The 57,671-nt window shown below is 41.5% G+C and carries 46 protein-coding genes, 1 tRNA gene and 1 other RNA gene (1 of these 48 only partly in view); 15 read left to right on the top strand and 33 right to left on the bottom strand.

From position 1 onward, the window contains the following. Together ssrA and ACST14_RS00775 are read left to right on the top strand one after the other, a co-directional pair. Positions 1–208: a transfer-messenger RNA gene (gene ssrA, locus ACST14_RS00780) on the top strand; it begins 161 nt to the left of the window's first position. Between the two features lie 128 nt (positions 209–336). Next, complete coding sequence (locus ACST14_RS00775; protein WP_459459588.1) at positions 337–1,359, top strand: DUF6268 family outer membrane beta-barrel protein; 1,023 nt, start codon at positions 337–339, stop codon at positions 1,357–1,359. Positions 1,360–1,390: 31 nt separating this feature from the next. Here ACST14_RS00775 and ACST14_RS00770 read toward each other — a convergent pair whose 3' ends face one another. The 11 genes from ACST14_RS00770 to ACST14_RS00720 all read right to left on the bottom strand — a co-directional run bounded on the left by ACST14_RS00770 (position 1,391) and on the right by ACST14_RS00720 (position 11,486). Next, complete coding sequence (locus ACST14_RS00770) at positions 1,391–1,867, bottom strand: DUF2147 domain-containing protein (RefSeq protein ID WP_459459586.1); 477 nt, start codon at positions 1,865–1,867, stop codon at positions 1,391–1,393. Between the two features lie 15 nt (positions 1,868–1,882). Further along, the gene (locus tag ACST14_RS00765) at positions 1,883–3,268 is read right to left on the bottom strand and encodes an aminopeptidase P N-terminal domain-containing protein (RefSeq protein WP_459459584.1); all 1,386 of its coding nucleotides are present in this window, start codon (positions 3,266–3,268) and stop codon (positions 1,883–1,885) included. Between the two features lie 130 nt (positions 3,269–3,398). Next, complete coding sequence (locus ACST14_RS00760) at positions 3,399–4,490, bottom strand: glycoside hydrolase family 88/105 protein (RefSeq protein WP_459459582.1); 1,092 nt, start codon at positions 4,488–4,490, stop codon at positions 3,399–3,401. Continuing rightward, positions 4,490–4,783 carry an L-rhamnose mutarotase gene (gene rhaM / locus ACST14_RS00755; RefSeq protein ID WP_459459580.1) on the bottom strand — a complete coding sequence of 98 codons (294 nt, stop codon included), beginning with the start codon at positions 4,781–4,783 and terminating at the stop codon, positions 4,490–4,492. The genes ACST14_RS00760 and rhaM overlap by 1 nt, the downstream gene beginning before the upstream one ends. Before the next feature lie 60 nt (positions 4,784–4,843). Beyond that, the gene (locus tag ACST14_RS00750; RefSeq protein WP_459459578.1) at positions 4,844–5,857 is read right to left on the bottom strand and encodes a threonine aldolase family protein; all 1,014 of its coding nucleotides are present in this window, start codon (positions 5,855–5,857) and stop codon (positions 4,844–4,846) included. A gap of 1 nt (position 5,858) precedes the next feature. Beyond that, positions 5,859–8,048 (bottom strand): carbohydrate binding family 9 domain-containing protein, encoded by a 2,190-nt coding sequence (locus tag ACST14_RS00745; protein ID WP_459459576.1) that lies wholly within the window; start codon positions 8,046–8,048, stop codon positions 5,859–5,861. Beyond that, a complete protein-coding gene (locus ACST14_RS00740; protein WP_459459574.1) occupies positions 8,049–9,152 on the bottom strand; it encodes an Lnb N-terminal periplasmic domain-containing protein in 1,104 nt (367 codons plus the stop codon). Next, on the bottom strand, positions 9,153–9,824 hold the full coding sequence (rsmI, locus tag ACST14_RS00735; protein WP_459459572.1) for a 16S rRNA (cytidine(1402)-2'-O)-methyltransferase: 672 nt from the start codon (positions 9,822–9,824) through the stop codon (positions 9,153–9,155). Between the two features lie 62 nt (positions 9,825–9,886). Next, positions 9,887–9,974: transfer RNA gene (locus tag ACST14_RS00730), tRNA-Ser, on the bottom strand. Positions 9,975–10,039: 65 nt separating this feature from the next. After that, a complete protein-coding gene (locus tag ACST14_RS00725) occupies positions 10,040–10,789 on the bottom strand; it encodes a tRNA (adenosine(37)-N6)-dimethylallyltransferase (RefSeq protein ID WP_459459570.1) in 750 nt (249 codons plus the stop codon). Then, positions 10,776–11,486, bottom strand: a complete 711-nt coding sequence (locus tag ACST14_RS00720) for a hypothetical protein (protein ID WP_459459568.1) — start codon at positions 11,484–11,486, stop codon at positions 10,776–10,778. Before ACST14_RS00720 ends, ACST14_RS00725 begins: the two co-directional genes overlap by 14 nt. 63 nt (positions 11,487–11,549) lie before the next feature. Here ACST14_RS00720 and kduI point away from each other — a divergent pair, with 63 nt between their 5' ends. After that, positions 11,550–12,380, top strand: a complete 831-nt coding sequence (gene kduI / locus ACST14_RS00715) for a 5-dehydro-4-deoxy-D-glucuronate isomerase (RefSeq protein ID WP_459459566.1) — start codon at positions 11,550–11,552, stop codon at positions 12,378–12,380. A gap of 1 nt (position 12,381) precedes the next feature. After that, positions 12,382–14,247, top strand: a complete 1,866-nt coding sequence (locus ACST14_RS00710) for a glycoside hydrolase family 88 protein (protein ID WP_459459564.1) — start codon at positions 12,382–12,384, stop codon at positions 14,245–14,247. Here the strand turns inward: ACST14_RS00710 and ACST14_RS00705 are convergent. Beyond that, a complete protein-coding gene (locus ACST14_RS00705) occupies positions 14,239–14,898 on the bottom strand; it encodes a DNA/RNA non-specific endonuclease (RefSeq protein ID WP_459459562.1) in 660 nt (219 codons plus the stop codon). The two genes, ACST14_RS00710 and ACST14_RS00705, sit on opposite strands and share 9 nt — an antisense overlap. After that, positions 14,898–16,787, bottom strand: coding sequence for a beta-N-acetylhexosaminidase (locus ACST14_RS00700; protein WP_459459560.1), 1,890 nt, complete (start codon positions 16,785–16,787; stop codon positions 14,898–14,900). The genes ACST14_RS00705 and ACST14_RS00700 overlap by 1 nt, the downstream gene beginning before the upstream one ends. A 103-nt stretch (positions 16,788–16,890) precedes the next feature. On the opposite strand from ACST14_RS00700, the gene ACST14_RS00695 reads away from it, so the two are divergent. Together ACST14_RS00695 and ACST14_RS00690 are read left to right on the top strand one after the other, a co-directional pair. After that, positions 16,891–18,144: an ammonium transporter gene (locus ACST14_RS00695; protein WP_459459558.1), complete on the top strand. Its 1,254-nt coding sequence runs from the start codon at positions 16,891–16,893 to the stop codon at positions 18,142–18,144. Positions 18,145–18,162: 18 nt separating this feature from the next. Further along, positions 18,163–18,504, top strand: a complete 342-nt coding sequence (locus tag ACST14_RS00690; protein WP_459459556.1) for a P-II family nitrogen regulator — start codon at positions 18,163–18,165, stop codon at positions 18,502–18,504. Positions 18,505–18,672: 168 nt separating this feature from the next. Here the strand turns inward: ACST14_RS00690 and ACST14_RS00685 are convergent, their stop codons facing one another. Next, on the bottom strand, positions 18,673–19,338 hold the full coding sequence (locus ACST14_RS00685; protein ID WP_459459554.1) for a spheroidene monooxygenase: 666 nt from the start codon (positions 19,336–19,338) through the stop codon (positions 18,673–18,675). Positions 19,339–19,395: 57 nt separating this feature from the next. On the opposite strand from ACST14_RS00685, the gene ACST14_RS00680 reads away from it, so the two are divergent. Both ACST14_RS00680 and ACST14_RS00675 read left to right on the top strand, forming a co-directional pair. After that, a complete protein-coding gene (locus ACST14_RS00680) occupies positions 19,396–20,505 on the top strand; it encodes a vWA domain-containing protein (RefSeq protein WP_459459552.1) in 1,110 nt (369 codons plus the stop codon). Position 20,506: 1 nt separating this feature from the next. Next, positions 20,507–21,937 carry an AAA family ATPase gene (locus ACST14_RS00675; protein ID WP_459459550.1) on the top strand — a complete coding sequence of 477 codons (1,431 nt, stop codon included), beginning with the start codon at positions 20,507–20,509 and terminating at the stop codon, positions 21,935–21,937. A gap of 170 nt (positions 21,938–22,107) precedes the next feature. Here ACST14_RS00675 and mnmE read toward each other — a convergent pair whose 3' ends face one another. Genes mnmE through lpxK form a run of 7 tightly spaced genes read right to left on the bottom strand, consistent with a single transcriptional unit; the run spans position 22,108 to position 31,835 of the window. Next, positions 22,108–23,469 carry a tRNA uridine-5-carboxymethylaminomethyl(34) synthesis GTPase MnmE gene (gene mnmE, locus ACST14_RS00670; protein ID WP_459459548.1) on the bottom strand — a complete coding sequence of 454 codons (1,362 nt, stop codon included), beginning with the start codon at positions 23,467–23,469 and terminating at the stop codon, positions 22,108–22,110. A 3-nt stretch (positions 23,470–23,472) separates the two neighbouring features. Further along, the gene (locus tag ACST14_RS00665; RefSeq protein WP_459459546.1) at positions 23,473–23,757 is read right to left on the bottom strand and encodes an SCP2 sterol-binding domain-containing protein; all 285 of its coding nucleotides are present in this window, start codon (positions 23,755–23,757) and stop codon (positions 23,473–23,475) included. A gap of 43 nt (positions 23,758–23,800) precedes the next feature. Further along, positions 23,801–26,623, bottom strand: coding sequence for a PD-(D/E)XK nuclease family protein (locus ACST14_RS00660; RefSeq protein ID WP_459459544.1), 2,823 nt, complete (start codon positions 26,621–26,623; stop codon positions 23,801–23,803). After that, complete coding sequence (locus ACST14_RS00655; RefSeq protein ID WP_459459542.1) at positions 26,623–28,329, bottom strand: GMC oxidoreductase; 1,707 nt, start codon at positions 28,327–28,329, stop codon at positions 26,623–26,625. The genes ACST14_RS00660 and ACST14_RS00655 overlap by 1 nt, the downstream gene beginning before the upstream one ends. An 8-nt stretch (positions 28,330–28,337) precedes the next feature. After that, positions 28,338–28,826 (bottom strand): gluconate 2-dehydrogenase subunit 3 family protein, encoded by a 489-nt coding sequence (locus ACST14_RS00650; protein WP_459459541.1) that lies wholly within the window; start codon positions 28,824–28,826, stop codon positions 28,338–28,340. Positions 28,827–28,850: 24 nt separating this feature from the next. Beyond that, positions 28,851–30,821, bottom strand: coding sequence for a putative porin (locus ACST14_RS00645; RefSeq protein ID WP_459459539.1), 1,971 nt, complete (start codon positions 30,819–30,821; stop codon positions 28,851–28,853). 9 nt (positions 30,822–30,830) lie between these two features. After that, positions 30,831–31,835 carry a tetraacyldisaccharide 4'-kinase gene (gene lpxK / locus ACST14_RS00640; protein WP_459459537.1) on the bottom strand — a complete coding sequence of 335 codons (1,005 nt, stop codon included), beginning with the start codon at positions 31,833–31,835 and terminating at the stop codon, positions 30,831–30,833. A gap of 68 nt (positions 31,836–31,903) precedes the next feature. Between lpxK and ACST14_RS00635 the strand changes: the two genes are divergently transcribed. Beyond that, entirely contained in the window at positions 31,904–32,953 is a 1,050-nt protein-coding gene (locus tag ACST14_RS00635; protein WP_459459535.1) for an o-succinylbenzoate synthase, read from the top strand. Between the two features lie 16 nt (positions 32,954–32,969). Beyond that, positions 32,970–33,368, top strand: a complete 399-nt coding sequence (locus tag ACST14_RS00630) for a hypothetical protein (protein ID WP_459459533.1) — start codon at positions 32,970–32,972, stop codon at positions 33,366–33,368. A gap of 30 nt (positions 33,369–33,398) precedes the next feature. Here ACST14_RS00630 and hemF read toward each other — a convergent pair whose 3' ends face one another. From hemF to ACST14_RS00615, 3 genes are read right to left on the bottom strand one after another with little or no spacing between them, the layout of a single operon-like run. Next, positions 33,399–34,280 (bottom strand): oxygen-dependent coproporphyrinogen oxidase, encoded by an 882-nt coding sequence (gene hemF / locus ACST14_RS00625; protein WP_459459531.1) that lies wholly within the window; start codon positions 34,278–34,280, stop codon positions 33,399–33,401. 1 nt (position 34,281) lies between these two features. Next, positions 34,282–36,894 (bottom strand): transglycosylase domain-containing protein, encoded by a 2,613-nt coding sequence (locus ACST14_RS00620; protein WP_459459529.1) that lies wholly within the window; start codon positions 36,892–36,894, stop codon positions 34,282–34,284. Between the two features lies 1 nt (position 36,895). Continuing rightward, positions 36,896–37,483, bottom strand: a complete 588-nt coding sequence (locus ACST14_RS00615; protein WP_459459527.1) for a beta/alpha barrel domain-containing protein — start codon at positions 37,481–37,483, stop codon at positions 36,896–36,898. Positions 37,484–37,602: 119 nt separating this feature from the next. On the opposite strand from ACST14_RS00615, the gene mnmA reads away from it, so the two are divergent. After that, positions 37,603–38,745, top strand: a complete 1,143-nt coding sequence (gene mnmA, locus ACST14_RS00610) for a tRNA 2-thiouridine(34) synthase MnmA (RefSeq protein WP_459459525.1) — start codon at positions 37,603–37,605, stop codon at positions 38,743–38,745. On the opposite strand, the gene ACST14_RS00605 is transcribed toward mnmA, so the two are convergent. Genes ACST14_RS00605 through ACST14_RS00595 form a run of 3 tightly spaced genes read right to left on the bottom strand, consistent with a single transcriptional unit; the run spans position 38,738 to position 44,261 of the window. Continuing rightward, a complete protein-coding gene (locus ACST14_RS00605; protein WP_459459523.1) occupies positions 38,738–39,253 on the bottom strand; it encodes a metallophosphoesterase family protein in 516 nt (171 codons plus the stop codon). The genes mnmA and ACST14_RS00605 overlap by 8 nt on opposite strands. Next, positions 39,254–40,219 carry a zinc dependent phospholipase C family protein gene (locus tag ACST14_RS00600; protein ID WP_459459521.1) on the bottom strand — a complete coding sequence of 322 codons (966 nt, stop codon included), beginning with the start codon at positions 40,217–40,219 and terminating at the stop codon, positions 39,254–39,256. It lies immediately after the preceding gene. Between the two features lies 1 nt (position 40,220). Further along, positions 40,221–44,261: a hybrid sensor histidine kinase/response regulator transcription factor gene (locus ACST14_RS00595; RefSeq protein WP_459459519.1), complete on the bottom strand. Its 4,041-nt coding sequence runs from the start codon at positions 44,259–44,261 to the stop codon at positions 40,221–40,223. A 151-nt stretch (positions 44,262–44,412) separates the two neighbouring features. Between ACST14_RS00595 and ACST14_RS00590 the strand changes: the two genes are divergently transcribed. Then, positions 44,413–45,435 (top strand): winged helix-turn-helix domain-containing protein, encoded by a 1,023-nt coding sequence (locus tag ACST14_RS00590; RefSeq protein ID WP_459459517.1) that lies wholly within the window; start codon positions 44,413–44,415, stop codon positions 45,433–45,435. Between the two features lie 31 nt (positions 45,436–45,466). Here the strand turns inward: ACST14_RS00590 and queG are convergent, their stop codons facing one another. Continuing rightward, the gene (gene queG, locus ACST14_RS00585) at positions 45,467–46,384 is read right to left on the bottom strand and encodes a tRNA epoxyqueuosine(34) reductase QueG (RefSeq protein WP_459459515.1); all 918 of its coding nucleotides are present in this window, start codon (positions 46,382–46,384) and stop codon (positions 45,467–45,469) included. 102 nt (positions 46,385–46,486) lie between these two features. On the opposite strand from queG, the gene ACST14_RS00580 reads away from it, so the two are divergent. Together ACST14_RS00580 and dnaJ are read left to right on the top strand one after the other, a co-directional pair. Next, the gene (locus tag ACST14_RS00580) at positions 46,487–46,996 is read left to right on the top strand and encodes a nucleotide exchange factor GrpE (RefSeq protein ID WP_459459513.1); all 510 of its coding nucleotides are present in this window, start codon (positions 46,487–46,489) and stop codon (positions 46,994–46,996) included. A gap of 6 nt (positions 46,997–47,002) precedes the next feature. After that, a complete protein-coding gene (gene dnaJ / locus ACST14_RS00575; RefSeq protein WP_459459511.1) occupies positions 47,003–48,169 on the top strand; it encodes a molecular chaperone DnaJ in 1,167 nt (388 codons plus the stop codon). A 191-nt stretch (positions 48,170–48,360) separates the two neighbouring features. On the opposite strand, the gene ACST14_RS00570 is transcribed toward dnaJ, so the two are convergent. Genes ACST14_RS00570 through ACST14_RS00560 form a run of 3 tightly spaced genes read right to left on the bottom strand, consistent with a single transcriptional unit; the run spans position 48,361 to position 53,020 of the window. Next, on the bottom strand, positions 48,361–51,339 hold the full coding sequence (locus tag ACST14_RS00570) for a protein O-mannosyl-transferase family (protein ID WP_459459509.1): 2,979 nt from the start codon (positions 51,337–51,339) through the stop codon (positions 48,361–48,363). Between the two features lie 8 nt (positions 51,340–51,347). After that, positions 51,348–52,373, bottom strand: a complete 1,026-nt coding sequence (pheS, locus tag ACST14_RS00565) for a phenylalanine--tRNA ligase subunit alpha (RefSeq protein WP_459459507.1) — start codon at positions 52,371–52,373, stop codon at positions 51,348–51,350. Between the two features lie 8 nt (positions 52,374–52,381). Beyond that, positions 52,382–53,020 (bottom strand): porin family protein, encoded by a 639-nt coding sequence (locus tag ACST14_RS00560; protein WP_459459505.1) that lies wholly within the window; start codon positions 53,018–53,020, stop codon positions 52,382–52,384. Positions 53,021–53,120: 100 nt separating this feature from the next. Between ACST14_RS00560 and radA the strand changes: the two genes are divergently transcribed. After that, complete coding sequence (radA, locus tag ACST14_RS00555; protein ID WP_459459503.1) at positions 53,121–54,500, top strand: DNA repair protein RadA; 1,380 nt, start codon at positions 53,121–53,123, stop codon at positions 54,498–54,500. Here the strand turns inward: radA and truA are convergent. Both truA and purL read right to left on the bottom strand, forming a co-directional pair. Continuing rightward, positions 54,472–55,236, bottom strand: a complete 765-nt coding sequence (truA, locus tag ACST14_RS00550; RefSeq protein WP_459459501.1) for a tRNA pseudouridine(38-40) synthase TruA — start codon at positions 55,234–55,236, stop codon at positions 54,472–54,474. The genes radA and truA overlap by 29 nt on opposite strands. 4 nt (positions 55,237–55,240) lie before the next feature. Further along, positions 55,241–57,472 (bottom strand): phosphoribosylformylglycinamidine synthase subunit PurL, encoded by a 2,232-nt coding sequence (purL, locus tag ACST14_RS00545; RefSeq protein WP_459459499.1) that lies wholly within the window; start codon positions 57,470–57,472, stop codon positions 55,241–55,243. Positions 57,473–57,671 lie beyond the last annotated feature (199 nt).

Below are 57,671 nucleotides of genomic sequence, written 5' to 3'. Positions count from 1 at the left end.
CTAAGCTCTGCCGACGGGGGATTCTGAGCGTCGACACGCAGAGTCGCTGTTTCTGATTTCTCTAATGATTCAGTAGTACCCAGAGGATAAGTGTTAGGTAAGGTCTGATTTGAACCTATCTATCATCGAAAATTAATCAAATCTACACGTGTAGAAAGCATCAGTTCTCTAGGTTTGGACGAGGGTTCGAGTCCCTCCGATTCCACAAATTATTTTTTTCATTAAAAAAAGCATTCAGAAAGTCGCCAGACTAATCGAATGCTTTTTTTAATATGTCTCTGTTATATGAATTAAACATTTTGAAATATATTTACGTTTATTAGAAAAAACCTCCTTATGAAAATATTCTATTCAATCCTTTTTTCGTCAATTACCTTTTTATCTCTCGCGCAAACGGACAGCACTGAAGTACTGGAAGATTACAGCAATTATGGCGAGGTGGATGGTGTTAAAAGGTACGCTACCCAAAAAGTGCTTAATCAAACTCCCGCTAAAATCATTAGTTTAGGCTACGATTATACCGGTGAATTTCACATGCCTGGAATTCGGATATCTGAATCGCTATCTGTTTTAGAAGATAAACACGTTAACCAAGTCGATGTCTTCCGAGCACAGCTAAATATTCCCGTGATAGCAACGAACAAACTTATATGGCAATTAGGCGCTAATTATTGGGGTAGTAAATTCCAAGTGATGAAACCAGGTGTTAATTCATTTGCAAATCAATTAAATCAATCCTCTTTACTAAGTGCTGGAGTAAATACGACCATTTTCAAACCCCTGAATGAAACTAATTTCATTATTTTACAAGCAAGTGCTGATGTAAATGGCTTGTTTACACAAGAATCTAAAATTTCTTCGAATGCATTAACATTGAGTGCTACAGCAATTTATGGGTGGAAGAAGTCGGAGAAAAATATGATTGGAACCGGTATCGCTCGAACCTATCGGGCAGGAAGACTGATCTATGTTCCTGTATTGTTTTGGAACAAAACATTCAATGACAAATGGGGAATGGAATTATTAATCCCTGCAAAAGGCTATGTTCGATACAATATTAATACCTCTAATATGATTCAAGCTGGATTTGAACTAGAAGGAAATCAGTTTTCTATGCCTATTCCTTCTACCCAGACTGGTCAATTCTATATACAGCGTGGTGAATTTAAACCGAGAATCATGTGGGACAAAAAAATCACCGGCTTTCTATGGTTCAGTGCTCAAGTGGGCCTACGTTATAACTACCGATTTGATGTAATGAATAAATACGATGGAAAAGAAGATAACGAACGGTATTTTAGCAGCAAATTAGGAAATCCGCTCTTCGTCAATTTTAGTCTAAATTTCGTTTCTCCATAAAAAAAGGCTCTTTAGGAGCCTTTTTTTATTATTACTTAGCTACTTGCTTTGTCCAAGTATCTGTTCTGCCTATTAAAGAGACACCTATATAACCACGCACCTCTAAGGTATTAGCATTAATTAAGCGCATTGTGGAGGAATAGGTATTTCCATTCTTAGGATCATAGATATTTCCATCATCCCATAAATTATCTCCCTTAGGGACAAATCCCCAAATATTAATCAAGCCTAATACAGGTTTAGTCCTAGCAGTCGGCTCTTCATTATTTTTATCTAATTTAGGCTTACCTGTTTCGGGATCATTTGGTTCTTTTAACCAAACTACTTTCCCTTGGTATTTACTTCCATTTTTATAAATTCTTACCATGGCATTACCCTCGCCCGATTTCCAAACGCCAATAATAGCATCTGGATTCGTTTCAAAGGCAGTTAAAGTAAAAGATTGAAACAGAAGTCCAATAAACACAAAGGATACTACTTTTTTAAATTGCAACATAGTTTTCATCATAGAGTGTATTTATAGTTAAAAAATCGTTTTCTGAGCAGCCATCTTTTCGATATCGGCGACAGATCTAGGAGATCCTTTGGAAAGATTCACATTCCCTGTTTCCGTAATTAAAATATCATCTTCGATACGAATACCGATGTTCCACCATTTCTTATCGCATTTACTTCCTGCTGGAATGTAAATACCAGGTTCAACAGTCACAACAACACCTGCCGCTAAAATGCGAGGGCCTAAATCATGTACGTCTAAACCTAAATGGTGCGACGTTCCGTGAGGAAAATAGGTACGTGCTTCTTTTTCGTTAGCTGCGATTCCTAGTTTAATTAAACCTGCATTAACTACAGCGCGAGACGCAGCATCTAGGTCACTAAAAGGTGCACCAGCTTTGCAAGCCGCAATACCTGCATCTTGGGCCGCTAGAACGATCTCGTACAAAGCCTTTTGCGCCTCAGAAAACTTACCGTTTGCTGGAACAGTTCTGGTCACATCCGCTGAATAACCATGGTATTCTGCCGCACAATCGCTCAATAAAAGATCACCCTCTTTCACCGTCTTCAAATTCGTGATATAATGCAATACGCAGGCGTTTTCTGCCGCACCATTGATACTATTATAACCTGGATATTCTGAACCCGCGTTTTTAAAATGATATTCCATAATCGCCTGCGCCTGGTATTCTTTCATTCCTGGCTTAATCGCACGCATCACGTCATTATGACCTAAGACACTAATAGAAGCCGCTTTTTGGATTAAAGCAATCTCTTCTGGAAGTTTGATTCCTCTTAAATTTCGTAAGGTATTTAAGGCCGATCTAGAGGCCAAAGGTTTAGCAGAAGACGTCACTAAACTATCGACTAACGAAGCCATGCGTGATAAAGGGTCTGGCTTCACCTGGTATTTAGTAAAAATTCCTTCCGTACGGTATAAAGTATAAACCGAGTCTACAGCAGCTAAAGAAATGGATGATGCATTAAATTGATCATTAATGAACACATTTTCCATCTTACTCTTAGCTTTGAAACCTTCGGTTCCTAAAATTTTACCTGTCCATAATTCCTTGAATGGATCGCGGTTTTGGACGAAAATAAATTCCGTTCCCGTTTTACCGAGTAAAGTCACAGGTTGCTTAAATAACAATAAAACGGCATTAGGTTCTTCTAATCCTGTTAAATAATAGAAATTCTTATTCTGAGCATATTGAAACTCCGTGTCATTACTGCGTTGACGAGTCTGAGAGGCAAAAAAGATCCCAACTCCTTTATCGGACATCTTTTCCTTAAATGCGGCACGACGACCCGCGTGAAATTCAGGACTTAAATAATCCGATGGATAATCTTGAGCAATGGCAGATTGAAGTGACATGGTCGCGAACAATCCGATGATGAGGTGTTTGATTTTCATGAAAAAAGAATTTGAATCAGAAAGATAATAAAAATGGTAACATAAGAAGGGAGCTTTGATTTAATTTTTTTGGCCAAAATACTAACTCAGCCAAAAACCGCATAAACCCTAAGCCACTATCACTAATAAGCTATTTAGCTTTTAAGATTTCTGATCCCGCTAATAAATAACAGCCGACACCAAAATCCTCGAAATTAGGAACGGAGGTCTTCGTCACCGGCTGACTGTCTTTAGGCTCTTTACCTGTCCCTTGAACAAAGGATAAAAAGCCATTGGGTTGAACACAGGAATCAATAGCTGACCAGCCTTTATCGACTGATTTTTGGTATTTCGATGCGGGCAATAATCCTTGACGGATGCCCCATGACATGCCATAAACAAAAAGGGCTGTTCCTGTTAATTCTGGACCACCAAAATTCGATTCATCCGTCAAACTCACATTATAAAATCCATCCTTGCGCTGTAAAGGCACTAAGGCTTTGGCCATGTCTTGAAAATCCTTCACATACTCCGCTCTAAATGGTGCATTCGCAGGCATCAAATCAAGTGTCCGCGCTAAGGCCGCAAAAACCCATGCGTTTCCTCTAGACCAATAGCAATTCGTTCCATTAGGTTCTTTATAGGGCGGAATGAAGTCCTTATCTCTCCACCATAAATGTTCCTGCTGATTATACAATTTCACTTTGGTATCCGAATACAAATCATGCATTTTCTTAAAATAGCGATCATCCTTAAAGCGAACGCCTAAACGGGTGTAAACGGGCATACTCATTTGAAGACAATCCACCCAAGACCAATCATTCGCCTTTTCTGTCGCCAGCATATTATCAATATTCTCCTTAATCGGCTTAATACGTGCAGAATCTGCTTTTAAATCGAATAAGTCCAAATAAACTTGGCCACAGGCTTGATCATCCGCATTTCGCGTTTTCAAACCGTTACGTAAAGACCAATGGTGAAATTCTCCCCAATCCTCCATGTATTTAAGGTCAGACGCTTTAGGATCCAGCTTATATAATTCAATTAAGCCCTCGTAAAAGACGGCGCGTGTCCAGATATTGGATGGACGCGTTTTATCTGGGCTAACAATTACCTTCGTTACATCCGGCCAAATACCTTGAAAATAGGATTTAGCCAAATGCATATTTGCCAGTACCTGTGTGCGATCTGGCTTTGCGGCGAAAACACTTAATGGTAATAATAAGAAGAGTAATTTCTTCATTAGGCTAAGTAAAAGATAGGTGTCAAATCGATAGAAACGGGCGAATGATCTGTATTTGTCTCCATAATGTCAGCCATATAGGCCCACCATTTTTTCATGATCTCCTGTGCTGGCAAAGAATCTAAAGCGGCTAAATCAGATGCCTCTAAATAAGCAAAAAGTGTTCGTGTGCTTTCATCCAAGAAAATGGAATAATTTTGAATACCTACCTGACGCAATAATTCAACCAATTCAGGCCAAATTTCATCATGTCTTTTCTTGTATTCAGCCGAATGACCGGGAAGTAAATACATTTTAAACGCCTTTCGCTGCATAAGAATTGATTTCTTATAGAAGGCGCTTACTTGCTAATTTTACTCAGATATCCGTTCGGAAAATGCTTGCAATGCCGCATCATCGAAGCCTAAATGAGTCACAAAACGAACATAGGATGGGCCAAAAGGAGCACAATAGATTCCTTTTTCTTTCAATTCTGCTACTTTAACGGAAGACGACAATCCATCTTGCAATTCTAAAATAACAATATTGGTAGCAACAGGTAAAATAGCTTTCACCCAAGGGAGTTTTTCACAAAGGGAGGCAATGACACGAGCTCGGGCATGATCTTCTTTTAAACGCTCTACCTGGTGATCTAATGCATAGATTCCAGCAGCAGCTAATAACCCGGCTTGTCGCCATCCTCCGCCCAAACGTTTCCTAACCCGACGCGCTTTTTTAATAAAATCTTTAGTGCCTAATAGCACAGAACCTATAGGAGCCCCTAATCCTTTCGATAAGCAAACAGAAATAGTGTCGAACCAAGCACCAAATTGAGCTGGCTTTGTGCCCGTTTCTACCATGGCATTAAAGATACGTGCCCCATCTAAATGAAGTGGAATATCCACCGAGCGACAGAAATCTGAAATTTCTTGCAAAGCTTCAGAAGTGTAAATACTCCCTCCTCCTTTGTTTACCGTATTTTCTAAGCTTACTAATCGACTTTCACAAGCATGAATATCATCAGGAGAGATGGCTGAACGGATTTGGGAAGCAGTCAAACGACCTAAATCTCCTTTCAATAGTTTTACAGAAGCCCCCGAATTAGCCATAATTCCTCCGCCTTCATATAAATAGATATGGGATAATTCATCACAAATGACTTCTTGACCTTTAGAAACATGAACCGAAATGGCTATCTGATTCGACTGTGTACCCGAGACGCAAAATAGAGCTGCTTCCATAGTAAAAAGCTTCGCCACTTTCTCTTCTAAGGCATTTACGGTAGGATCTTCACCAAAAACATCATCACCCAAAGCGGCAGAAAACATGGCCTCCCGCATGCCTAGCGTAGGTAAAGTAAAGGTATCACTGCGTAATTCGATCTTCATGTTAAAACTGCTTTAGATAGGACAATTTAGCTAAAAAACTTTGTTGCATCTGCTGGGTACTATCGGATCCTTGGTAATTCAAGGAATTCAAAACTACATACACGTAGGATAAGGGTTGGTATTCCCAAGCTAAACGCATATTCACTGAATTCAAATTATCCGTCGTATTTTTCTGATAGAATCCGATTAATTGCAGGCGCGGATTAATGGCCAAACGAGTCTCTAAAATTAATAAATTTACTTCTTTCGTTTCTCGAGCAGCACCCATATTCTCAAATTTGCCCCAATTCCAAGATAGACCTAGATTTACATGTGGTATGGGAGCAATTCTGAATTTAGTATCTACATTCTGCAACTGACCGTTATAATAGCCTCCCCAACCGTATTCTGTGGACCCTGAATATTTTGCACTAGGGTCGCTTGCTAACAAAAAGCCTTTTCTGAAATAAGAATAATTACCTGGATTAATCTTAATTCCTACCGGACTAAACGTATCCTCTAAATTTTGAACACTTGCCTCAATATACCCCCCTAAAATTCCTCCATTTTGTAAATTGAACCAAAGCGGTCCTGATATAAGACGCTGTTCAATAATATTACCCGTCTTTAAACTATGGTATAATTCCGTATAGACACCTGGTTGCCAGAAACGAATAAATTTAGGCAACCATTTTCCTCGTACATTAAAATCTATTCCTTGTGAATTAGAAAGAATATTTCGGCGAGAAACAAAACCCATGGCCGGATTATATTGATCTGAAACCAAGGTATGAGTCCAATAAAGGGTCATTAAATTATTTTTGTACAGAAATTGACCATAATCTGCAAAACCTTGTTGTCCTGTTCGACTATCCTGGGTTAGCGTTGCCATGCCACTGAAAGAAAATTTATCGTTAAATCGCACAAAGGCATCCACAGCACCTGTTGATTGAACGGATGATGGGGATGATTTAGAAGTCACAATCGCTCCTAATCTATTTTGCTTACCAAAATTCTCCGAATAACGTCCCACAAAGAAATTAGTAAACGGATCACCATCTCCCTCCCCTTGGCGCATATAAATACCCCCTACATTTCTTTTTTCTGATCGATACACAAAACGCGACCCAGCCGTTATGGCAATCGGGTTCACATTTGCATCTAAACCAATCTTTCTACTAAAAAAGGGCTGAATATACATGGACCCACCTATAATCTCATTTATTGGGGCTAAGCCTGCAGAAAAGAGGGACGCATTCTCCAAGAAGAATTGGCGACGTTCCGGAAAAAAGACCGAGAAACGGGAAATATTATTTACCTGACGATCCACGTCTGCCTGGGCAAAATCCGTATTAAACGTAAAATCCATGACCGAGGTAGGACTCACCACCCACTTAATTTCTCCACCTAGTTTGAAATCATCGGTCACGGAGTTACCTATTTCTGTACCCTCGGAATTTTTAGATACTTGAAGTAAATAAGGAATAAAACGAATATTCGTCACCGTAGGAGGTGGCGGAATAATGCCCGTTAATTTACCTGCATAATCCATACGCAAAGGACTCATCGAACGCGGAACTGGTGACCAAACAGCTAATTCATTACTCGCGCGTCTTACCCGAAATAAATTTAATCCCCAATCTTGCGCTTTCGTTCCATCGGTCTTAGGGTAACGTAAAGTTTGCCAAGGAATAGCAAATTCAGCTACCCAGGAAGAATCCGAACGATGCGTTCTAACTCGATATAAACCATCCCAATCGATATCGAATTGACGGTCATCAAAGGATAATAGATCTCTTTGTGCCCCATAAGCATTCGATTGCAATACAATCGCGTTACGTCGATCATTAAACCCATCGATAGCAATCCCAAACAAATCGTTTTCAACGAAGGTATAATCTCGTTTCAAATTAGGCGCACGATATCCATTCTTTCCAATCGTATCCTTCAGGATAGCCGCAACGTACAGGAATTGATGATTGTAAAGCATTTTGACCTCTGATGAAAAAGAAGCCTTACTACCTTGAAAAGGTTCCACCTGATAGTCTAAAGAAACAGACGGAGCCTTAGCCCACTCGGATTCATCTAAATGTCCATCCGCTTTTAAATTGCGCTCAATCTTAAGCGGCTGAAATTCTTTCCGCGGTGTAATAGGACTAAAGACCTCTTGCGAAAAGCTACAAAAGGAGATGAAAAGTAAAAGGTAACGCATTTATTTTTTGATGAAGGATAAAGAGCAAACTCGGATAAATAAAGGTAATCCGACTAATACCATAGGCCAAAACTGCAAACCACACCACACCGTACCTAGTAAACTTAAAGCCGTAACCGCGTAAAGGTAGAACTTCCACTTGACAGGATTTCTAGCAAACCAAATAACCAAGGGGAAATTCATCGGGAACAGCATCAGCGAAGCAGGATTCCAAGCCATTACCTCATGATTCGTAGCCGTTCCTAAAAAGAAAACAAACCAAGCTAATACACCAACCACGCTAAATAAGGCTACATCAGCGGCATAAGGAAACTTATGTTTAAACGTAAAAAATCCGACTAAGGCCGTTAGAATTAGTAAAATTACATAAGGTCCAGTAAAATCAAAACCAGCTTCTTTTGCTATTTCTGCATCGAATAAACTCACTGGATTCGCTGAAAGGCCTTTGGCTAAGTTCGTAGCAGAGGCTAAATTATCGGGTAAATAACAAGATTGAGAGGCTGTTGCCTTCACGTTAGATGGAACGCCTAAAGCTAAATTCATTCCCAACGTTACCCACGAATTAGGAGCTAGGTATTTATTCATCCAATCCCGATACGACTTGCCTTCGAGTGAAGGATTCTGCGTCCAAGTGTATTTACCTGGTGCATTATTCTCGATCATATCTCGTATCCGAGTGGAACAATTGTCGTAGAAGAATTTATAGGCATATTCCCGGTTTTCAGGCAATAAATTCGTTTCTAAAGCCTGAAAGATGGCATTTTTCTGGAGGGAATCTAGCTGCAATTTTTGGGCAATCATTCCGCGTTTTTCGTATTGCGCATTATAATTAAACTCGTCCTGCATCGAATGCACCGAAATCGTGTAGGGTAAAGTTCCCATCAAAAATTTCAAATAGAAATTCTCCGTTTTGAAATCAAAAGTTCCATAACTATAGGCGCGATCAATTCCATTTGTAGGATCATTAATCCAGAGAATCGTATGGCCAAAAGCGGCGTGAAGCTCTTTTCCAGGTGCCAATGTCACTAAAACCACTTCGGCCTTTGAACTCAATTGAGCTTTAGCAGACATAGTTATCAACAAGAATAAAAGGATCTTCTTCATCTATTTTCCAGCAATTACAATCACAATTTCACCCCGTACTTTATCCGGATGTGCCGTAAAATAAGCTAACACTTCTGTAGCCGTACCGCGTACCATTTGTTCGTGCAGTTTACTTATTTCTCGCCCGACCAGTATGGGTCTTTCCGCAGAGATAAACTCGATTATTTGTTCCAAAGCCTTCACCAAACGATGCGGCGATTCATACAGAACAATGGTTCTTTCTTCTTCAGCTAATGCCTTCCAGCGTGTTTGGCGACCTTTTTTATGAGGCAAAAAACCTTCGTAGATGAAACGATCTGTCGGAAAACCTGAATTAACTAAAGCGGGAACGAATGCCGTGGCTCCTGGTAGAGATTCCACTTCAATGCCATTATCCACGCAAGCCTTCACTAAAAGATAACCGGGATCTGAAATCCCGGGAGTACCCGCATCAGAAATCAAGGCTAAACTTTTTCCTTCCTTCAGCATCTTAATTACCCCAGGCACACCCATGTGTTCGTTATGAGCATGATGTGAATAAAGAGGTTTGGAGATATTCAGGTGCTTTAAAAGTTGACCGGAATTTCGCGTATCCTCTGCTAAAATGCCATCCACTTCGCCTAATACCCGAATAGCACGCAAGGTGATATCCTCTAAATTTCCAATGGGTGTAGGTACTAGGTATAATTTCATTCCTAAATTTAATTAAATGACCTGAAACAAAAAAAGCGAAACTTTCGTTTCGCTTTTCGTTCTGGTAGAGAGTGAGGGATTCGAACCCCCGGACCTGTAACAGTCAACAGTTTTCAAGACTGCCGCAATCGACCACTCTGCCAACTCTCTGTCTCCTTAAGAGAATGCAAAAGTAAGGCGTTTTTCCACATTTTGCAATAGCTCTCTCTAAAAATTTAGATAAAATTCAAGATAAAATCTCTTTTACCTTGAAAATCAAGGCCATCCGGAATCCAATTTATTTCTATACCCGCACGTTCCATTTTTCTGAAATAGGTCATTTGGCGCTTAGCGAATTGATGAATGGCTGATTCCAGTCCTTTTTCGAACTCCTCACGCGAAATCACTCCTTCCACAAAATTCACGATCCACTTATATTCTAAGCCCATCCAACGCAATTCCTCAGGATGTACGCCCTCGAATAATAGCTGTTGCACTTCCTCTAACATGCCTTCTTTTAAACGAGAGTGTAATCGTTTCGAAATTTTTTCGCGACGCAAATCTATGGATGGATTTAGGCCAAAAACGGCATAGTTAAATTGAATATCTAAGGGTTCAGACAGGAAATGAGGTACGTGAGAGAACTGGTAATTCGCTAATAAGGATTCGATATACAATCCTGTTCCGCCACACAAGATAGGTTGTTTTCCTCGCGCAAAAACGTCGTTAATCGCATCAAAGGCAGCTTTTTGAAAATGAGCGACGGAGAAGGCCTCTCCTATTTCGTGGCTGTCGATTAAGTGATAAGGAATAAATCCATATTCTTTAAAGTCTTTTCCGGTTCCTATGTCTAAGCGCCTGTAGATTTGACGTGAATCTGCAGATATAATCTCTCCATCTAAGGCGCAGGCTATTTCTACTGCCAAAGCCGTTTTACCGCTCGCCGTAGGACCTAATAATACGATTAGCTTCTTATCTGTAGACATAGCGTAGTTTCAAATTCCCCTTAGTAATCCTATTCTCAAAATGTATCGGTTCTGTCTCTCCTATTTTAGTAAATCCTACAGATAAAAATCCCTTACCCGTATTCCATTCCTTGTCCACATAGGTCATCACATTGTGAAGTTCCGGGTGAATATCTTTATAAGCTTGTAAGAATTTCGTCAAACCACCTACGAGGCGAATGCTTGATAAAGTGGCGATTTCGGTGAGTTCGCCAGACAAACAGCCTGCTAAACCCGACTCTTTCATGAGGAAGGATTTTCCAAAAACAGCCACCGCCAGTAGCGGATGACCCTCGAACAAAAATGAACTCTCAATTCCTCTAAAAACACGGTGAGGTGGGACAATGCACCCAAAATAACTAGATCCCTTAATAAATCCCTTCACGTGTTCCTGGTCCAAAAAATCACGGGCCGTAAGAGCATCAATCGGAACGATTCGGGTATCCCGTGCAAAAACGGAACGCAAGGGAGTCGTACGAGCGATGAGTTGTTTTTCGATTGAAGCGCGGCGCAATAACCACTGATCTTCCCAAATACAAATATCCCAATCCTCTGAATTCCCTGGCATCGCTTTAACACGTACCTTCGTAGGCTCGTGATTCCACAATCCTTCGCCTATCGATTGAAAACCGATAGAATGTAAAAAAAATGCAAGGCTGTTGTTGAACTCTTTTGGCATAAAACGTGTAAATATACAGTAGAATTAGGCGCAATGGCGCTTTAAAATAAAAAACATATTAGAATGGACTATAGATTTGAGGCGAGCCGGAAGGAAGTTTCCACCTTTACGAACCAAGAGCTCAGAGATAATTTCTTAATTGAGAAAATCTTTCAAGCAGATGAAATAAAATTAACGTACAGTATTTATGATCGCATGATCATCGGTGGTGCAATGCCGGTGTCAACGATCCTACATTTACCTAATCCAGAAAAATTAAAAGCTAATTTCTTCTTAGAAAGACGCGAATTAGGAATAATTAATGTAGGAGGTAAAGGAACCGTGACAGCCGATGGCGAGAAATTTACGATCGATAAATTAGGTGCAGTATATGTGGGCCGTGGGGCAAAAGAAGTGAGTTTCAGTTCTGAATCACCCGAAAGTCCAGCGCAATTCTATTTGTTGTCTTCTCCAGCACACGCAAATTATCCAAATGCAAAATTAGACCGCGAGCAAGTAAGCACGGTGGTTTTAGGTAGCTTAGAAACGTCGAATCACCGCGCGATTTATAAGTACATTCATAACGAAGGCATTCAGTCTTGCCAATTAGTCATGGGCTTGACGATTCTGGAACCAGGTTCTGTGTGGAATACGATGCCAGCACACGTCCATGATCGCCGAATGGAAGCCTATTTATATTTTGATGTAACTCCAGGACACGCCGTATTGCATTTAATGGGTGAAACCACGGAGACGAAGCATATTTGGGTGCATAATCACCAGGCGGTTATTTCACCGCCCTGGTCGATCCATAGTGGGTCGGGCACGAAGAGTTATTCCTTCATTTGGGGAATGGCGGGTGAAAATAAAGATTATACCGATATGGATTTTGCAGAAATTGCTGAACTACGTTAACATGAAAAAATTCCTTGTTCTTTTTTTGGTATTAAGCACCGCGGCTAGCGGCCAGCATTATTCCGAGCTGATGGCGAAGTCCATTATGCACACGCATAAAGATTCGATTACGGTAAAGCCTGGAAAACCAGCAGGATGGGATTATGAGCAGGGATTGGTTTTAAAGGCTTTGGAACAGGTCTACCAAAGAACCGGGGACGCCACCTATTTCCAATATATCAAAAAGAACATCGACAGCTTTGTAGATGAAAAAGGGAATATTCGTACGTATCATTTTGACGAATTCAATTCTGATAACCTGACGACGGGTCGAATGCTCTTGTATTTATACCAGGAATTAGGGGATGAACGCTATAAAAAAGCGGCTGATCTGTTAAGAAAGCAGGTAACTGAGCAGCCAAGAGATGCGGATGGGGGATTTTGGCATAAGAAAAGATATCCGAACCAAATGTGGTTAGACGGCTTATATATGCTGGAGCCATTCTACGCAGAATATGGCCAAATTACGAAAGAAGACAATTGGGCAGATATCATCAAACAGTTTCAATTGATGTATAAAGGCTCCATCGATGCGAAAACAGGTTTGTTATTTCACGCCTACGATCAGGCAAAAGCACAGCCATGGGCAGATAAGTCGAATGGACATTCCCCTAATTTTTGGGGTCGCTCGATGGGCTGGTATATGATGGCTTTAGTGGATGTATTAGATTATATGCCAAAGAATCATCCTTCCAGAGGCATTTTAATCCAACAATTAAACCAGTTATCAAGTGCGATAGCTAAGATCCAAGACACTACTTCGGGTGTTTGGTATCAATTACCTGGTTATCCTGGCAAAAAAGGCAACTATTTCGAGGCATCCGCCTCCAATATGTTCGTATACACTTTTGCGAAGGGAGTCAGAAAAGGCTATTTACCTGTTTCTTTTCGCAAAAATGCAGAGCGAGGTTATGCTGGAATTTTGAAAGAATTCATCACTAAAGACGCTGAAGGATATATCCATTTAGAGAAAACAGTCACTGTAGGTGGTTTAGGCGGTGTTCCTTACCGCGATGGTTCGTATGACTATTATTTAAGCGAGCCATTACGTACAGATGATTTAAAGGGGGTGGGTCCATTTATCCTAGCCTCTTTAGAGATGGAAATCGCCAAAGAATTATCAATCGGCGCTGGCAAAAAAGTCGTTTTAGATTATTTCTTTAACCACGAAACGAAAAATGGTAGTCGTTTCCATTATACGTGGGAAGACCGCAAAGATTCCGGTTTCAATCAATGGGGAATTCAATTTGAGCAATTGGGAGCTAGCTTAGATACCTTAGGCGCTTCTCCTACGCGGGAAAACCTGAAAGGTGCGTCTGTTTACATCATCGTAGATCCAGATAGCTATAAAGAAACTGCAAAGCCCAATTTCATGACGGCAAAAGCGGCAGATGAGATCGAGGCTTGGGTGAAATCAGGGGGTAATTTAATTTTGCTAGCGAATGACACGACGAACTGCGAGATACCTCAATTCAATATCTTGGCTAAACGTTTCGGTATTGAATTCGTAGCACCTAATTTAAACTTCGTTCAAGGACGTAATTGGGAGCAAGGAGCTGTTATGATTCCAGCCGGCAACGAAGTTTTTGACCCGATTAAAAAAGTCTATATCAAGGAAATTACGACGCTAAATTTAAGTGGAAGCGCGAAATCGTTAGTGAACCACCAGGGATATTCCGTGATGGCTACTGCAAAAGTGGGAAAAGGAAAAGTCTTTGCGCTAGGCGATCCTTGGTTGTATACTGAGTACACGAATAACCGCAGAACGCCGCTGGAATACGAAAACTTTTTAGCCGCGAAAAAGCTGGCCATTTACATGCTAAGGTAGCTTACGAGGAAAGCGAAAACCCGTCATTTTTTCCAAAGTTTCCAAAGGCACAGAATAGATTTGCCAGTTTTTATTCAACACGTGTTCATTCGGAAATAGTATACACCAAATTTTTTCTGGTGTATACACTACCTTCCAGCAGTAGGCAGGGACGATGACATTCGATGCCAAACGGTCTTTTGCCCCTATTCCACCTGAATATATCAGCAAGTTCATCCCTTTTTTGATTGCCAGTTTACGGCAATAGGCTTCTAACATTTTGAAAGGTCCCCGATTCAACTCCCGAGTCTGAGGAATCATATTCGACATCAAGAATGTCTCTTCATTTAGGTATTCCACCGAAGTTCGATCTTCTGAGTTGCATAAATGACCCCGATCATATCCGGAATGTGCGTAGTCCTTTTCATCAACAATTTTAAAACCGCGCGGAAAAGATTCATCTTGAATGAAACGATTCGAACGATCCTCCGGCCCTACATCACTTGCTCTTAGCGTCCATCCCACCCAATTCGCTCGACCCTCTACCCCATTATAGGACATCACATAACCCTTCTTGACCGAAAGATAATTCGTCTTAGAAGCAGTCGAGGCGCCCGAAATATTGGGCACCCCGACCGATAATAGAATGCTTAAAACAAGGTTTAAAAGCATTATCTAGCTCTTTTTTGTAAGTCCGGACGCGTAATGTTCATCATGCGACCCATCATTTTAGCACCTCGGTAAGAAACGATACGCAGTAGTTCAGCATCCTTAGGCACCGCTACTAAACCAGATGCCGCTGGGTAATGATTATCCGGATATGAGTTATCAAAACTGTAATGAATGTTTAAACCTGGAATTTCGTTTTTCAATTCAACAAATAATTCACCTTTCGCATTCTTAGTCACCTTTACGATGGCCTCAAACATCGATGGCGCATATTTCTTATCTGCGATATCAAATCGTGCGAAGTGATCTTCTACACGTCCTACAAAATCAACCCAGTTCTTGTTCTCATTAGGAGACCATAAAGCCTCAGAAATAGCTAGCGCACGTGGCCACATCATATATTGCAAATGACGGTAGTTGAACAATTGCTCCGACCACATATTGGCTTGGCCACCCTTCACTAATTTAGCATCCACTCCATCCGGAACTGGATTAAAAGCATAAGAGTCCGTTAAACGAACCGTTCTGTATACGGGTGGCTCTACAGCAGCATCCCCTTGCATTAAATCTACATACACATTATCGTTAGGGGTCATCACCACTTCGTGACCTAATTTTGCTGCTTCTACACCACCGGTAATTCCTCGCCAGGACATCACGGCTGTGCCTTTTGGCAATCCTCCTCCTTCTAAAATTTCATCCCAGCCTAACATCCGCTTACCTTTAGATGTAACAATCTTCTCTAAACGTTTCACAAAATACGCCTGAACCTCCTGCGAATTTTTCAATCCTTCGCGCGCTCTTAAGGCCAAAATCTCCGGATTCTTATCCCAATAGTTCTTCGGGCACTCATCGCCCCCCATGTGGATATAGTCGTAGGGAAACAAACTAGCGACCTCACCCATCACTTTGTCTAAGAACGTATACACATTCTCGTTCGCTGGACACAAGGTATTGTCTTGCAATGCCTCCGGGTGACCATGCGACCAATCGATGAAAGGCTCACCTGAAATAACTTCATATTTGTCCGCTCCGGGCGTACACGAAAGCTCCGGATAAGAGGCAACAGCAGCCATTGAATGGCCTGGAACATCGATTTCAGGCACAATATTCACAAAACGCTCTTGACCATATTTAACCAATTCTTTGATATCCTCTTGCGTGTAAAAGCCACCGTAGGTACGCGGCTCATTCGGTTCTGGTTTAGAGAAAGTGGTAAAACGACCTTCTTTCTTCACATTATAAGCACCTTTTTTTGTCAAATTAGGATAAGACTTAATCTCAATTCTCCATCCTTCGTCATCTGTTAAATGGAAGTGTAAAAGATTGTATTTGTATTCCACCATATCATCGATGAATTTTTTCACGTCTTCTTTAGAGAAGAAGTGACGAGCAACATCGAACATTTGGCCGCGCCATGCGAAACGTGGTGTATCTGTAATCTGAGCGTATGGAATACTCCATTTCAGATTGTTGACTACCGTTTTCGATTCGATTTCTTTAGGTAATAATTGATACAAAGTTTGTAGACCGTAGAACAAACCAGCTGACTTATTTGCCTGAATCAATACCCCTTTCGCGTTAACTTGAAGACTATAACCCTCAGCTCCTAACTTTGAATTCGGCGCTAATTGCATTTGGATAGTCGCGGCTCCCGTTGATTTAAAGGTAACAGAGCGACCTGTTGCTTTTTTTAGTTTACCTACCAAAGTCGCATATCCCACCTTCAATTGAGAATCCGATGGCCCTGAAATGGAAATAGAGGCCGGTAAAACAAATTTACCTGCTGGATAATTCGCCTCTGACGGGATAGGAATAATGGAGGGTTTTTGCGCTGACGAAACGAAACTTAAGGATAAACTCAAGCAAACGAATGCAATTAATTTCTTCATGATATAGGTTTTTGTATAGCGTTAAAGTTCCACCTAAATGCAGAATATTCCAAATGGTTTCGTATTTTTGAAATAAGAAGCATTATATACAAAACACAAAACCATGAATGAAACTGCCACGCTTGCTGCTCAGCAAGTGGAACTCACACACGCTATTGATACCGTTTGGGTGGCCTTATGTGCCGCTTTAATTTTCCAAATGGAAGGAGGCTTTGCCCTTTTAGAAGCTGGATTCGTCCGTTCTAAGAATGCGGTCAGCATTATTGCCAAAGTCATGATCGACATTATGTTTGGTGGAATTGCCTTTTATTTAGTCGGATTTGGAATTGCGTATGGTAAATCTAACGGCTACTGGGCTTTCGAAACAGGCATAATGGAAGGGGATTTAGGCCTAGGTCTGACCATTTCTAATTCCTTATTTTGGTTCCTTCAAATGGGCTTCGCCGTAGCAGCCATCTCCATTGTATCCGGTGGCGTAGCAGAACGGATGAAAATGTGGGCTTACGCCATTTATGTAGTCATATTCACTGCCATCATGTATCCATTAGCGGCAAACTGGGTTTGGAATCCAGACGGTTGGTTAGCCATTAGAGGATTTAATGATTTTGCTGGTTCTGCCGCGATTCACTCCATGGGAGGATTTGCCGCCTTAGCAGGTGCGATCGTTTTAGGACCCCGTTTAGGGAAATACAATGAAGATGGAACGGCTAATGCCATTCCAGGACATAATTTAACCTTATCGGCCGTGGGAGCTTTTATCCTGTGGTTCGGTTGGTTTGGTTTTAATCCAGGCTCTACTTTAGGTGCTGTAGGAAAATGGGATTTAATCGGAACTGTTGCCACGAACACCTTCCTAGCTTCAGCTGCTGGAGGTATTGCAACGATTTTATATACTTTTATCCGCTATAAGAAAGTGGATATTACGATGGTCATAAACGGTGTTTTAGCCGGTTTAGTGGCTATCACAGCTGGATGTAATGTAGTTTCAGCTGATTCAGCCTTGATTATTGGTTTCATCGCGGGTACCATCGTAGATATCGCCGTGGTAGTAGTAGACAGAATGAAAATAGATGATCCAGTGGGTGCGGTTGCGGTACATGGGGTGAATGGATTTTTTGGCACGATTGCGGTCGGTTTATTTTCCCAAAAGAATGGACTTTTCATCACCGGCGAATCAGCGCAATTTAGTATACAGCTGATAGGTGTGACAGTGATTAGTATTTATTCCTTTGTATTGACTTACTTGATTTTTAAGGCATTAAAAGCAACGATCGGAATTCGATTAAGTCACAAAGCAGAATCTGCCGGAATTGATGCCGTTGAGTTTGGAGTAGAAGCATACACCACTTTTGAATAATAGCTAAATAAGAACGATATGAAAAAGGTAGAAGCCATTGTAAAACCATCGAAATTAAAAGCTATTCAACAAGGCTTGATCGATGCTAATATCCCATGTATGACTGTAGTTCCCGTTCGCGGCGCTGGTTTACAACAAGGATATTCAGAAATATACCGCGGTACAGAAAAGTCGATGATTTTATTGCCAAAGGTGATGATCATCTGCGTCGTAAGCGATGAGAACCTCGAAAAATGCTTAGATGTCATCCTCGACAATGCCTCTGAAGGCAACGTGGGAGATGGCAAAATCTTCGTCTATGATGTGCAGGATGCGATCAGGATTCGGACTAGGACGAGGGGGATTGAGGCAATTCGATAATCTAAAAAAGGGCTTAGGCCTTTTTTTAGATTATCGAATTCAAATTGCAAAGTTCAAAGTTGGATTCGCCTTCGGCGATGATTCTTGAAATGATTAAAAAGAGTGATCTCGAGTTTAGGGTTATTTTAGTCTTGTAATGCACAAAATATGACGCAGGCCATTTTAGCATTACAAGACTAAAATAACCCTAAAGCGAGTGAACATTTCTTCCGAATACCACCCAATCGTCCGCGTCTTCTTAATCATGGGAGCATGCTCCTTACTTTTATAGGCGAATGAATCGAGGTTTTCTGACGAGTCCCAAAGACTCAAGGTGGCTTGTTCGATGAGGGGAAATTCGCCTACGCCTTTGGCAAATAATAAGCCGGCGCGATTTTCTAGGTATTTACTGGCATGAGATACATAAAACCAGAAGATGGGTGATTTATACCAAACGATACTGGCACGGGTCATCACTAAAAGTGGGCCGTTTCCGGGATCTTCCACGATGGAAAAAGGGTTAGATCCATTCCAAGTTCCGTGGCCTTTAATGGCAACGGCGTTCCAGCCTTTTGTAGCGGATGAACGAGCAGAAAGGCTTAACCAGCGCATGTTTGAGGCAAAAAAATGATCAGACGCTGCTTGGTTTTCGAATACACCGAGAAAGGCATAAGAGGAAAAATCAGGCCAAATGGAAAAACCGTTGCCGGCTCCTACGCCTAAATGTTTCGCGAATTGGAGGCCGTCTGATTGCCATTTTTGGACGAATGAGCGACCCATTTCAGCGAAGGCGAAACGTTTATTTTGAAATCCGTTAAAAGATAAAAATCGAATGGAAATGATTTGATCACTCATATTACCAAATTTAGTCGTTTATTTGAACAATTAAAGTGTTAGTAAGGTTTAAAAGAAATGAATAAAAAGGGATTTTATTTTAAGGAGTTTGAGGAGAAGAGCGTGTCCCCTTTTGATAAGCTTTTTGGGATTTTTAAGGAATTAATCACACATACGTCGGGGGATTTTGATGAGGCGATCGAATGGTTGCGCGAATTAGATAAGGAGTATGAGCTGACGGATGAGAATTATACGATTGAAAATTTTATTGAAGATTTAAAGGCGAAAGGCTATATCCGCGAGGAAATAGATGAGAATGGAGGTTCTGGGATGGGTATTACGGCCAAAACAGAGCGAGCAATTCGCCAGACCGCGCTAGAGAATATTTTCGGGAACTTAAACAAAAGTGGGTCTGGAAATCACAAAACCAAAGCATCAGGTCAGGGAGATGAGATGACGGGGGAATTTAGGTCCTACCATTTTGGCGATAGTTTAGAGAAAATTTCTCTCACAGAAAGTTTAAAAAATGCCCAAATCAATCACGGCATCGGTGAATTCGAACTAACTGAGGAGGACTTAGTGGTGGAAGATTCACAGTTCAAATCCCAGATGAGTACCGTGTTGATGATCGACATCAGCCACTCCATGATACTTTATGGAGAGGATCGTATTACGCCAGCGAAGAAGGTGGCGATGGCTTTGGCAGAACTCATAACAACCCGCTACCCAAAAGATACGATTGACATTCTGGTCTTCGGAAACGATGCCTGGAGCATTTCCATCAAGGATATTCCTTACTTGAAAGTGGGTCCCTACCACACGAATACGGTGGCTGGACTGCAATTAGCGATGGATATTCTGCGCAGAAAGCGAAATACCAACAAACAGATATTTATGATTACCGACGGAAAGCCGAGCTGCGTTCGGGAGAAAGACGGTACGTATTATATGAATAGCAATGGCCTAGATCCTTATGTGACCGAAAAATGTTACACTCAGGCGGCTCAAGCACGTAAATTACACATTCCCATTACCACGTTTATGATTGCACGGGATTCCTACCTGCAGCAATTTGTGGACAAATTTACCGAAGCGAACCAAGGAAAGGCCTTTTATACGGGCTTGAAAGGTTTAGGCGAAATGATTTTTCAAGATTACGAAACGAATAGAAAGAAAAGACTAAAATAAGATGATCAACAATTTAGGCGAATTAAAGGCCTCAGGCTATACAAGTAAATCGATTAAAGACGAATTAAGGGATAACTTAATCAAGCACATGGAGGCGGGAACGACCGTTTTCGAAGGCGTACACGGTTTTGAAAACTCCGTTATTCCTGAATTAGAGCGCGCGATCTTATCTCGCCACAATATCAATTTGTTGGGTTTACGTGGTCAGGCCAAAACACGTTTGGCTCGATTAATGATCAACCTACTAGACGAATACATTCCCTATGTGGCTGGATCGGAGATTAATGATGATCCTTTGGCTCCTATTTCCCGCTTCGCTATTGATTTAATCGCAGCTCAAGGAGATGCGACTCCGATTGCTTGGTTACACCGTTCCGATCGTTTTGCTGAGAAATTAGCGACACCGGATGTGACGGTGGCTGACTTAATCGGTGATGTTGATCCGATTAAGGCTGCTAATTTGAAATTATCCTATGCGGATGACCGTGTGATTCACTTTGGGATGATTCCGCGCGCGAACCGTTGCATCTTTGTGATCAATGAGATTCCTGATTTACAAGCACGTATTCAGGTAGCTTTATTTAATATTCTTCAAGAGGGTGATATCCAAATCCGTGGTTTCAAATTGCGTTTACCGCTAGATCTTCAATTCATCTTCACGGCAAACCCGGAAGATTACACAAACAGAGGAAGCATCGTGACGCCATTGAAGGACCGGATTGGATCCCAAATTTTGACCCATTACCCAGAAACCATTGCGATTGCACGCAAGATATCATCTCAAGAAGCACGTATTAATATTGCTCAATCTGATCGAGTTTATGTTCCGAATTTAGCCTACGATTTATTAGAACAAATCATTTTTGAGGCTAGAGAAAGTGAATATATCGATACCAAAAGTGGCGTCAGCGCTCGTATGAGTATTTCTATGCTGGAAAGTTTAGTTAGCACGGCAGAAAGACGTGCCTTATTAAATCGCGAGGCAAAAACGACGGTGCGCCTAGCAGACTTCATGGGAACCATCCCGGCTATCACGGGTAAAGTGGAGTTAGTGTATGAAGGCGAACAAGAAGGTGCGGCATTCGTTGCCGAGCAATTGATTGGCTCTGCTATCAAAACTTTCTTCCCTGGTCTTTTCCCTAAAATTGAAAAGCTTTCAAAGAAAATCGAAGAGAGTCCTTATGCCACTTTAATGGAAGCGGTTTATTCAGAAGGCGGGGTTGTATTGTATGATGAATGTAATGCAGCGGACTATGCTTCGACGTTAAATGATATCAAGCCTTTGAATGACTTGATTAAAAAATATCAGCCTGATTGCGCGAAAGAGGATACGCTATTTCTGAAGGAATTTGTGCTGTGGGCGTTGGCGGAGTATCAGAAACTGGGCAAAGAAAGATTAACTAACGGTTTTCAGTTCCGTGACCTGTTTTAGAAAAACTTGAACTATTTCGAAGTCCCATTTGAAAATGGTCTTCGTCATATTTTCTAAAATGGGACTTCAAATTAGTTCAAATCTAAAACAGATCATCGAACTAAATCTTTACTTTTTAATCTTTGTGCTTTATGCTTTGATCTTTGCAAATAATTTCTGCGAAGCAGAAATTATTTGCCGATACAAAACTTCCCAAAAATATTCTTCAGCAAATCATCATTCGATATCTGACCCGTAATTTCACCTAGATGATGAAGGGCATAGCGAAGGTCCTGAGCGATGAGATCGCCAGTTAAACCTATTTGTAAAGCTTTCAAGACTCCTTCAAGCGTTTCTTGCGTTTGTAATAGCTGCTGGTAATGGCGCAGATTCGTCACTAGGGTTCCATTCGTGTTCACTTGATCTAAACCGATCACGTTTAATAGAGCGGTTTCGAGGTAATTCAAGCCTTCCCGGTTCTTAGCAGAAATAGCAATCAAATCCGGGATGGCCGCTTGAAATGCAGACAAATCAGTAATCTGATCCACCTTATTCAACAACTTGATCACAGGAATATCTAAAGCTCCTAAAGCTTCCACCCCTGCCGCGAAACCTGCTGGCGTCTCAGAAGTGGCATCAGCCATATAAATCACCACTTTCGCCTTTTTCACCCACGCCTGTGTTCTCTCCACACCGAGTGCTTCGATGACATCCGTCGTCTCCCGCAATCCGGCCGTATCCACTAAGCGAAATTTAATCCCACCTAAAGTCCATTCATCCTCTAAGCTGTCGCGCGTCGTTCCAGCGATATCGGACACAATGGCTCTATCCTCGTTTAATAAGGCATTTAATAGCGTGGATTTCCCGGCATTGGGTTTACCCACAATAACGGTAGCCACGCCATTCTTTACTGCGTTACCCGTTCTGAAACTCGCCACTAAGGGACGAATATTCGTTAATAATTGATTCACCAGATCTTCTAAATCCTGGCGATTAGCAAATTCCACATCCTCCTCGCCGAAGTCTAATTCGAGTTCGATTAAGGAAGCGAAATGGATTAATTCTTCGCGTAAAGCGGCCAATTCTTTCGAGAAACCTCCGCGCAATTGGTGTAATGCGGCATTTTGAGCCGCTGCGGAGTCAGCGGCAATGACGTCAGCGACGGCTTCGGCTTGTGCTAGGTCAAAAGCTCCGTTTAGGAAAGCACGCTGGGTAAACTCGCCGGGGCGAGCGAAGCGAGCCCCTTGTTCTACAAACAATTGAAGGATACTCTCTTGGATGAAAGGGGATCCGTGGCAGGATATTTCGACCACGTTTTCCTTCGTATATGAACGAGGAGCAATGTATAAACTAGCGACCACTTCGTCATAGACACGCCCGGCTGACTCAATACGACCATAATGAATCGTGTGAGAAGCTTGGGTGGAAAGATCTTTGGGCTTAAATACTTCATTCACGATCTCGATCGCTCGATCTCCTGAAAGACGTATAACCCCGATCGCTCCTACCCCTGCGGGCGTCGCTAGGGCGACAATGGTATCGCTAAAATTCATGGGTTATAGTAAGTTCGTCAATTTCATAGCGACAGACATATCGCCAGAGATTTTCACTTTTCCTGTCATTACCGCCATCATGGAGTTTAATTCACCGTTTAAAATGGAAGTGAATGTCTCTTCTGTGGTAGAGATGGTGCAATCTGAATCTAAGTTCTCATTTGAAACGGATCCATCCGCTCCTACGACAATGATTCCGCTTGGAAAAGCAAATTTAAAGGACACGCCTTGACCGCCTTTTTGGGCAGCTAATGCAATAATACGATCGTTGATTTCTTGAAATGTCATGTTTTATAAATTAGAAGAGCAAAATTAAGTCATTTTCACCAAACTACACGTTTCGATGGCAAATTGAGGTAAAATCACAGTAAGTACACTGATCTAAATTCACCGTTTTCTCAAAAATTGTTTCAGTGGAGATCAATGCATTCACCCAAAAACCAACCAATTCTTCCGATTCCCGCAGGAAAGACGCGACGGATTCTCCCTCGGAGAATTCTAAAGGAGCTGAAATTAATTTATCCTGAAAATTTCGGAAGGAAATGATACCTGGCTGAATCAGTAATCTTTCTGAATCTAGACTCTGTAAACTTGGAATTCTTGCTTCTGGAGATTTTTGGAGCTCTTTAGCCACTAAAAATTTATACATCCACAACTGAAAAAGTTTAGCCTTCATTTCCTCCTCGCGAAGCGTCTCTCCTAAACTTTCACCCGCATCGACGTCCTTCTTGACTACTTTTCCTGTCTTATAATCGACAATTCGTAAGACCGAATCACCCTTGAGGTCTATTCGGTCGATCCGCCCTTTCATTCGTATAGGCCACATCTCTGAACCTACAGGTACAGAAACGAGCGTTTCCACTACTTCTTCTACGGCTAATAACTTAATGCGATCCTCATACCAAGTGGCTGATTCATCGAAATAAGAGCCTAAAAGGGTTTTGGCAACCTCCTGAAGCACATAATTAAATCCTTTCTCTACCTCAAAATTACCTTCACGCTCCTTGATTTTTTCCATGGCCTCAGCCAGCAAAGGGGTAATTAATTCTTTCTTTTTTGCAATCGAAAGCGAATCTTCCCACCCTCCTGTTGAAATCAATTGCTTATCTAGTAATTCCAAAACCTTGTGAACCCACGTACCAAAAACGTCCGCCCCCATCTCATCGTCCCGCTGCTTCTCCTGTTGGAGGTTCACGATTTGGGAGAAATAATATTTCAAGGAACAACTTGCAAACATCGCCACCGAAGAGGGCGATAATCCCCGCTTCTCTAACACAGCCTTGATTTGAGCAATTAATTCAGGCGTTTTTTCAATCCGTAATTCAGCTTCGCCATCCGCTACCGTATCCGAACTGAATTTCACTACTGGCTCTGTCAAAATCAAATGAGGGTTCTTTTTGGCCCAATCATACCGAATCTGACGTATAAAACGACTCACCTCCTTTGCCGAGGAATCATTCTGCACATAAACTAACATAGCCTCCTTAGGCCGCTGTAACAATCGGTAAAAGTGATAACTCGTCACGGCATCCGCCTGAGTGAAGGTAGGCAAAGAGAAGGCAGACATATTCGCAATATCCACCGGAATCAAACTTTCTCGCTTGCGCGTACCCGGCAGACTACCTTCATTCAAGGATAAAACGATCACTCGATCAAAATCCAAAGTCCTCGTTTCTAACAATCCCATCACATGAAGGGAGCGATTTTCAGCCCCTTCGAAGGTCATTTTCTGCTGTTGCAATAGCTGTTTACAGAGCGCATGACCACTTTTTACAGAAATAAATGGGTTCGTATTTGCAATCTCTTCTAACTTATCTAAAACGGTTAAAGCCTGCAATATGGCCTGAGATTCCGCATCCCAATCGTCCTTATCCGTCTTGTATAAGATATCAGTAAGCAAACGAATGAGCGTTTGCAGACACACCAGAAAACTAGATTGAGCCGAAATAAAGATATTTCCTCCCGCCGGAACTTGAGCTAAATACAAATCGGTCTCTTTCCAGGAAGGCAGCTTAATAGAGTGCATCAAAGGATGCTCTTTCAAAGACTTAACTAAGGCGACCGGATATCTCTCTAGAGGAACTAAAGCCCACCACATTTCTATCAAGGAAAATACCTGGGACTTCTTCAAAGAATACCCCATCGTGATATTCAATCGATCTTTGAACTCCCCTAAATAAGGCAACAGCGAATCTAACAAGCTCTCATCGCCTAAAACTAAGGCTACCTGTTCCAGATCACCATGTTCCGCTTGCCATGCCCTTATTTGTTCCAAAGCCACAAATATCTGTGCGGACGGATTCGCTAAACCGATAATCTCAACCTGTTTCGGTTTATCAATTAAATCACGCTCCATCCAATGAAAAGGACCACGGGATAAATAAGCAGGATTACCTGGATTAGAATAATCCCTAAGCCAATTTCCCGCCCGATGGTGCCTGTTTTTCAGGTAATATTCATCCACATCCCAAAGCGTCTGCGCCACATTCTCCCGTAATAGCAAACGAATGATCGTCTCCTCGGATTTGGACAACGCATTAAAACCGACAAAATAGATCTGCTTAAATCCAAGTGATTTACCGGCCTCTAAAAGTTCCACTAATTTCCGATAGGCAAGCCCCCGATAAGTCGTCCCCTTCGTTTCCAACCGACTTTTCAAGCGAATATAGACCTCTAAAAGCGAATCATATAACTTGAAATAGGCTTGTGTATTAGGAGTTATCCAGCCGTCCGCCTGATCCTGACCATATTCTTGCCCCCACCGTTCGATGGATTTTGCCTCCGAAAGAAAAGAAAACAAGGCTGCAGGGTCTACTAAATAGAGATCGAGGGTGTCGAAGTCCTTTAACATCATTTGGCCCCAAGTAATAAATCGATCAAAATCAATCTTAGGATCTACTTCCCTAAAACAGGCATACGCTTCGAATAATAAATCAATCGGATCTTCCAGAACGGAATCCGTCATCTGCAAAGCAAACTCCTCAATCGTAAAAAAAGAGGGGGATAGAAATGGTCTATCCCCTCTTATGGCTAATTCTTTTTTCAGGTACAGCATACCCCGTTGCGAGGGCATCACCACGGCTATGTCTTTCAACCCTTCCATGCCATAAGCTTGGAAGAGGTGATCAGCCGTTTTACCTAAAAATGTCTGCATTACAGATTTCCTTTTTTCATTTCTTTCACCGCAAAATCAACCGCACGCGCCGTGAAGGCCATATAGGTTAAGGATGGATTTTGTGTAGAAGTAGAAGTCATGCAAGCCCCGTCCGTCACGAAAACGTTCTTCACGTGGTGCAGTTGATTCCACTTATTTAAAAGGGAGGTCTTCGGATCTGAACCCATTCTCACTCCACCCATCTCGTGAATATCTAATCCTGCTGGGGCGTGCGTATCGCGGGTCTTGATGTTCTTAAAGCCTGCCTTTTCGTACATCTCGGTGAATTGATCGATAAAGTCTTTGACCATTAAATCATCGTTATTATCGTAGCTCACGTCCATGTGCAATAGGGGCATTCCCCAGGCATCCTTTTTAGTAGCGTCCAAAGTCACTTTATTACTTTCCTTCGGAATCGTCTCCCCCATCATGTGCGATCCAGCGTACCAGTTCGACCACTTAGGGTTTAATAAGGAATTCTTTAAGCTTTCACCTACCGAACTTTGGTCCGCATGTGTTCCTCTTCCACCACTCATTCCCGCCGCATAACCACGAAGGAAATTCGTTTCTTGCTTATACAGATTTCTAAAACGAGGAATATAACCTGAATTAGGTCGACCGCCGGATGTTTTAAAATCCAATAATCCTTCATAATCCGCAGATAAAGAAGCACGGTAATTATGGTGTGCTATGTGCGTTCCTAATAATCCACTGTCGTTTCCTAATCCATTCGGGAAACGAGCTGACTTCGAATTCAATAAAATCAAGTTGGTATTAATCGCTGCAGCAGTCACAAAAATGACCTTTGCGTAATATTCCACCATCTCTTTCGTATGCGCATCTACCACCCGAACTCCTACCGCCTTCTGTTTCTTCTCATCGTAAATGATCGAATGAACGACAGAATCAGTTCTTAAAGTCATATTACCGGTCTTCGCAGCCCAAGGTAAAGTAGAGGAATTGGCAGAGAAATAACCGCCATACGGACAACCTCTTTGGCATAAATTACGACCCAAACAAGTTCCACGTCCTTGCTGAATGTGAATATCACGAGGCTCCGTTAAGTGTGCACAACGACCAATAATCACATGGCGATCGGAATATAAACGCTTCATCTCTTTCTGGAAATGCTTCTCCACGCAAGTCAACTCCATCGGTGGCAAGAAATCGCCATCCGGCAAGGAATCTAAACCATCCTTATTTCCTGAAATTCCGGCAAAATGCTCCACATACGAATACCAAGGATCTATTTCCTTGTAGGTGATAGGCCAAGGCACCGCAAAACCATCGCGCGCAGGACCATCGAAATCAAGCTGAGACCAACGCTGGGTTTGGCGAGCCCACATAAGTGACTTACCCCCTGTTTGATATCCTCTAATCCAATCAAATGGTTTATCCTGTATATAAGGATGCTCCGCATCTTTCACAAAAAAGTGCTTCGCATCTTCTCTAAAGGCATAACATTTCGAAATAATGGGATTTTCAGCTATTTCCTCTTTCGTTAATTGTCCTCTGTGTTCAAATTCCCAAGGACTCATCAACGTAGTCGGATAATCTTCATTATGTGTCACTAGGCGCCCTCTTTCCAGCACCAAAGTCTTAATTCCTTTATCACAAAATTCTTTAGCAGCCCAGCCGCCCGCCATACCCGAGCCGATTACAATCGCTCCATACGTACGTTTTTCTGCGTTTTTCAAAATATTCATTCGTCGATTTATTTTTTTATAGGTTCACAGCCATTGAAAAATCCAGGTGCCATCACGTAGTTTTGGTGGTTCACCATCACGTATTCGGTGGTCATATAGCCTCGGATAGTCAGGCCTTTTAAGGTTGCCAAAGCTTTTTGTGCATCTGACCCCATTTTACCTTTTTCAATTTGGAAAAATAGGTGTTCTTTTTCTGACTCAGATACTTTTTCAATGGAAGGCAAAGCGGCTAAAGCTTTCACCAGGTTTTCAGACGTTTTAGGCTCATAACAATCCATCAACATGGTCTTCACAAAGGCAGGAACGCCTAAGGAAACGGCCCCCGGAATGCTGGATTCAGGAATAATTACTCCCATCCAATTGTTTAATAAAGCATCTTGATCAGCGCTCCATTGAATAATGGGTGCATCAGCTGCTTTTAGGTCAGTAAATACAACACTGCCTAAGGTAGCCAGTGCCATTCTTTTCACCCAATTTCGACGTGAAATCGTTTTCATAATTTATGTAGGTTTAATAATCCATTAATCAAATAACAACCAGCGAACTCCGTAACCAAAAGAACGTCCCATCGCTGGATGTAAATAAGCGGTATAATAATTCGAATTTAACAATCCTTGCGTAACATTTTGCATTTTAAAGAAAAGTCGAACACGGTTAATTCGCAAAGAAACATAGGCATCAGCCTGCACAAATGCAGGAATTTCGTAACGGTCTTGCAGGTGATATTGCTGTATAGTAGGCATATAGGCATCTGCATAATAAGTTGATTGATGTTGCAGATCTACACCAAACTGCATATACAATAATTTCTTATACTGTACATTCAGGGCAAGATTCGCATTCGCCACTAAATTAGGCATCCGAATCACATCGGGGCCCGTCTTCGTATTCGCTAAGACTACAGTAGACCATTCAAACTTACCGTGAGTCCCACCGGCATAAAATCCCGTTCTAAATACACCTATGGCGTCTGAAGCCTGCTTAGCATTCGACAGGGTATCAAAATAGGCATAATTTGCGATTCGCTGAATCGTCGCAGTAGGGCGGAAATACAGATTTTTATGCTTTAGGTTCAATGTCCCCGTTAATTCGTCAAAAAGGACATTATCAAACGATTGATTCCATCGAAAGGCCGAATTAAAAGTCCAGTTTGAAGCCACAGTTGGACTAACTGAAGTTCTGCTTGCTTTCACTTGAAATAAAGGCGAAATAAAGTTCGCTTGTAAGCGATAATCTGATCCTAGCAAGTATTCTCCGTCCGCCGTAAAATCAATTTTATCATTAAATTTCTGTTGTAGAAATAATCCGACATAATTTTCCAAGCGATTTCGCTGTAAGCCTGCTATAGGGTTATTTACATCCCAATAACGCTGTTTGAAATAGGTGCGGTAGGTGAAGCCTCTAAATATTCCCTTAAAACCTGTCTGATGGGCATAAGATTGCCATTGGTTTTCATTATAGAGCGAATCAGTGATAGTACTATAGTTTTTCAGGTAATAGCTCTTATCAAGGTTCGTCGCAAAATCCATGTCCCTAAATTTTGCCGTACGATTTTCTACGTCGATGCGTTGAAAAAACTGCAATCCCTTAAAGCCAATGAACTCGTGGTAAAAATGGAATTTAATAAAGGAATCATTTGACTGTGCCCCTGAATTAGCAAATAATGCCCCGTTATCCGTGTACTTCAGGGCTGAAGTCGGATCTAAACCATTCAACAATTGTATCCCCCCTTGATCCTGAATACCCATATCAAAATAATTCAAGTGGGATAATAGGCGGTAGCGATTATTGCGCGTTCTAAAATTCGTTTGAAGCAATACGCCCCACTGCTCCGTAAGAGTTTGATTACCTGTTTTGTATTTTTGATCTGTCAAAAACTTATCCGAAACCTGCCTCTGAATCTCAAAACCCATATTCCAAAGTGAATCAATATTTCGAGCAAAGGTAAAATTGAGTCGAGTTTGCTCCCCTGCTCCTAAGTAATACTCCACATCGGAATAAGGGGATTTTGTTTGGTAATATTTTACCTCATCTGCCGCGAAGGCATAAGGCATGTAGGCGTTATAGCCCATTTGCGAACCAATTTGGTCTGACTGACGAACAAACACATTTCGTACTGCCGTACCTTCATTCCCTAAATGAGCCGTTAAAAAACCCGATCTTTCTTGGAATAAATAGCGTTGAAAAAGGTGTAAACTTGTATCTACTGATTTTTTTGCTCCTCGGCCATTCAAAACATCTTCCTCGTTAAAATAAGACATGGTTTGAGGACCATAAATCATCTTAGTCGAATCATCTAAAGCCGCACGCCCTGATTTTCCATTCGCCACTGGCTTAGGTGCGTTAGGGTCAGTAGGCGCCATGGGATCTGGGAAAGTATTTGCATCTCTCGTTCTATTAGCCCTCCTATCCCCTCCAGAAGACTGCAAAGTCTGTGCAAAAACAGGCGAAAACCCGATGAACATGAAAAATAATAACAGCCTATATCTCACTCTACAAATTTAATTTTTTCTTAACCAGTCCCAAAACTGTTCTTCCTGATCGATGAAATACATTTCCATCGGTAAATAATATAAATGGTTCGCTAAATTAGGCATTGCACCTAAATGAGACTGAAACCGAACAAAATCCTTGTGCGTAGTCAGAAAACCTTGATCGCCTGACATGCTTTTGGCCTGTTGTTCAAATTCCATTAATTCTATTTCCGTATAATCATGGTGATCCTTATAAACCACCTCTTCTAGCACCTGACCTAAAAAGGCAGCAGCAAGAAAAAAGGGTTGAGGATCTGCAATACCTGCAAATAAACACCATTTCGTAGGCAAATGTTCCCGTGGACCCATCGGTTTTCCATAACGCACACTCGTATAGAATATCGGTTTCTCCTCTTTCGAATTCCGTAATACGCCTTGAGCAAAATTAGATTTCTGTTCCTTCGTTAAAATAGACGGACAACGCGTCACGATAACCGCATCAGCTCTTGAAATCCCTTTTGCTGATTCCCGTAAACGACCATGAGGTAGTAGCGAATCTGCGTAAAAGGGTTGCGAAAAAGTAGAGCAAACTAAATTTACCGCCCCTTTTATCGAACGGTGTTGAAAGGCATCATCTAAAATTAATACATCCACATCAGGCATCAAGTCAACTCCTTTAGCTCGTTTTTCACAAACAGCTACAGGAATCTCAGGAAATAACATTTTATAGGCCAAAGGTTCATCTCCCACCTCTTCCGCCGTCGATTGAACTTGCACGTCTACATAGCCCTTCGTTTTACGGCCATAACCACGGCTCAATATGCCTAATCGATCACTTCCACGCCAGTTTTGGACTACATAAGACACTAAAGGACTCTTCCCCGTACCACCGACCGCTAGGTTCCCCACTACGATAATCCGAGGGGCATCAAATGACCTAGAAGGCAAAATTCCCCAGTCATAGAGTTTATTCCGGACATAAGTAATTAGGCCAAAAAGCAAGGACGGAAGAAAGGTAATTAAGTGCTTCATATAATAACCTTAAAGCTAAAAATAATACGGGAGGGCACAAAATCGAATAGAAAATAATAAATTGCATCATGTCTAAAATTAGTCTCCGATTTCTTCCGCACGAACTCCTATTTCACTTCGAAGCTGGAACGTCCCGTGGCGTTTTAACTAAGAAGAAATCGTATTTCGTTGAGATTTCGGATGGCTCGCGTCACGGCATAGGTGAAGCTGGTCCATTATTTGGTCTAAGTCCAGAGTTTTCGGAAGATTGTTCTGCCGCTTTTGAGAAAGCTTTAGCGCCTTTTCAAGGTTTAACCATACCAACAGATATAACTGAATGGGTCTCTAAAATTCCGTTCGAACAACCGTCGTTTCGCTTTGCCCTAGAAACGGCTCTTCTTGATTATTCCGCCCCTTTTCAAAACGACTTTTCGAAGGGTCAGCAAAAAATCCCTATCAACGGCCTCATCTGGATGGGATCCGCCGAATTTATGCGCGAGCAAATCGAACAGAAATTACGGCAAGGTTATTCTTGTTTGAAATTAAAGATAGGCGCCATTGATTTTGAGACTGAACTATCACTTTTAAAAAGCATTCGATCCCGGTTTTCTGCAGATGAATTGACTTTGCGCGTAGATGCAAACGGTGCATTTTCTCCTGCTGAAGCACCTTTTAAACTAGAAAAATTAGCCGCTTTCGATCTTCATTCCATTGAACAGCCCATTAAATCTGGACAGCCCGGCGAAATGAGAAAACTTATTGCTCAGCAAATTCTTCCCATTGCTTTAGACGAGGAACTCATCGGGATGCAGGATAAATCGATCGCCTCGTTCATCGACCCCGATTATATCATCCTTAAGCCTAGCTTTTTAGGAGGTATTCAAGCAACACGTGATTGGATCGATTGGGCCTCTGAGGAAGGAAAGGAATGGTGGATTACGTCGGCTTTGGAATCCAACATAGGCTTACAAGCCATCGCCCAATTAACCGGGGATTATGATGTAAAAATACCACAGGGCTTAGGGACTGGGCAGTTGTATACAAATAATTTTGCCTCTGGTCTTTCGATTGAAAAAGGAAATATCAGTTTAGACCCAACATTTCTCAGGGAATCTCCTTTTCAGCCCCTATCTTTGTAAAAAATAAAAACAACTTATGAATACGATTGACGAGTCAATGATTGCCATCTTAGAAAAGCGTTTAGAATTGAGTAAGTTAAACTACTCTGATGAATCCTACGATGATGTAGAGGAGATGCTTCATGATTTAGAGGATGATTTCAATGAGAAATACGGCGATCAACTAGAGGACATCTTAGAGAAGGTTCATTTAAAACACTGTCCAGAATCAGATGTATTATTACCTACGGCCTATTTAGCGAAGAAATTCGTAGAGACGGCTGATGGAGAAATAGAAATAGGAAAGAAAGAAGGCGTTCAAGTAGAATGGGTAGAAGATCCCGATGCAAACGCCCGATTAGTTTTACTTCCCGCTCCCACGCGAGTGCTCTTAATGAGCCCGAAGGGAATCGAGATTGTTTGGGAAACAAAATAAACGTAAAAAGGGGCTCGCGAGCCCCTTTTTTTATATCCAGTCTATCCCTTTTTTCAGCAAATCAAAGGTCGCCTGACCTTCCGGAAATACCTTCGGATCATACATATATTCCCAAGCAGCCATAGGTGGCAAACTCATTAAAATCGATTCTGTTCGTCCGTTCGTCTCCAAACCAAATTTAGTTCCTCTGTCGTGCACTAAATTAAATTCCACATAGCGACCGCGGCGGATGTATTGAAATTCTTTTTCGGCCTGCGTGTATTCTTTCGACGCATTGATGCGCATCAAATGACTGTAAATAGGCTCGAATGATTCTCCAATGGCTTTGACAAACTCAAAAACCGTTTCTTTATCGCCTTTGATGTAATCAAAAAAGATACCACCAATTCCACGCGTCTCTTCGCGGTGCGGGCTATAAAAATAATCGTCTGCCCAAGTCTTATATTTAGGATAAAAAGCCGAATCAAAGCGGTCGCAAACCGCTTTTAATTGCTCATGGAACCATTTTGCCTGTTCTGGAATGATAATATGCGGAGTTAAATCGATGCCGCCACCAAACCAAAACTCCCCATTACTCAACTCAAAATAACGCACATTCATGTGAATGATGGGTACCCAAGGATTTTCTGGATGCATCACAATGGAAACCCCAGTCGCAAAGAATTCGACCTCTTCGGTGACATTCAAACTGGTGACCATCTTCGGATGCAAAGGACCTTCAACGGCTGAGAAATTAACTCCGGCCTTTTCTAAAATAGCACCATTAACTAAAACCCGCGTTCGTCCACCCCCACCTTCAGCCCGCGTCCACTTATCTTCTTTAAAGGATGCCACACCATCTGTCGCCGCAATTCCAGCACAAATAGTATCTTGTAATCCTTGAAAATAGGCGGCAATGTCGTGTTTATTCATTTTACTGAGGGGAACCCGTCGAATCCGACGCTGTTGCATTATCTTCTAATAAGGCATTCATGGAGTCTAATTCGGCATCTGATACTTGAAGTGAATCAGGTAAGGCATAAGATCCATTAGAACAATCAAATTCCTTTTTCACCACGCGTCTATCTAATTTCTCAAATGGTTCTGGACGGTATTGCGCTAACATTGGATCCTTTACTACTTTAATCATAAAGCGTTTAAAGATCGGAAGAGCCGTTTTAGATCCTTCACCTAAGGCACCTGTTCTAAAGTGAATCGATCGATCATCTCCACCTACCCAAACCCCCGAAATTAAATTATGTGACATCCCGATAAACCACCCATCTGAATGGTTTGAAGTGGTCCCTGTTTTACCAGCAAAAACACGCGCATAACGATTGTCTTTAGGCAATAAAATATCGCCTTCCCCATATAACAAGGAACTTCCAGTTCCACCTTCATGGACCACACCTTCCAGCATATAACGAACTAATTGCGCAGATTCCTTTCGAATCACTTGTTCCATGGTAGGATCAAAACGTTGCATTACTTTACCATTTTGATCTTGGATTTCCTGCACGAGCATAGGCTCCACATGCATTCCCTCATTCACAAAGGCAGAATAAGCACCAATCATCTCAAATAACGTGACATCAAAAGATCCTAAACCTATAGATGCTTTGGGTTTCAAGGGACTTTTAATTCCCATTTTTTGAGCATAATACATCACCGTATCTGCTCCTACTTCATTAGTTAATCGAGCAGTAACGGAATTAATACTTTGAGCCAAAGCGCGTTTAATCGGCATTTCTCTACCAGAAAAACTCCCATTTGCATTGCCAGGTCGCCACATTTCCATTTCACCCTTCTCATTTTCTACCTCTACTTGAAAAGGCTCATCTTTCATCATATAACACGGAGAAAGATCCTTGGGGCCATCGATAGCTGAGGTATAAACGAAGGGCTTAAAGGTCGATCCTGGCTGGCGGCGACCCTGTTTTACGTGGTCATATTTAAAATAGTTGAAATCCAATCCACCTACCCAAGCCTTGATATGGCCCGTGAACGGATCCATCGTCATCATACCCGCCTGCAAAAATTTCTTATAATACTGAATAGAATCATACGAGCTCATCGTGCGCTTTTCTTCGCCTAACGCATTTCTCGAATAAACCCACATATCCCGCTTCACATCCTTCATGTAGTGCTTTATCGAATCTGGACTAGTAGGAAAGCGAGAGGCTAAATACTTATAATATTCTGTTCGTTTAGCTACCGTATCAATGAATCCCACTATTTCTTGGCCATTTTCACCCACCCAAGGGTTTTGGTTAGCCCAATGATTATCAAATGCTTTTTGAGTCGAACGCATTCCTTCCTCTACCGATTCCTCCGCATAAATCTGCATTTTCGAATCGATGGTCGTTACGATTTTCAACCCATCTCGGTATAGATCAAGTTCAATTTCATTTTTCTCCGCCCATTCATTGAGGTATTTCGCTACCGCCACTTTGAAATAATTACCCGTTCCATCATAAGGGGATTCCTCGTTTTCGTGTAACTCAATCGGTAAAACAGCCAGAGAATCATAATCTACTTTTCGTAAGTATCCTGCCTTTACCATTTGGGCTAAAACCACGTTTCTACGTTTCCAGGCTTTATTTTCTGCCAAAGGTTTTCCAATATATCGTTTCGGATTATAGGTAGTAGTGGCCTTTTGTAATCCCACTAAAATCGCCGCTTCCTGAATATTCAAACTATCCGGGGACGTATTAAAATAGGCCTTCGAGGCAACCTTAATTCCATAGGCATTATTGCCATAATCGACCGTATTTAAATACCAAAGTATGATCTCATCTTTCGTATAAAAACGCTCTAATTTGATGGCTGTTACCCATTCTTTGGACTTATAAATCAATTTATTTAATCCAGGAATATAGCCTAAAAGGCCCGTCTTCACGAATCCCTTCTTCGTCCTTGTTTTGAATAAATTCTTCGCTAATTGTTGCGAAATAGTACTTCCACCCCCACGATCGCCTCCTTTAGCGATACCCACTATGACCCCAGCCCAAGCTTGAAAATCTATCCCTGTATGATCATAAAAACGCGCATCCTCTGTAGCCACTAGAGCCTTAACGAGGTAAGGAGAAATCTGATTAAAATCTCGGATAGGAGTTCTATTTTCCGCAAAAAACTTGCCTAAAAGCACGCCATCAGCAGAATATATCTCCGATGCCTGTGAAAGTTTCGGATTTTGCAAATCATCTACACTGGGCATTTCTCCTGTTAAAAAGAAGAAATTAGTCTCGATAACTACTAAATAAAGGAAAAGAAAAAGCGCGCTTTTAGCGAAAATCCGGTAACCACGAACAATAGGTTTATAGTATGGGGAAGTCTTATCTACTTTGGAATCATAATAGGTCTGTAATTTACGGCCCTGTGTCTGCGCAAATACTTGACCTAAAACCAGGTACCCTACACAAATACTGTATAAACGCTCGCCTAACACCTTCTTAGAACCGGCTAACAATAATAAGCCAACAGCGTCCGCTTTCGTTAAAACGATTGCTTTTACTTGAGCATATTTTTCTTTTATTTTAGCTAGCATACTAGTCAATTTCTAATTTTTCCAAGATACTCATTAAATCAGAAAAATCTCGAAAACCGGGACGGTCTTCTTTTCCTGCAGTCAAACCAATTCCTTGAATAGAGGTTTGCTCTACCCATTCTTCTATATCTTCCTCCGACACCTCTAAGCCTAAAATTATCGGATATTGTGCCGCCCAAATCTCAATCGATGATTCCATCCCTTGCAGCGATTCTGGGCCATCTCCGATTAATAAAAAATGACTCACGTAAGGAGCTGCTGAAGCAAATAAAGCTGGCAAATTGTCCGTATCGATATTTACACGAAGTATTTTAGGCAAATCAATATCTTGAATCAACACGAGATTCACTTTCGAATCAATCTCTATGGCGTCCGGTTGATGGGAAGCCACTACGATTTTTATATCCTCTGGCTTTAAACCAACGCATTCGCCTACGATTTGAACACCCGCTAACCAGTTTCGAATCTCTACGAATTTCTCTAAAGGCATCGCTAAAGAGAAACCCAACCACTCCACTCCCATTCCGGCACAATACCGAGCATCAGAGAGATTTTCAATCGAACTGACTTTAACTTTGGTTTTTAACATAGACGGCTTTTGAAAAGAATACGAATAATTAGGCAAAAATACGCTTTGTAGACGTATTTACAAAGATTAGCCGTAACTTGCGACATAATTTCGTCAGGCATTGAACCTGAGCAGCAAATATGGATAAAAAAGGACGCGTCTTAGTCGCTATGAGCGGCGGAATCGACAGCTCGGTCGCAGCTGTTTTATTACACGAACAAGGATACGAAGTAATCGGTATGACCATGAAGACATGGGATTATGCGAGTGCGGGTGGAGATAAGAAGGAAACAGGCTGTTGTTCTTTGGACTCCATAAACGATGCCCGTCATATTGCGGTTTCCCTTGGTTTCCCACATTATATATTAGATATCAGAGAAGAATTCGGTGATTCGGTCATCGATTACTTCACGAATGAATACGTAGAAGGTCGCACGCCTAATCCTTGTGTCATGTGTAATACGCACATTAAATGGGATGCGTTATTGCGTCGTGCAGATCAATTAGGTTGCGAATTCATCGCGACAGGCCATTATGCGCAGATTCGACAAGAGAATGGTCGCCATATTATTTCCAAAGGCGTAGATGCTTTAAAGGATCAGAGTTATGTGCTTTGGGGAGTTTCGCAAGAAAGTCTCGCGCGTACCATTTTGCCTTTAGGTCATCTCACGAAAGCGCGCATCAGAGAGATGGCTACCGAGCGTGGATTCGTCGATTTAGTCAATAAATCCGAGAGCTATGAGATCTGTTTCGTTCCGGATAATGATTACCGTGGTTTCTTAAAAAGACGTATTCCTGAGCTGGAAGACCAGGTAAAAGGAGGGAATTTCATTGATTTAGGGGGTAATATCATCGGTAAACACGAAGGATATCCTTTTTATACGGTAGGCCAAAGAAAGGGCCTCGGAAAAGCCTTCGGTTATCCAGCTTTCGTCATTGAAATTCGGAAAGAGTCGAACGAAGTGGTCATCGGAAAAGTCGAAGATTTAAACCGAACTGGCATGTGGGTGGGTCAATTGAACTTACAGAAGTACGCAGAGATTCCTGCTGAAGGCATCGAAACCGTGACTAAAGTTCGCTATAAAGATGCCGGCACGGCAGGTCATATCGAACAGGTGGGCGAAAAGATGAAAGTTGATTTTGCCTTTGATGTGTCTGGCATTGCACCGGGTCAAGCCGCCGTATTTTATGAGGGAGATGATGTCGTAGGTGGTGGCTGGATTTTAAAGTCCTACCTAAAGGGAAGTGTTTTTGAAAACGTACAATCCTTTCAGACTACTTAATTTTTGTGTGAATTCGAGGCATTTGAATGACTTCCATATCGAAAATTCGCTTACCATCGATCTTAAATTGCAGCGCCGTTTGTTCCGAGTGAAATCCGTGTTGTCCCGCAGCACCAGGGTTCAAAAAAAGCATTTTATTGCGATTCTGATCCCTTTTTACCTGCAGAATATGGGAATGACCACAGACAAAAATCATCGGTAATCCCATCGAAAATGTCTCTAAAGCATCTGGTTTATAAGAAGAGGGCGCTCCGGCAATATGCGTCATGGCGACCGTTACTTGCTCACAAGTGAAGCGGGTGATTTTGGGAAACATATTCCGAATCATTCGATCATCAATATTTCCATAAACCCCATATACGGGTTTTCCAAATCCAATCAAGGTATCCGCCACCGCCACCGAACCCCAGTCCCCACCATGCCAAATCTGGTCGCAGGCTTCCACATGGGGAATCAAACGCGGATCCAGGTAACTATGGGTATCAGAAAGGACTAAAATCTTTTGCATTTACTTGTGTAAGGAGATCAATTTACCCGTTGAAATCAACGCATTCGCTTTCCATTGTGCTTTTTCTGATTCAAAAGCAGCTTTCTTTTCAGCTGTAATTTCTTTCGTCACCCAAGCCGGCGAACCCGCATCTTTCCACGCTGAATACCAAAACGAGGCCACCCGATGCGAAGATTGAATCATACGTCCTTGAATAGAAACCCCTAGTTTATCAGCATAAGCTTGAATAAATTCATCCGTATAGTAACGCTGCATCTTTCCATAACGCTCGACTATTTTAAAAGATTTCTCCTCCCCTAAAGCTTGACGAACCGCTGTTTCTGCTTTAAACATCTCTGGAAGCATGGCGTGAGACTCTAATAATATCTGGAAGATAAAATCCTGAGGTTTGGCAATATATTGAGCTGCCTGAGGCTGATACAAAGCATAATTCTTCAATTGAGCCTCTGGAACTAAACTTTCCCATAGGACGTGCATCCCCTTTTGGTTTGTCAACTGTCCATCGTGATTTTTCGTGGTATGTAATGGCACGTGTGAATCCGCCACATAATGACCTAGATCTGCCGCATAGAATAAAACGGAATCCTTTAATTCGTTTTTAAAGGCATTCACTAAACGACCATACACGCGATTCACTTCCCAAGGCACTAAACCTTCCTTTCGCAAGCTATCAAAGGAATATTTAGCCACCGCTTGTTTAAAATCATGAGGAATATCGGTGCGGTAATTAGGTCCAAAAACGTTTGCATCCATATCAAGGTAATGCTTTGAATCCTCTGTCTTGTCATCCTTACGACGCACATCTGGGCGAATCGATTGTTGAACAACATACTCCTGATTCGCATAGAAGAAAAGACCTAGGTCCGTCGGCAAAGGATAAATGGCGATTTGTTGTAAGGTTTTATGGGCCAAAAATCCCCAAGAAACTAAAAAGCCACAGATAAGTAAAAGTGCTATTTTGCGCATATTATTTTTTTGAAATGAATGTTTTAGGTGCTAATCCGTATTGCTTTTTAAAGGCACGGGTAAAATAAGCGGGATCATTAAAGCCCACTTGGTAAGCTACTTCGGATACGTTTAAGGATCCTTTTTCTAATAAAATTCTAGCCTGCTGCAAACGAATAGATCGGATAAACTCGTTTCCAGCCAGTGAAGTTAACATTTTCAATTTACGATAGAGTTGCATCTTACTCATATCCATGGCTTGCTCCAGATGTTCTACATCAAAATCCGCCTCATCTAAATGATCAATAACTACCTGAGTTGCTTTATGCAGGAATTCATCCTCGAAAACAGGCGTCAATTGGAGATCTTGATTTATTACAGAATTTTGCCAATTCTTTCGAAGTCGTTCTTTCGCTTCCAATAATTTATTTACCCTTAATTCCAAAATATCTGCGTGGAATGGTTTGGAGATAAAATCATCGGCTCCTGACTGCATTCCTTCGATTTGGCTTTCTTGAGAACTTTTCGACGTCAATATCACCACTGGAATGTGGCTCGTTTTCGAATTCGTCCTAATCTCCTTACAAAGCGTTACCCCTGACATTCCAGGCATCATCCAATCCGTAATAACTACATCAGGCAAATACATTAAGGCCATTTCTAATCCGGTTTCACCCCGATCTGCCTCTATTACTTGGAAGGATCGCTCAAATATCTCCCGAATGAAAGCACGCATCTCCGCATGATCTTCTACGATAAGAAGAATCTGTTTTTCCTGTGAAATAATGTCAACTTTTTGACTCTCTGACTCGGTGACTGCTGGAAGACTATTCGTCCTCACCCAAGCCGGATCAAAGGCCTCTTGCGTCACTGGAAAATGTAATTTAAAATCAGACCCTGCTCCTAAATCGCTCAAAACATCGATTGTGCCACGATGCACCTCCATCAATTCCTTACAAAGTGACAATCCCACGCCAGTACCTACTCGATCTGACTTTTCTGGAATTTGATAAAAACGATCAAAAATATGTTGAATATGCTCTGCACTAATTCCCTTACCTGTGTCCATTACGTGAATAGTCACTCTTGAAATGCTTTCTTTGCCGGCCTGATACGATTTATGCAATTCTAGACGAACTCCGATAATACCATCCTCCGGAGTGAATTTAAAGGCATTTGACAATAGATTTGTCACACATTTCTCTATGATGTCAGCATCATAATAAACAAGCAAAGACTCTACAGGTACATCCCACTTTAATTTGATCTGTTTCTGCTGTGCATACGAATCAAAACTTTGTTTAATCGAATTTAACTGCCGGACTAAATCATGTTTTTCCACCACAGGTAGCACATTCCCTGATTCAATTTTAGATAAATCCAAAAGTTGATTAATTAATCTCAGTAGTTTTTGTGCGTTTTGGTAGATCGAATTAATCTTCGTCTTTTGATCCTTATTTAGGCTATTATTCGATATAAAATACTTCTCTAACGGACTTGTTATTAAGGTTAGAGGCGTACGCAATTCATGGGAAATATTCGTAAAAAAGTGGGTCTTTACTTGTTCTAGCTCCTGAATTCGCTCTTTTTCGATTTCCTTCAAACGTAAGTCCGTACGAAAAGCTTCCCTTATCTTAACCTCCCGAATAAAGGCATATATAATCGCAGCTATTAACACGACATAAAGAATATAAGCCCACCAAGTTCTGTACCAAGGAGGCAAAACGGTGATTCTTAGCTCATAAGATTTCTCTGCCCAAACTCCATCCGAATTACTCGCTTTCACTTTGAAAATATAATCCCCCGGACTTAAATTCGTATAAGTCGCTGTGCGCTGCGTTCCTACCTGATTCCATTCTTTTTCAAAACCATCTAAATAATACGCATAGCGATTATTCTTAGGCCTCTGGTATTCTAACGCAACGAAATCTATACTAAATACCGTTTGATCGGGTTGTAGAATTAAGCGATCTGTGGATAAAATATCAACTGAAAGTGGGGAGTTTTCCTCGCCTACTTCCACGTCTTTATTAAAGATTTTCAGCTTCGTAAAATAGACATTTGGCGCATTCAAGCGCATTCGTAAACTATCGGATTTTAAATAATTCAAGCCATTGACGCCACCAAAAAATAACCAATTCTGATTATTCCTAGCTATCGCATTCGTCATAAATTCTTTTCCTTGTAAACCATCAGCCTCTTCAAAACTGACAAACTTCAAGGTCTTTCCATCCATTTTAGAAATTCCCCCATTGGTTGTAAACCATAAATCCCCTTTCGCATCCTCCACCATACCCCGAATACTATTGCTTACTAAACCATCCTTAACAGTAAACACTTTAAATCCTTTAACAGGCCCCAGATATTGATTTAAACCACCACCCTGAGTCATTACCCAGATTCTTTTTCCCCGATCTTGAAAAACTTGGTTGACGTGATTATAACTTAAGGCACCAGGCTCGGATGATTTGACAAAATGACGCAGCTTCTGACTAGCCATCTGATACACATATAAACCATGACCTACAGTGCTCAGCCAAATTTCTTCATTATCAATAATCTGAATGGAAGAAACTGACTTGTTCATCAAATTTGACTTACCTAAAGCCGCAAAAGGTTCCCCATATTGTTTAGTGGCTGGGTCAAAGGAAACCACTCCTATTCCCGATGTTCCTAACAGAAACTGATTTTGGTAGGGAGTTAACGTATTAAAATTAGCTTCCCTTTTACCTGGTTTAAATGGAAAATTAATTAATTGATGATCTTTCGTGAAAAGATTAATCCCTTTCCCCCAAAGTCCCAGCCAAACACCGCCATCCTTTTGGGGATAGATAAAATTCACATCATAGGTCTCTGTTGAGTTTAATTTATTCGCGGAGGGGCTTTGTAAATAATGCGTCACCGCCCTTTTCTTGTGATTGAAATAGGACAAACCCACATTACTACCTACCCAAATTCCCGCATCGCCATCTGCCGCAATGGCACTGACCTTATTACTTAGTAAACCTTGTAAGCTATTGGGTTTATAACGTAAAACAGCAAATCGAGGTTTTTGGAAAAAAGAAATATTCAAACCAGCCTCCCAAGTACCTATCCAGGTATTTTGATTTGCATCTGTAAATAAACTCAGGGTAGAATTAGACGAAATACCTAGATCTGGATCCGGATTAGACGGGATGTTCGTAAAAGAATTGAAATTCTCTCCAGAAAGTTTATAAACGCCATTGTCTGTTCCTATCCATATATTTTGCAAGGCATCTTTTGCTAGGGAAGTGACGATGTTTTGGCGTGATAAAGGGTCAGAAGCCCGGTAAAACACCACTTTAAATTGCTGCGTTTTAGGAGTGAATCGATAAATACCCTTTCCATCCGTTCCCACCAGAATATCCCCATTTTTCGTTTCAAACAAGGCCCTCACCCGGTAATTTATGGCTCCGAATTGATACGGAATGAAACTATGCGCGTTCAATTGAGAAATCAAATAACCCGTTCTCGTACCCATCCAAACAGTTCCTGAGGAATGCTTAAATAATCTAGCCACGTCTTTTACGTAGGCATTTTTCCACTCCGATTCTTCCTTAATTAATTGATTAGTCCGTATATCATACACGAGATAACCTACACCTAATACCGCAACCCCTATTTTACCTTTCCCTAGATTTAAAATACTAGGAATAGTAGAACTGGACAAATCTTGTCCCGCAGGCCCCTTTATGAATCGAGTAATTTTACCCGTAGCTAATTCAATTTTATTTAACCCAGACGTACGTGTCCCTACCCAAAGATTCCCTAAATCATCTTCCGTTACCGAAAATATCTCACTTCCACTTAAGGTTTTGGGATCACTAGGATCATTCCGGTAAATCTTAAAATTGTGACCATCATAGCGATTCAAGCCATCCCCCGTGGCAAACCACAAGAAACCCTTTTTATCTTGAATGATTTTAAAGATAGAACTTTGGGACAATCCAGAGGCCGTACTCAGACGTTCATAGCGCGTTTGATTTTGGCTATATAGACCAAAAAAGATAAACCAAGAAAAATAGAATACGAGTCTGTTCATTGGAATCTTAAAATTAGGGAATTAAACCAGGAATTTGGATGGATTTGTCCTGAAATAAGCGATTGCAAGAATTGTCCATGTAAATGTCGAATTCGTCCTAAGCTATGTAAGGGCACCCAAGTACATTTGATACAAGAATTTTTCTTCCACTATGAATAAAACATTTGTTTCATTTAACGTAAAGAATTCAGGAAACAAACTCCCGAAATACCAGCAATTAGTGAATTCACTCTTGCAGGACATTGAAATGGGAGAATTGAAACCTGGCGAGCGATTGCCATCCATTAATGAGGCATCGGAAGAATGCTACCTTTCCCGTGATACAGTCGAGAGAGCTTATACCGAGTTGCATAAAATGGGAGCCATCACGTCCATTTTCCGCAAAGGCTACTTCATTTCAGAATCTAGCCTTAAAGTAAAGACGAAAGTTCTTTTCCTCATCGGTCGGATGACGGAGACAAATCAAACACTTTATAATGCCTTTTTAGATCACTTTGGCAAAAATGTCATGGTGGATATTTATACCTATCAGTACAAACCGCGTGAATTCAAAGAAATCATCGGCCAACAATTAGGGAATTACCATTATTACCTGATTCAACCCCATTTAATCGATGAGGATGAGGAAACGGTGAAGATTTTACAGAAAATAGCCGGGGATCGGTTGATTTTATTAGACCAAAATTTCGGAACCATCCGTCATTCCAGTCTGATTTGTCCTCCCAATCCCACGCTAAAGAAGATTTTTAATACCCAACTAAACCTGTTTAATAAGTACCGCAGTCTTAATTTAGTGATGAGCGAAGACGAATACTTCGATCCTGAATTAATCAATGCGTGCAGTGAATTCTGTGAATCGAATTCATTGAATTTCCAAGTATTAGATGGCCTAGAAGAGGACGATTATCGCCAAAATGAGATTTATTTCACTTTGTCCGATAGCGATCTTTTCCAGGCTATCAAATATGCGGATAAAAAGAAATGGACGCTTGGGAAAGAGGTGGGTATCATCTCCTTGAACGATCATCCATTTAAGGAAATTATTGCTGGAGGAATCACCGTAGTGAGTACTCATCCGGAGAAATTAGGCCAAAAAGCGGCCGAAATGATCCTTACAAATCAAAAAACGGCTGAGGTCATCGAACCTAGCTTGATTATACGAAATTCTCTTTAGGGTTTTATTTTGCTAGAAAAGGGCCATGATTTCATGGCCTCTTTTTTTTCACGTAGTCTAAGTTTCGCTGAATGCCCTTTAATTTCGTTCGCTTGATAGCGGAATAGTGAAACAAGGTTTGAAAAACCTCCTCTGATAATCCCTCCCAATCAACCTCAGCTAGATTCTCTGCAAATCTCGGCTCATTATGCGGCTTCGAAAAGCGATTCCAAGGACACACATCTTGGCAAATATCACAACCAAAAATCCAGTTTTGAAAGTCCGACTGTAAACTCGCCGGCATTTGATCCTTTAACTCAATGGTAAAATAGGAAATACATTTACTTCCATCCACTACGTAGGGAGTAATGGCATCTGTGGGACAGGCGTCGATGCAACGCGTGCACGTACCACAAAAGTCTTTTATAGGCCCATCTGGACTAGCTTTTAAATCAATTAAGAGTTCTGCCAAAAAATAAAAACTCCCCTGTTTCGGGATAATCAAATTCGCATTCTTCCCTATCCAACCCAGCCCAGATTTTTTCGCCCAAGCCTTTTCTAATATAGGAGCCGAATCCACAAACATCCTGCCAGAAAACTCCCCTAAATCTATTTTTAGGGTGTCCCACAGATCCTGCATCTTATCTTTGATTACCCGGTGGTAATCTTCTCCGTAGGCATATTTTGAAATCTTAAAATCTTTTACTGCGATTTCTTCAGAAGGAAAGTAATTATAGACAAGCGAAACAACGGTTTGACAACCATCCACCAGCTTCCGTGGATCTAATCTTTTATCAAAATGATTAGCCATATAGGCCATTTCCCCGTGTTGATTTGAGTTCAACCAGTCTTCTAGTCTTGGCGCCTCTTCCTCTAAAAATCCGGCCTCAGAAATGCCACAAAAAGCAAAACCAAATTGCTGCGCTTTGGACTTTATAACATGAGAAATTTGAGCTGGACTTTTTGACATTTGCCTAAAATTACAAAGGTCAATTCATTTATGCCAAAGTGTCATAAAATTGTTTTTGGTATTGAATTTGTATGATGGATTTCGCAATCGTAATTTTGTACCATGAAAAAGAAAGAAAACGAACAAACGCCTGAGGAAGAAATCGTCAATCAACAAGAAGAAAATGCCCCTGAAACGGAGGAAACAACTCCAATAGATGAATTAACCGAGATGAAGGAGAAATACCTTCGCTTATATTCAGACTTCGAAAACTTCCGTAAACGCACGGCGAAAGAGAAGATGGAAATGATTCAAACTGCATCTGAACGCTTAATTGTCGACTTATTACCCGTAGTCGATGACTACGAACGTGCCTTAGCGAATGCTCCAGAGGGAGAAATAACAGAAGGAACACAATTAATCTTCGCTAAAATAGGCGCTATTCTGCAATCCAAAGGATTAAAAGAATTACCCGCAAAAGGCGAAATTTTTGATGCCGAATTACATGATTGCATTACTCAATTCCCTGCTCCTAGCGAGGATGAAAAAGGCAAAGTGGTCGAAGTAGTAGAAAAAGGATATACACTGAACGAAAAAGTCATCCGCTTTGCAAAAGTGGTGGTCGGAAATTAATATAAAATGGCTCAAAAAAGAGATTATTACGAAGTATTAGGCATATCAAAATCTGCAGCTGAGGACGAAATCAAGAAGGCTTACCGTAAAATGGCGGTAAAATACCATCCTGATAAGAATCCGGATAACAAGGAGGCGGAAGAAAAATTCAAAGAAGCAGCTGAAGCCTATGAGGTCTTAAGTAATTCCACAAAGAAAGCGCAATACGACCGTTTCGGTCACGCTGGAATGGGTGGAGCTGCTGGCGGAGGTTTTGGTGGTGCAGGCGGTATGAATATGGAAGATATCTTCTCTCAGTTTGGAGATATATTCGGTGGAGGAGATGAGAGCCCATTCGGTAGCTTCTTTAATGGAGGCCGCAGCGGTGGTGGAAGACGTCAACGCAGAGGAACCGACCTACGCATCAAGCTTAAGTTGAATTTAGAAGAAATCGCAAACGGCGTAGAAAAGAAAATTAAAGTAAAACGCCACGTCGCTTGTAAATCATGTGCTGGAAATGGATCTAAAAACGGTACTGACTTGAAATCCTGTGGTACCTGCCAAGGTTCAGGTCAGGTTCGTCAAGTACAGCAAACTATGTTAGGCCAAATGGTCACGTCGTCTACCTGCCCTCATTGTAGCGGAGAAGGCAAAACAGTCGGGTCGAAATGTGGAGATTGCTTCGGTGAAGGACGCGTATTAGAAGAAGAAATCATCCCTATCAAAATCCCAGCAGGCGTATCCAATGACATGCAATTATCCATGTCAAGTAAAGGTAACGTTCCGCCTCGTGGTGGTGTCGCTGGCGATTTATTAATCGTCATCGAAGAAGAAGCACATGAGTTATTGCACCGGGATGGAAATAATGTGATTTTCGATCTTTACGTAAATTTCGTAGATGCAGCCCTTGGAACTTCAGTCGAAGTACCTACCATCACCGGTAAAGCTAAGATTTCCTTAGAAGCTGGAACGCAAAGTGGCAAGATCCTCCGTTTAAAAGGTAAAGGAATCAAAGAATTAAATGGTTATTCGATCGGGGATCAATTAGTCCACGTGAATATTTGGACCCCTAAACAGGTTAGTAAAGAAGAAACCGAATTATTAGAAAAACTACGCGCCTCCCCTAACTTCGCCCCTCAACCGGGTAAAGGTGAGAAAGGATTTTTTCATAAGGTGAGGGATATGTTTTCATAAAAAGCTTCGCTTTTTATGAAAACATATCTCAAAGTTCAAAGACCAAAGAGCAAAGTTCAAAGTCAAAATATCAGTAAATCATAAAAAAAGCGGCAAATGCCGCTTTTTTTATATTATGAGAAAAAATATTTCAGAATTCATCGCCGAAGGCGATACAATCTTTATTCTTTATGCTTTGTGCTCTATGCTTTCTATTGAAGGCGAGCCATCTGCTTATTAAACTTCTCCTCCAGCTCCTGGTATTTCGCAGGGCTTAGCTTAGACGCTTTCAAGGCTGAAACGACTAAATTCATTTCATAGATGGCGATTTGGACATCACGTTCGTGTGAACCATAGCGGCCATCTAAATAATAATCTAATAGTTGATCATCACGCTTGACGATTTTAGAAGCCATTTTAAGGGCTGCCTTAGGATCACCTACGGAAATGTATAGTTCGACCATACTTGCAGAGAATTGATCGTAAGGGATTACTTTGTCTGGCATTTTTTGGTCTAAGAAATCTAACACCTTTTTCGCCTGAGCGTAATTTCCCTCACGAACTAATTGATCTGCTAAACGGTAGACGCTTAAACGAGCCGTCACCGATGGAATTCCTAAATAGAAATCTCCGTGGTAATAAACCTTATCATCATTTAGCCCCCTCCAGAACATCTTTTTCGTGATATTCTTTGTCATCACCTCTGTGTTCACGTAACCATCATTAGCCCCAGGAATCTTGAAAGGCATTAAACGATACGCATAGCCTTCTAATTGCATCGATTCCTTCAGACCTAAGTATTGATCATTTGGTAAAGTAGATGCGAAGTAAATCGGACGTTTCCAACCAGACATTGCGTTGTTTGAAATGATCTCTAATTGGATTAGTTCGCCTTTATAGATGTTGTGAGATGGCAACTTCCAGCCTAAAACAGGCGACATATAAGGCACAAATTGCTTAGGGAACCAGTTTGACTTCGCTACAGCGGCGATGTCCACGGGAATCACCACTGAATCAGTTGGCAGCGTATTAATCGTTTCGCCTAATTGCGTTTGCTCCTGAATAGAAGGACTGTCTTTATGTAATAAATCCAAATAGTCCGGTAAAGACATCGCCGTCAGACCCTCCTTGGGATTAAATAAAATCTGGTCATTTACTCCTTCCATTAACTGATCTTTCGTTAATAGAATAGGTAATGGTTGTGATTCGTAGGTTTTACGCTTCATCTGATCGATGTACCAGTCCGTTCCTAATAGGGATAAATTACACACGCGAACGTCTGTTCTGAATCCTTCTACTTCTTGTACGTACCAAAGAGGGAACGTATCATTATCCCCTCCCGTAAATAGAATCGCGTTAGGGGCGCAGGAGTTTAATAGGTTTTTGGCAAAATCAATCTGGTGATAACGATCACTGCGATCATGATCATCCCAGTTTTGTTGTGCCAAAATCGCAGGTGCCGTCAAACCTAATAAAGCCACTATCGCCCATTTGGCCTTATCAGCTTTCACAAATTTTTGAATCAACTCCATAATTTGCATCACCGCAAAACCCGCCCAAATCGACATAAAATAGAACGATCCCACGAAAATGTAATCACGCTCGCGCGGTTCTGTAGGTGGAGAATTCAGGTAAACCGTCAAGGCCACCCCGGTTAAAATAAACATCAAAATAGTGACTAAAAGGTCTTTATCGTTCTTGCGAAGCATATAGAAGAAACCCAATAGCACGAATATAATAGGTAAGAAAAAGTAATTATTTCTCGCCTTATTTTGGCGTAAAATGTCGGGTAATTTCGAAGTGTCTTCGAAGGCATTAATCGCCCAAGCATCTTGCATATCACTTTCACGACCCACGAAATTCCACAACAAATAGCGCATATACATGTGGCCCAGTTGATGAGTGAAGAGGAATTCTAGGTTCTTGCCAAAACTCGGTTTCTCCCCTGCCGGAATACCGAGCATCTCTTGGTATAACTTCACGTGATTCGCTTGACTCGAATACACCCGAGGCAATAACATCATTTGGGTCTTATCGTATTCATACACTGGTTTCTTCGTGTACTCCACATATTTCCCGTCCTTCATCTTGTAAATAGGCGTCTCCGCACCTTCCTTATAGCCGGTTACTTCGGCCGTATAAACTGGGCCATAAATCAACGAACGCTCACCATATTGCTCACGCTTCAAGTATTTCAAGAAGTTTAGGATATTGCTCGGATCGTTCTCATTAATAGGTGTATTATAACCTGAACGCACTAGAGCGACCGTATAAGTGGAATAACCGATGAGTAAAAAGACAAAGGAGAAGAGCGCGACATTGAGCACTTCCTTGCCTTTGGCATAGGAATAACGAATCCCAAAAACAATCGCCGCTAATAATAAGATTAAGAATACAATCGCTCCCGTACCATACGAAAAGCCTAAGGTATTCACGAAAGTCAATTCAAATTCGAAGGCTAAACTAGGCAAGCCCGGAATAATTCCCGCATTAATAATTCCCAAAATAAAGAGGGCAATTAAGATGGAGATCACGCCACCAGTCAGCGTAGGCTTCTCATAACGTTTAAAATAATACAATAATCCCAAAGCAGGAAGCGTCACCAAGTTCAATAAGTGGACTCCAATGGATAAACCAACCAGATAAGCGATAAACAAGATCCAACGATTCGATTCTGCTCTATCTTCCACTAATTCCCACTTAAACGCCGCCCAAACTACAATCGCGGTAAAGAAAGACGACATCGCATATACCTCAGCTTCCACAGCTGAGAACCAAAACGTATCCGAAAACGTGTAAATCAATGAACCTACAACCCCTGAAGCCAATAAACCAAAACGCTCATTTGTGTTCATGGCCTCAAACGACTTATTGATCATCTTGCGACCGATCATCACAATCGTCCAATGCAAGAATAAAATCGTCAATGCGCTGCTTAAAACAGACATCATATTCACCCAAAATGCCACTCTGGTCACATCCCCCAACGCAAGCAAGGAGAACATTCTACCTAGCAACAAGAATAAAGGAGCCCCTGGAGGGTGAGGTACTTGTAATTTATAGGCACAAGCGATGAATTCGCCACAGTCCCAAAAAGAGGCCGTAGGTTCCACCGTCAAAGTATAGGTGATCAAGGCAATAAGGAAAACTCCCCAACCCGTCCAATTATTTAATTTTTTAAAACTCCACATAGGTCAAATTAATTAAACTGTTTTAAGAAACGAACGTCATTCTCTGTGAATAAACGTAAGTCTTTGATCTGGTATTTTAACATCGTGATACGCTCGATTCCCATCCCAAAAGCAAAGCCATTGTACTTCTTCGAATCGATTCCCACATTTTCTAATACATTCGGGTCTACCATTCCGGCGCCTGCAATCTCCACCCAACCGGCTCCTTTGCAAACATTACATCCATCCCCTTTACATAAGAGACAAGTAATGTCCATTTCAGCACTAGGCTCCGTAAAAGGGAAATAAGAGGGGCGGAAACGCACTTTCGTATCTTTCCCAAACATCTCTTTGGCAAAATGATATAAGGTATCTTTCAAATCCTTGAAACTCACATTTTCATCCACATAAAGTCCCTCCACTTGATGGAAAAGGCAATGTGCGCGGGCAGAAATCGCTTCATTACGAAATACGCGTCCTGGCATCACCGAGCGAATCGGAGGCTTTTGGTGTTGCATCAACCGAATTTGAACATTCGAGGTATGCGTTCGCAATAAGACATCATCTTGAATCTCCCCTGCCCCTTTTTCAATAAAAAAAGTATCCTGCATTTCACGCGCTGGATGATTCGCTGGAAAATTCAAGGCAGTAAAATTATAGAAATCAGTTTCGATCTCAGGGCCATCCGAAACGGAGAAACCCATACGATTAAATATCTCCAAAATGCGTGCTCTTACTTTCGTCAAAGGATGCAAACTCCCCTGGGAAATCGGATTATATACTGTTAAATCAGACGGAACCTCGAAGTCAGCGGCATTTCCTGCGAATGCTTCTTGCGCCTCAGCAAACTTTGTTTCTGCTGAATTTTTCAAGCCATTTAAGGCCTGTCCCACCTCACGGCGATTTTCAGCTGGTACATTTTTCAATTCATCAAAAAGCGATGCCAATTGACTTTTACGTCCAACAAATTGATTTCGAAAAGATTCTAATTCGCTTTCATTCGAAATGACATAAGCATCAATTTCAGCCTTCAGCCCTTTTATTTGTTCATTCATGTGGGTAATTATAAAATGCGGAAACCGATGGTTGCCTGGTAATAACTAGGTTTTTGCGAATAATTAAATCCACTTGGTACAGCAAGGGTATTCTTTAACTCTGATGTTGCACCTTCGTAACGTAAATCTAATGACAAGTTCAGTATATCAAAACCTATCCCGGCTTGGTAGCCAAAACTCGAACGATTAACTATATCCTTAGATGTACCTGTAAAATAAGACTTAACTGCCGCATCCGGACTTGTCTCAGCAGAAATGGCATAAGAGGCCACAGGGCCTGCCATAACGCGTATTGGCCCTAATTTAATTCCTAAAAGCACAGGGACATCTAATGACTTTTGAGAAAAGATAACAACTCCTTGATTAGTTGTAATGGTATTAAGAACGTCCACATTTACTTCTTTAGCAGTAAAATAGTTTTCTATCTGGATGAAAATAGTGCGTCCAATGCGAGCATAAGCCCCCAATTGATATCCAGACTTGTTTTCTAAATTAGCATTTAAACTTGCTACTTTTACTGCAGAAAGATTTACTCCTCCTTTAATTCCTAATCTAAAATAATCTGCTGGCGAATGCTTTTGAGCCGAGGCAACTGAAATGACACCCATTAATAAGGTAATCATCATAAAGGGTTTTAATGCTTTCATGATTATTGTGATTAATTAACTTGTAAAATTATCCTTTTTCATTCGAAAAAAAAGAAAAAACCAAAATCAAAACGTATTTTTGACCACAAATCGTATAAACGTGGCCAAAGCTAAAACCTCCTTTTTTTGTCAATCCTGTGGACATTCCGCACCCAAGTGGTTAGGAAAATGTCCCTCCTGTGGAGAATGGAATACCTTCGTTGAGGAATTAGTGGAACAGGCTGTGCATCCGGCGGAAGTTTGGAAGACAAAAGGAAGCCCTAAATCAGCTGCAAAACCGAAATTGTTGACCGAAGTTAGCTTCGAAAACCAGCCAAAACTTACCTGTTCTGACCCAGAATTCAATCGCGTACTGGGCGGTGGAATCGTACCTGGCTCACTCGTATTAATCGGCGGCGAGCCCGGCATCGGAAAATCAACTCTTTTATTACAAGTGGCGCTTTCTCTAACGCAAACACGTGTTTTATACGTCACTGGAGAAGAATCTGAACAACAAATTAAATTAAGAGCAGATCGCTTAGCCGCTAAATCTGACTCCCTATATATATTAACGGAAACGAATACCCAAGCCATTTTCAGGCATTTAGTAGACCTAGAACCGGAATTAATCATTGTAGACTCCATTCAAACCCTGTTTTCTGATCAAATCGAATCAGGTCCAGGCTCCGTTTCACAAATCCGGGAATGTGCGCTTGAACTGATGCGCTTCGCAAAAGAAAGTGCTACGCCTATTTTCTTAGTAGGTCATATTACCAAAGAAGGTTCGATCGCCGGCCCTAAAGTCTTAGAACACTTAGTGGATACCGTCTTGCAATTCGAGGGAGATCGCCACATGATCTACCGTATTTTGCGCACGACGAAAAACCGCTTCGGTTCTACCTCTGAATTAGGGATTTATGAAATGCTAGGAAGTGGCTTAAGACCCGTGACCAATCCATCCGAAATTCTTTTATCTCAACGCGATGAACCCTCATCCGGCATCGCCATAGGTACATTAATGGAGGGAAATCGTCCACTTTTGGTCGAAATTCAATCCTTAGTCAGTGCCTCTTCCTATGGTAACGCCCAAAGAACGGCAAATGGATACGATGGAAAGCGTCTAAGTATGTTAATCGCCGTTTTAGAGAAAAGAGGCGGCTATAAGTTAGCCACACAAGATGTTTTCTTAAATATAACGGGCGGAATACGCGTGGATGATCCAGCATTAGATTTAGCGACCTGTATGTCGCTAGTTTCTTCCTATGAAGATAAAATCCTTGACTCCTCCATATGTTTTGCCGCAGAAGTAGGCTTAGGCGGAGAGTTGAGATCTGTTACTCGCATTGATCAGCGAATTGCAGAAGCAGAGAAATTAGGTTTTAAAGAGATTTGGATCAGTAAGTATAATCTGAAAGGCTTGAATTATAAGCCTACTAAAATCAAAGTGCGATCCGAAGCGACCTTATTAGATGTTATTCTGCACATTTGGCATCAAAAATAGACGCTGGGTATTCCACTTCTACTAAGTGTAATCCGTGCGCAGGAACAGCACGTCCTGCTTTGCATCGATCTTTAGAATCAAGAATTTCTTGTAATTGAGCCAAAGTTAGTCGCCCCTGCCCTAGTTCTAGCAAAGTTCCCACTACTGCGCGCACCATACCACGTAGGAAACGATTACCTTGAATCGTAAAAATCAATTCATCGCCCCGATAAGCCCAAAAAGCCTGCATGATAGTACACTCGAAAGTGGTCACTTCGGTTTTTACCTTAGAGAAACACTGGTAATCGGTATGTTTGAAAAATAAAGCCGCCGCTTGATTCATCGCCTCGACATCTAATTCGACACCGAATCGGTAAGAAAAAGCAGAATTAAATGGATTTTTAATTGGGCTAATACGGTATTCATAGGTCCTCGAAAGTGCTGCAAAGCGGGCATGGAAATCATCTAAAACTTTGTAAATACCTTTCACCACTAAGGAATCAGGTAGCATCCGATTTAGTCGAAACACAGCATTTTCTTTGACTTTTTTACCCTCCGGCAAATCAAAGTGCGCGAATTGTTGGTGGGCATGAACTCCCGTATCAGTCCGCGAACTTCCTACGATTTCAAGCTTAAAACCCAATAACAAACTTAATTTATCCTGCAAAAGCGACTGAACCGTCGTTGCATTTGGCTGAATTTGGTAGCCATGAAAAGAGCCGCCATCGTACGAAAAAGCGAGTAGATAGCGGCTCATTTACTTATTTCATTAAAGCAGTTTCTAAAGCTGTATCAAAAGATTGATACGCGGCAGCCACGGAGCTCAAAACAGTTCCATCTGCCACCATATCCGATCCTTGAACCGATCCAAGTGCAGAGAATTTAACTCCTTTAGCCTGCAATGCGGATTCGAAGGCTGCCTTTTTCAAAGCATCTACTGAAACAACCACGCGAGATTGCGCTTCACCGAACCAAAACGCATCCTGACGAATAGCCACATCTGAACTTACACTAAATCCTAAACCACGAGGGAAAGAAGATTCAGCCAAAGTCACCAATAAACCGCCATCTGATACATCATGCGCAGATTCAATTAATCTAGCCTCGATTAATGATGAAATCGCTTTTTGCAATTGAAGTTCCGTTGCTAAAACAAAATGGGGTGCTGGCGTCGCTTTTATTCCTTTATAAGAATACACATATTCAGACGAAGCGATATCATTAACTGATTCACCTACTAAATAGATGGCATCCCCGTCTTTTTTGAAATCCAAGGTCATCTTATTTGCTGGATTCTCTAAAATTCCTAACATACCAATAGTAGGCGTTGGGAAAACAGGACCTTCATCAGAAGACTGATTATAGAAGGAAACGTTACCACCCGTCACCGGAGTTTCAAACGCCTCACACGATTTTTTCATTCCTTTAATTGCACCCACAAACTGCCAGTATACTTCGGGAACATAAGGATTGCCAAAGTTTAAGCAGTTCGTAATCGCTACCGGCAAACCACCCGAACAAACAATGTTACGCGCCGCTTCAGCCACTGCCATTGCAGTTCCTTCTTCTGGATCCGCGTTTACATAACGTGAATTACAATCCACTGTGATAACAATCGACTTTTGAGAACCATGTACTTTCACCACCGCTGCATCCGAAGGAGCGTTGGTATTGCGATTCGCACGACCGATCGACGAATCATATTGTTGTGCCACCCACTTCTTAGAAGCAATATTGGGGTGATTCATCATGTAGTTCAAAGCCTTTGGCAATTCTTCCTTAGGCAAATCAGCTACTGAATCAATCTTAAATTTCTTAAATTCTTGGAAATAAGCAGGCTCTTTGTACTCGCGGTTATACACCGGGGCACCACCACCTAAAACTAAATCATCCGCCGGAACATCCGCCACTAAAACACCATCTTGATAGAATTCAAGACGCTTTGTATCCGTTACGGTACCGATTTGCTCACAGTTTAAATCCCATTTATCAAAAATACGTTTCGCCTCATGCTCCCGACCTTTCTCCACTACGATCAACATCCGTTCTTGAGACTCAGATAGTAAGATCTCAAATGGTTGCATGTTAGCTTGACGCGTAGGCACTTTGGAAAGATCAATAATCATTCCATGCTCGCCTTTCGCAGACATTTCAGACGTCGAACAGATAATACCTGCCGCACCCATATCTTGAATTCCGATCACACAACCTGCTTCAATAATTTCCAAAGAAGCCTCTAATAACAATTTCTCTTGGAATGGATCCCCTACTTGAACCGCAGGTAATTTCTCCGACGACTTCGACGTAATATCTTCCGATGCAAAACTCGCACCACCAATTCCATCTTTTCCTGTTGCTGAACCTACAATAAATACCCCGTTACCTACTCCATAAGAAGTAGCAGATGCCTGAGTACCCACCTTTAATATACCTGCTGAAAACGCATTAACTAACGGATTCACATTATAACAATCATCAAATTGAACCTCACCACCCACGGTAGGAATTCCAAAGGCATTACCATAATCTCCAATCCCTTTCACTACACCTTTCACTAACCACTTCGTTTTAGCTAATTCAATATTGCCAAAACGCAACGAATTCAATTGCGCTATCGGGCGAGCACCCATCGTAAAAATATCCCGATTGATTCCACCCACACCAGTCGCCGCACCTTGATAAGGCTCTAAAGCAGACGGGTGATTATGCGATTCAATCTTAAATGCACAGCCTAAACCATCCCCTAAATCAACCAAACCCGCATTCTCCTCACCAGCTTTCGCTAACATACGTGGCGAGTCTTTGGGCAAAGTCTTCAACCAAACGATTGAATTCTTATAACTACAGTGCTCAGACCACATAACAGAGAAAATCGACAATTCGGTAAAATTAGGCTTTCGGCCTAAAATCTCCTGAATGCGATCATACTCTTCGGGTAATAATCCTAATTTTTTGGCTGTTTCGACGGTGGGAAGGGTTCCGATTGATTCCACTTAAGTGAGTTTAAAATTGAAATGCAAAGATAGGGAATCTTACTAAATGGTGAGTGGTAAATGGTAAATGATTTTTTATGAAAACTCGATCCATTCACCATTTACCACTTACCATTTTCTAAGCATAAAGCATAGAGCAAAAAGCATAAATATGGAATAAAAACATTTCATAAAGTCATTCGCGCAGCGAATACAAACT

It is taken from the genome of Aquirufa sp. A-Brett2-15D (assembly GCF_054558735.1).
This window is presented reverse-complemented; position numbering and strand designations above follow the sequence as displayed.

Coding starts and splice junctions, on each gene's coding strand:
- ACST14_RS00590 (WP_459459517.1), top strand. CDS start 44,413: ATGAATAAAACATTTGTTTCATTTAACGTAAAGAATTCAGGAAACAAA.
- ACST14_RS00595 (WP_459459519.1), bottom strand. CDS start 44,261: ATGAACAGACTCGTATTCTATTTTTCTTGGTTTATCTTTTTTGGTCTA.
- ACST14_RS00775 (WP_459459588.1), top strand. CDS start 337: ATGAAAATATTCTATTCAATCCTTTTTTCGTCAATTACCTTTTTATCT.
- ACST14_RS00665 (WP_459459546.1), bottom strand. CDS start 23,757: ATGACATTTCAAGAAATCAACGATCGTATTATTGCATTAGCTGCCCAA.
- ACST14_RS00710 (WP_459459564.1), top strand. CDS start 12,382: ATGAAAAAATTCCTTGTTCTTTTTTTGGTATTAAGCACCGCGGCTAGC.
- ACST14_RS00635 (WP_459459535.1), top strand. CDS start 31,904: ATGTCTAAAATTAGTCTCCGATTTCTTCCGCACGAACTCCTATTTCAC.
- ACST14_RS00620 (WP_459459529.1), bottom strand. CDS start 36,894: ATGCTAGCTAAAATAAAAGAAAAATATGCTCAAGTAAAAGCAATCGTT.
- ACST14_RS00720 (WP_459459568.1), bottom strand. CDS start 11,486: ATGCCAAAAGAGTTCAACAACAGCCTTGCATTTTTTTTACATTCTATC.
- ACST14_RS00740 (WP_459459574.1), bottom strand. CDS start 9,152: ATGAAGAAGATCCTTTTATTCTTGTTGATAACTATGTCTGCTAAAGCT.
- pheS (WP_459459507.1), bottom strand. CDS start 52,373: ATGAATGAACAAATAAAAGGGCTGAAGGCTGAAATTGATGCTTATGTC.
- ACST14_RS00660 (WP_459459544.1), bottom strand. CDS start 26,623: ATGCAGACATTTTTAGGTAAAACGGCTGATCACCTCTTCCAAGCTTAT.
- lpxK (WP_459459537.1), bottom strand. CDS start 31,835: ATGAAGCACTTAATTACCTTTCTTCCGTCCTTGCTTTTTGGCCTAATT.
- rhaM (WP_459459580.1), bottom strand. CDS start 4,783: ATGTATTTACTTCCCGGTCATTCGGCTGAATACAAGAAAAGACATGAT.
- ACST14_RS00615 (WP_459459527.1), bottom strand. CDS start 37,483: ATGTTAAAAACCAAAGTTAAAGTCAGTTCGATTGAAAATCTCTCTGAT.
- ACST14_RS00655 (WP_459459542.1), bottom strand. CDS start 28,329: ATGAATATTTTGAAAAACGCAGAAAAACGTACGTATGGAGCGATTGTA.
- kduI (WP_459459566.1), top strand. CDS start 11,550: ATGGACTATAGATTTGAGGCGAGCCGGAAGGAAGTTTCCACCTTTACG.
- ACST14_RS00630 (WP_459459533.1), top strand. CDS start 32,970: ATGAATACGATTGACGAGTCAATGATTGCCATCTTAGAAAAGCGTTTA.
- ACST14_RS00690 (WP_459459556.1), top strand. CDS start 18,163: ATGAAAAAGGTAGAAGCCATTGTAAAACCATCGAAATTAAAAGCTATT.
- ACST14_RS00770 (WP_459459586.1), bottom strand. CDS start 1,867: ATGATGAAAACTATGTTGCAATTTAAAAAAGTAGTATCCTTTGTGTTT.
- ACST14_RS00760 (WP_459459582.1), bottom strand. CDS start 4,490: ATGAAGAAATTACTCTTCTTATTATTACCATTAAGTGTTTTCGCCGCA.
- hemF (WP_459459531.1), bottom strand. CDS start 34,280: ATGAATAAACACGACATTGCCGCCTATTTTCAAGGATTACAAGATACT.
- rsmI (WP_459459572.1), bottom strand. CDS start 9,824: ATGAAATTATACCTAGTACCTACACCCATTGGAAATTTAGAGGATATC.
- ACST14_RS00675 (WP_459459550.1), top strand. CDS start 20,507: ATGATCAACAATTTAGGCGAATTAAAGGCCTCAGGCTATACAAGTAAA.
- ACST14_RS00570 (WP_459459509.1), bottom strand. CDS start 51,339: ATGTGGAGTTTTAAAAAATTAAATAATTGGACGGGTTGGGGAGTTTTC.
- ACST14_RS00650 (WP_459459541.1), bottom strand. CDS start 28,826: ATGAAAACGATTTCACGTCGAAATTGGGTGAAAAGAATGGCACTGGCT.
- ACST14_RS00560 (WP_459459505.1), bottom strand. CDS start 53,020: ATGAAAGCATTAAAACCCTTTATGATGATTACCTTATTAATGGGTGTC.
- ACST14_RS00680 (WP_459459552.1), top strand. CDS start 19,396: ATGAATAAAAAGGGATTTTATTTTAAGGAGTTTGAGGAGAAGAGCGTG.
- ACST14_RS00725 (WP_459459570.1), bottom strand. CDS start 10,789: ATGTCTACAGATAAGAAGCTAATCGTATTATTAGGTCCTACGGCGAGC.
- ACST14_RS00605 (WP_459459523.1), bottom strand. CDS start 39,253: ATGCAAAAGATTTTAGTCCTTTCTGATACCCATAGTTACCTGGATCCG.
- ACST14_RS00765 (WP_459459584.1), bottom strand. CDS start 3,268: ATGAAAATCAAACACCTCATCATCGGATTGTTCGCGACCATGTCACTT.
- ACST14_RS00685 (WP_459459554.1), bottom strand. CDS start 19,338: ATGAGTGATCAAATCATTTCCATTCGATTTTTATCTTTTAACGGATTT.
- ACST14_RS00745 (WP_459459576.1), bottom strand. CDS start 8,048: ATGCGTTACCTTTTACTTTTCATCTCCTTTTGTAGCTTTTCGCAAGAG.
- dnaJ (WP_459459511.1), top strand. CDS start 47,003: ATGGCTCAAAAAAGAGATTATTACGAAGTATTAGGCATATCAAAATCT.
- ACST14_RS00600 (WP_459459521.1), bottom strand. CDS start 40,219: ATGCGCAAAATAGCACTTTTACTTATCTGTGGCTTTTTAGTTTCTTGG.
- ACST14_RS00705 (WP_459459562.1), bottom strand. CDS start 14,898: ATGCTTTTAAACCTTGTTTTAAGCATTCTATTATCGGTCGGGGTGCCC.
- ACST14_RS00695 (WP_459459558.1), top strand. CDS start 16,891: ATGAATGAAACTGCCACGCTTGCTGCTCAGCAAGTGGAACTCACACAC.
- truA (WP_459459501.1), bottom strand. CDS start 55,236: ATGAGCCGCTATCTACTCGCTTTTTCGTACGATGGCGGCTCTTTTCAT.
- queG (WP_459459515.1), bottom strand. CDS start 46,384: ATGTCAAAAAGTCCAGCTCAAATTTCTCATGTTATAAAGTCCAAAGCG.
- ACST14_RS00580 (WP_459459513.1), top strand. CDS start 46,487: ATGAAAAAGAAAGAAAACGAACAAACGCCTGAGGAAGAAATCGTCAAT.
- mnmA (WP_459459525.1), top strand. CDS start 37,603: ATGGATAAAAAAGGACGCGTCTTAGTCGCTATGAGCGGCGGAATCGAC.
- ACST14_RS00750 (WP_459459578.1), bottom strand. CDS start 5,857: ATGAAGATCGAATTACGCAGTGATACCTTTACTTTACCTACGCTAGGC.
- mnmE (WP_459459548.1), bottom strand. CDS start 23,469: ATGAATTTTAGCGATACCATTGTCGCCCTAGCGACGCCCGCAGGGGTA.
- ACST14_RS00700 (WP_459459560.1), bottom strand. CDS start 16,787: ATGAAGAAATTAATTGCATTCGTTTGCTTGAGTTTATCCTTAAGTTTC.